Source organism: Polyangium fumosum (assembly GCF_005144585.1).
Classification (GTDB): Bacteria; Myxococcota_A; Polyangia; order Polyangiales; family Polyangiaceae; genus Polyangium; species Polyangium fumosum.
The window spans coordinates 1-57,671 of the sequence record NZ_SSMQ01000002.1 but is presented as its reverse complement, the minus strand read 5'-3'; the positions used below and the strand labels follow the sequence as shown (position 1 = coordinate 57,671).

The 57,671-nt window shown below is 69.6% G+C and carries 45 protein-coding genes (1 of these 45 running past the window's edge); 26 read left to right on the top strand and 19 right to left on the bottom strand.

Annotation, left to right across the window (positions count from 1 at the left end):
* The 11 genes from E8A74_RS02275 to E8A74_RS02225 all read left to right on the top strand — a co-directional run.
* On the top strand, positions 1 to 161 hold the end of the coding sequence (locus E8A74_RS02275; RefSeq protein ID WP_136927237.1) for a protein kinase domain-containing protein. The gene continues 2,779 nt to the left of window position 1, outside the view; only the last 161 of its 2,940 coding nucleotides appear in the window; the start codon falls outside the window, past its left edge; it ends in the stop codon at positions 159 to 161.
* Positions 162 to 201: 40 nt separating this feature from the next.
* Positions 202 to 999: an SAM-dependent methyltransferase gene (locus E8A74_RS02270; protein ID WP_170228790.1), complete on the top strand. Its 798-nt coding sequence runs from the start codon at positions 202 to 204 to the stop codon at positions 997 to 999.
* Positions 1,000 to 1,050: 51 nt separating this feature from the next.
* The gene (locus E8A74_RS02265; RefSeq protein ID WP_136927235.1) at positions 1,051 to 3,783 is read left to right on the top strand and encodes a serine/threonine-protein kinase; all 2,733 of its coding nucleotides are present in this window, start codon (positions 1,051 to 1,053) and stop codon (positions 3,781 to 3,783) included.
* A 3-nt stretch (positions 3,784 to 3,786) separates the two neighbouring features.
* On the top strand, positions 3,787 to 6,384 hold the full coding sequence (locus tag E8A74_RS02260; RefSeq protein ID WP_136927234.1) for a serine/threonine-protein kinase: 2,598 nt from the start codon (positions 3,787 to 3,789) through the stop codon (positions 6,382 to 6,384).
* 56 nt (positions 6,385 to 6,440) lie between these two features.
* Positions 6,441 to 9,167 carry a protein kinase domain-containing protein gene (locus E8A74_RS02255; RefSeq protein ID WP_136927233.1) on the top strand — a complete coding sequence of 909 codons (2,727 nt, stop codon included), beginning with the start codon at positions 6,441 to 6,443 and terminating at the stop codon, positions 9,165 to 9,167.
* Positions 9,168 to 9,255: 88 nt separating this feature from the next.
* A complete protein-coding gene (locus E8A74_RS02250; RefSeq protein ID WP_136927232.1) occupies positions 9,256 to 10,890 on the top strand; it encodes a PP2C family protein-serine/threonine phosphatase in 1,635 nt (544 codons plus the stop codon).
* Between the two features lie 43 nt (positions 10,891 to 10,933).
* Positions 10,934 to 11,836, top strand: a complete 903-nt coding sequence (locus E8A74_RS02245) for a hypothetical protein (protein ID WP_136927231.1) — start codon at positions 10,934 to 10,936, stop codon at positions 11,834 to 11,836.
* 84 nt (positions 11,837 to 11,920) lie between these two features.
* Entirely contained in the window at positions 11,921 to 13,393 is a 1,473-nt protein-coding gene (locus E8A74_RS02240) for an SMP-30/gluconolactonase/LRE family protein (protein ID WP_136927230.1), read from the top strand.
* Between the two features lie 66 nt (positions 13,394 to 13,459).
* A complete protein-coding gene (locus E8A74_RS02235; protein ID WP_136927229.1) occupies positions 13,460 to 14,479 on the top strand; it encodes a formylglycine-generating enzyme family protein in 1,020 nt (339 codons plus the stop codon).
* Positions 14,480 to 14,532: 53 nt separating this feature from the next.
* A complete protein-coding gene (locus tag E8A74_RS02230; protein WP_170228789.1) occupies positions 14,533 to 15,216 on the top strand; it encodes an RNA polymerase sigma factor in 684 nt (227 codons plus the stop codon).
* A gap of 5 nt (positions 15,217 to 15,221) precedes the next feature.
* Positions 15,222 to 18,011, top strand: coding sequence for a serine/threonine-protein kinase (locus E8A74_RS02225; protein ID WP_232379360.1), 2,790 nt, complete (start codon positions 15,222 to 15,224; stop codon positions 18,009 to 18,011).
* Positions 18,012 to 18,016: 5 nt separating this feature from the next.
* Here the strand turns inward: E8A74_RS02225 and E8A74_RS02220 are convergent, their stop codons facing one another.
* The 7 genes from E8A74_RS02220 to E8A74_RS02190 form a co-directional block, all read right to left on the bottom strand.
* Entirely contained in the window at positions 18,017 to 18,682 is a 666-nt protein-coding gene (locus E8A74_RS02220; RefSeq protein ID WP_136927226.1) for a hypothetical protein, read from the bottom strand.
* A 250-nt stretch (positions 18,683 to 18,932) separates the two neighbouring features.
* The gene (locus E8A74_RS02215) at positions 18,933 to 20,096 is read right to left on the bottom strand and encodes a MopE-related protein (protein WP_136927225.1); all 1,164 of its coding nucleotides are present in this window, start codon (positions 20,094 to 20,096) and stop codon (positions 18,933 to 18,935) included.
* Between the two features lie 129 nt (positions 20,097 to 20,225).
* A complete protein-coding gene (locus E8A74_RS51770; RefSeq protein WP_170228788.1) occupies positions 20,226 to 21,047 on the bottom strand; it encodes a hypothetical protein in 822 nt (273 codons plus the stop codon).
* Complete coding sequence (locus tag E8A74_RS51765; protein WP_170228787.1) at positions 21,044 to 21,580, bottom strand: RNA polymerase sigma factor; 537 nt, start codon at positions 21,578 to 21,580, stop codon at positions 21,044 to 21,046. Before E8A74_RS51765 ends, E8A74_RS51770 begins: the two co-directional genes overlap by 4 nt.
* Positions 21,581 to 21,725: 145 nt before the next feature.
* Entirely contained in the window at positions 21,726 to 22,901 is a 1,176-nt protein-coding gene (locus E8A74_RS51760; protein ID WP_170228786.1) for a hypothetical protein, read from the bottom strand.
* 13 nt (positions 22,902 to 22,914) lie between these two features.
* Entirely contained in the window at positions 22,915 to 23,454 is a 540-nt protein-coding gene (locus tag E8A74_RS02195) for a hypothetical protein (RefSeq protein ID WP_136927222.1), read from the bottom strand.
* Positions 23,451 to 24,500, bottom strand: a complete 1,050-nt coding sequence (locus E8A74_RS02190; RefSeq protein ID WP_136927221.1) for an AAA family ATPase — start codon at positions 24,498 to 24,500, stop codon at positions 23,451 to 23,453. Before E8A74_RS02190 ends, E8A74_RS02195 begins: the two co-directional genes overlap by 4 nt.
* 63 nt (positions 24,501 to 24,563) lie before the next feature.
* Between E8A74_RS02190 and E8A74_RS02185 the strand changes: the two genes are divergently transcribed.
* From E8A74_RS02185 to E8A74_RS02160, 6 genes are all read left to right on the top strand, one after another.
* On the top strand, positions 24,564 to 25,433 hold the full coding sequence (locus tag E8A74_RS02185) for a hypothetical protein (protein ID WP_136927220.1): 870 nt from the start codon (positions 24,564 to 24,566) through the stop codon (positions 25,431 to 25,433).
* A 72-nt stretch (positions 25,434 to 25,505) separates the two neighbouring features.
* Positions 25,506 to 27,206, top strand: coding sequence for an alpha/beta fold hydrolase (locus tag E8A74_RS02180; protein ID WP_136927219.1), 1,701 nt, complete (start codon positions 25,506 to 25,508; stop codon positions 27,204 to 27,206).
* A gap of 2 nt (positions 27,207 to 27,208) precedes the next feature.
* Complete coding sequence (locus E8A74_RS02175; protein WP_136927218.1) at positions 27,209 to 28,447, top strand: efflux RND transporter periplasmic adaptor subunit; 1,239 nt, start codon at positions 27,209 to 27,211, stop codon at positions 28,445 to 28,447.
* Positions 28,444 to 31,545, top strand: coding sequence for an efflux RND transporter permease subunit (locus E8A74_RS02170; protein WP_136927217.1), 3,102 nt, complete (start codon positions 28,444 to 28,446; stop codon positions 31,543 to 31,545). The genes E8A74_RS02175 and E8A74_RS02170 overlap by 4 nt, the downstream gene beginning before the upstream one ends.
* A gap of 424 nt (positions 31,546 to 31,969) precedes the next feature.
* Positions 31,970 to 32,209 (top strand): hypothetical protein, encoded by a 240-nt coding sequence (locus E8A74_RS02165; protein ID WP_136927216.1) that lies wholly within the window; start codon positions 31,970 to 31,972, stop codon positions 32,207 to 32,209.
* Positions 32,210 to 32,252: 43 nt separating this feature from the next.
* Positions 32,253 to 34,679 carry a metallophosphoesterase family protein gene (locus E8A74_RS02160; RefSeq protein ID WP_136927215.1) on the top strand — a complete coding sequence of 809 codons (2,427 nt, stop codon included), beginning with the start codon at positions 32,253 to 32,255 and terminating at the stop codon, positions 34,677 to 34,679.
* On the opposite strand, the gene E8A74_RS02155 is transcribed toward E8A74_RS02160, so the two are convergent.
* Positions 34,676 to 35,929 (bottom strand): ArsB/NhaD family transporter, encoded by a 1,254-nt coding sequence (locus tag E8A74_RS02155; RefSeq protein WP_136927214.1) that lies wholly within the window; start codon positions 35,927 to 35,929, stop codon positions 34,676 to 34,678. The two genes, E8A74_RS02160 and E8A74_RS02155, sit on opposite strands and share 4 nt — an antisense overlap.
* 244 nt (positions 35,930 to 36,173) lie before the next feature.
* On the opposite strand from E8A74_RS02155, the gene ribA reads away from it, so the two are divergent.
* Positions 36,174 to 36,854, top strand: coding sequence for a GTP cyclohydrolase II (gene ribA, locus E8A74_RS02150; protein ID WP_136927213.1), 681 nt, complete (start codon positions 36,174 to 36,176; stop codon positions 36,852 to 36,854).
* Between the two features lie 3 nt (positions 36,855 to 36,857).
* On the opposite strand, the gene glmU is transcribed toward ribA, so the two are convergent.
* Positions 36,858 to 38,282 carry a bifunctional UDP-N-acetylglucosamine diphosphorylase/glucosamine-1-phosphate N-acetyltransferase GlmU gene (glmU, locus tag E8A74_RS02145; protein ID WP_136927212.1) on the bottom strand — a complete coding sequence of 475 codons (1,425 nt, stop codon included), beginning with the start codon at positions 38,280 to 38,282 and terminating at the stop codon, positions 36,858 to 36,860.
* Between the two features lie 322 nt (positions 38,283 to 38,604).
* Between glmU and E8A74_RS02140 the strand changes: the two genes are divergently transcribed.
* Entirely contained in the window at positions 38,605 to 39,885 is a 1,281-nt protein-coding gene (locus E8A74_RS02140) for a hypothetical protein (RefSeq protein WP_136927211.1), read from the top strand.
* 168 nt (positions 39,886 to 40,053) lie between these two features.
* Complete coding sequence (locus tag E8A74_RS02135) at positions 40,054 to 40,878, top strand: lysophospholipid acyltransferase family protein (protein ID WP_136927210.1); 825 nt, start codon at positions 40,054 to 40,056, stop codon at positions 40,876 to 40,878.
* 3 nt (positions 40,879 to 40,881) lie between these two features.
* Here E8A74_RS02135 and holA read toward each other — a convergent pair whose 3' ends face one another.
* Positions 40,882 to 41,943: a DNA polymerase III subunit delta gene (holA, locus tag E8A74_RS02130; RefSeq protein WP_136927209.1), complete on the bottom strand. Its 1,062-nt coding sequence runs from the start codon at positions 41,941 to 41,943 to the stop codon at positions 40,882 to 40,884.
* Between the two features lie 66 nt (positions 41,944 to 42,009).
* On the opposite strand from holA, the gene E8A74_RS02125 reads away from it, so the two are divergent.
* On the top strand, positions 42,010 to 42,741 hold the full coding sequence (locus E8A74_RS02125) for a YqjF family protein (protein WP_232379332.1): 732 nt from the start codon (positions 42,010 to 42,012) through the stop codon (positions 42,739 to 42,741).
* A gap of 4 nt (positions 42,742 to 42,745) precedes the next feature.
* On the opposite strand, the gene E8A74_RS02120 is transcribed toward E8A74_RS02125, so the two are convergent.
* From E8A74_RS02120 to E8A74_RS02100, 5 genes are all read right to left on the bottom strand, one after another.
* The gene (locus E8A74_RS02120; protein ID WP_136927207.1) at positions 42,746 to 44,476 is read right to left on the bottom strand and encodes a hybrid sensor histidine kinase/response regulator; all 1,731 of its coding nucleotides are present in this window, start codon (positions 44,474 to 44,476) and stop codon (positions 42,746 to 42,748) included.
* Positions 44,473 to 44,817 carry a circadian clock KaiB family protein gene (locus E8A74_RS02115; protein ID WP_211365270.1) on the bottom strand — a complete coding sequence of 115 codons (345 nt, stop codon included), beginning with the start codon at positions 44,815 to 44,817 and terminating at the stop codon, positions 44,473 to 44,475. Before E8A74_RS02115 ends, E8A74_RS02120 begins: the two co-directional genes overlap by 4 nt.
* 58 nt (positions 44,818 to 44,875) lie before the next feature.
* Entirely contained in the window at positions 44,876 to 45,190 is a 315-nt protein-coding gene (locus tag E8A74_RS02110) for a circadian clock KaiB family protein (protein WP_136927205.1), read from the bottom strand.
* Complete coding sequence (gene kaiC, locus E8A74_RS02105; protein ID WP_136927204.1) at positions 45,187 to 46,938, bottom strand: circadian clock protein KaiC; 1,752 nt, start codon at positions 46,936 to 46,938, stop codon at positions 45,187 to 45,189. Before kaiC ends, E8A74_RS02110 begins: the two co-directional genes overlap by 4 nt.
* Before the next feature lie 256 nt (positions 46,939 to 47,194).
* Positions 47,195 to 48,352 (bottom strand): acyl-CoA dehydrogenase family protein, encoded by a 1,158-nt coding sequence (locus E8A74_RS02100; protein ID WP_136927203.1) that lies wholly within the window; start codon positions 48,350 to 48,352, stop codon positions 47,195 to 47,197.
* Between the two features lie 95 nt (positions 48,353 to 48,447).
* Between E8A74_RS02100 and E8A74_RS02095 the strand changes: the two genes are divergently transcribed.
* Positions 48,448 to 48,606, top strand: a complete 159-nt coding sequence (locus E8A74_RS02095; RefSeq protein WP_136927202.1) for a DUF4175 domain-containing protein — start codon at positions 48,448 to 48,450, stop codon at positions 48,604 to 48,606.
* Positions 48,607 to 48,658: 52 nt separating this feature from the next.
* Positions 48,659 to 49,540 (top strand): MBL fold metallo-hydrolase, encoded by an 882-nt coding sequence (locus E8A74_RS02090; protein ID WP_232379331.1) that lies wholly within the window; start codon positions 48,659 to 48,661, stop codon positions 49,538 to 49,540.
* An 11-nt stretch (positions 49,541 to 49,551) separates the two neighbouring features.
* Here E8A74_RS02090 and E8A74_RS02085 read toward each other — a convergent pair whose 3' ends face one another.
* Complete coding sequence (locus tag E8A74_RS02085) at positions 49,552 to 50,514, bottom strand: NYN domain-containing protein (protein ID WP_136927201.1); 963 nt, start codon at positions 50,512 to 50,514, stop codon at positions 49,552 to 49,554.
* Between the two features lie 341 nt (positions 50,515 to 50,855).
* On the opposite strand from E8A74_RS02085, the gene E8A74_RS02080 reads away from it, so the two are divergent.
* A complete protein-coding gene (locus E8A74_RS02080; protein ID WP_136927200.1) occupies positions 50,856 to 52,478 on the top strand; it encodes an FHA domain-containing protein in 1,623 nt (540 codons plus the stop codon).
* A gap of 45 nt (positions 52,479 to 52,523) precedes the next feature.
* Positions 52,524 to 53,579, top strand: coding sequence for a formylglycine-generating enzyme family protein (locus E8A74_RS02075; protein ID WP_136927199.1), 1,056 nt, complete (start codon positions 52,524 to 52,526; stop codon positions 53,577 to 53,579).
* Here the strand turns inward: E8A74_RS02075 and E8A74_RS02070 are convergent.
* Both E8A74_RS02070 and E8A74_RS02065 read right to left on the bottom strand, forming a co-directional pair.
* Positions 53,576 to 53,761, bottom strand: a complete 186-nt coding sequence (locus E8A74_RS02070) for a hypothetical protein (protein WP_136927198.1) — start codon at positions 53,759 to 53,761, stop codon at positions 53,576 to 53,578. The two genes, E8A74_RS02075 and E8A74_RS02070, sit on opposite strands and share 4 nt — an antisense overlap.
* Positions 53,762 to 53,814: 53 nt before the next feature.
* On the bottom strand, positions 53,815 to 54,621 hold the full coding sequence (locus E8A74_RS02065; RefSeq protein ID WP_136927197.1) for a hypothetical protein: 807 nt from the start codon (positions 54,619 to 54,621) through the stop codon (positions 53,815 to 53,817).
* Between the two features lie 122 nt (positions 54,622 to 54,743).
* On the opposite strand from E8A74_RS02065, the gene E8A74_RS02060 reads away from it, so the two are divergent.
* Positions 54,744 to 55,187 (top strand): hypothetical protein, encoded by a 444-nt coding sequence (locus E8A74_RS02060; protein WP_136927196.1) that lies wholly within the window; start codon positions 54,744 to 54,746, stop codon positions 55,185 to 55,187.
* Between the two features lie 9 nt (positions 55,188 to 55,196).
* Here the strand turns inward: E8A74_RS02060 and E8A74_RS51755 are convergent.
* Positions 55,197 to 57,671, bottom strand: a 2,475-nt coding sequence (locus E8A74_RS51755) for a hypothetical protein (RefSeq protein ID WP_170228785.1), incomplete at its 5' end; no start/stop codon positions are given.

Genomic DNA, 57,671 nt, shown 5'->3' with positions numbered 1-57,671 from the left:
TCGCGACGTATCGCCTCGGCGTCGCGCGCGAGCAGCGCAACGACAAACAAGGCGCGTGCTCCGCGTATCGAGCCGTGCTCGATCGCTGGGGGCGCGCGAAGGGCTCGGTCACGGCCCAGGGCGCCGCGGCCCGGGCAAAAGCGTTGAAATGCGTCGAATGAGGCGCGAGCCCGGCGCATGCCACGGGAGGCATCAGGCCGCATGATCAAAGAAAAAGGTTCGCTCGTCGTCGTGGGCACCGGGATCCGGACGGTCGGTCAGCTCACCGGCGATACCATTGCAAGGCTGAAGACCTCCACGAAAGTCTTTTACATCATCGCCGATCTCGTCGGCGAGCAGGTCATCAAGCAAATTCAGCCCGCGGCGGAGTCGCTCGGTCGGTTTTACCGGCTCGGTCGCAATCGCCGGGAGGCGTACGACGCCATGGTCGAGCGGATCATGAGCGCCGTCCGCGACGGCCATCGCACCTGCTGCGCCGCGTACGGCCACCCCGGCGTTTTCGCTTTTCCCACGCACGAGGCCATTCGCCGGGCGCGCGCCGAGGGCTTCGAGGCCACGATGTACCCGGCCGTCTCCGCCGAGGATTGCCTCTTCGCCGATCTCGGCGTCGACCCCGCGAACCCTGGCTGCAACAGCCACGAGGCCACGCGGTTCGTCCTGTACAAGAAGGCCGTCGACCCCTCGTCGGGGTTGATCCTCTGGCAGGTCGGCATGTTCGGCGACGCGACGTACCGGCCCGAGGGCAACCGCGGCCAATGGATTCACGTGCTCGTCGATCGCCTGCTCCAGCATTACCCCGAGGACCACCAGGTCACCCTTTACGAGGCCGCGGTCTTCATCAATTGCCCCCCGCGCATCGAGCGAATCGCGCTCGGCAAACTCGCCGATGCCGAGCTCACGCCCGCGACCACGCTTTACGTGCCCCCGGCCCGTGGCGACGTGCTCGACGAAGAGACGTGCGCCGCGCTCGGCATCGAACGCGCGGCCCTCGCGCGCTGAATTTGCCCGGCCTCCTTCCTGCGAAGGCACCTTCGCGCTACCCTCTGCCGCATGCCCCTTTCCCCGGGAGAAAGGTTCGATCGGTACGTCGTCGAAGCGCTCCTCGGCGAAGGCGGCATGGGCGAGGTGTACCGCGCGCAAGATACGCGTCTCGGCCGCAGCGTCGCGCTCAAGGTGCTTCGGCGCGACATCCAGGGCGGGAGCGAGAGCTGGGCACGGCAGGTGCGCCGCATGCTCCGCGAGGCGCGGATCGCCGCGGCGTTGAATGATCCCGGCATCGTCGCGGTCTACGACGTCGGCGAGCACGAGGGCGCGCCTTTCATCGCGATGGAGCTCGTGCAAGGCAAGCTTTTGCGCGACCTCGTCCACGCGGATGCGCCGCTCGGCGAAAAGATCACCCTGCTCTCCGCGATCGCGAAGGTCCTCTCCGTCGCGCACCACGCCGGGCTCGTGCACCGCGACGTCAAGCCCGAGAACGTGATGCTGCGCGAGGACGGCGTCATCAAGATCCTCGATTTCGGCATCGCGCGGCGTACCGACGCGGAGATTGCGCTCTCCGAGGGGCACGACGATCTCGCCACGCGCACCGGGGATGGCTCGTTCGTCGGCACCCCCGCGTACATGGCGCCCGAGCAAGTGAAGGGGGATCCCATCGACGCACGGGTCGATCAATTCGCCTGGGGCGTCACCGCGTACGAGCTGCTCGTGGGCAAACTCCCGTTCCGTTTGGATCGCGGGCCCGTGAGCCTCATCGCCTCGATCCTGAGCGACGACCCGCCGCCGATGAACGACGTGCCTGCCGAGATCGAGGCCGTCGTCGCTCGCGCGCTCGCCAAGGAGCCCGCCGATCGCCACGCCTCGATGGACGACATCGTCGCGGCGCTCGCGCCCTTCGCCACGCCGATCACCACGCTCCTGCGGAGAAGGGACGGGCCCGCGAACGCCGCGCGTCCCTCCGTGCGAGAGCCGCCGCCACCGAAGGCGAGCACCCCCTCCCGCAGCATGACGACGCGCTCGTCCGCGCGCCGCGCCACCACGAATCGCACCCCGGTGACGACCACGCGCGCCCCCGCACGCGCGCGCCGCTTTCTCGGCCTCGCCGCCATCGTCACGGTGGGCGTCGCGGCCGCGGGGTTCGTCTTCGCCCGCAAGGCCAGGACCGCGCCGCCGCCCGTGCTCGCGCGGACCTCCCTCACGCCCGTGCCGACGGCCGTCACGGCCCTGCCTTTGCCGAAGTTCGCGAATGAAGAGGCGCGCGCGGCGTATCGCGAGGGGCTCCAGGGGCTGCGCGACGGGGCCTGGAGGACGGCGTATGCCGCCTTCGCGCGCGCCACAGGGGCCGATCCGGGGCTCGCCGCGGCCTGGCTGCGGATGGCCATCCTCATTTGGGACGCGGACTTCACGGCGGGGCGCGAGCATTTTCGCCGCGCGGTCCTGGGGCGCGCGACGCTCGACCCCCACGACCAGGCCCTCCTCGACGCGCACGAACCCCTCATTCAGCGCCAGCCGAGTGATGTCCCCGAGACCGCCCGGCGCCTCGCGCTCGCCTCCGCTCGATTCCCTGGCAACGCCGAGCTCGCGAACCTCGCTTCGATGTACGCGCTCGCTTACCTGCCGCCTTCCGACGTCCTGCCGCGCATCGATCGTTGCCTGGAGCTCGATCCCCTGTATGGCGATTGCTTGCAGGGGCGTGCGCGCCTGCTCATCCGTCGCACCGGGCACATCGAGGAGGGCCTCGCGGCGCTCGAGCGCTGTATCGAGGCAACACCAGCCGCCTCCGATTGCCTCATGGATCGAGGCGATACGAATCTCGCGCTCGGCCGGTGTTCGGTCGTCGAGGCCGGCGCGCGTGAATGGATCGCCAAGGTCGGCATTGCCCCAGCCGCGCACATGCAGCTCGCGGGCGCGCTCTACGCGCGCGGCGCGCCCGAGGCCGCCGTGAAGACCGCCGTCGAGACCGCGGCGGCGCAATTCCGAACGCAGGGGCTCGAGGCCGAGGCCTCCAAGCAGCTCATCCTGCACGAGATCGCCACGGGCAGGTTCGAGCGAGCCGAGCGCATGCTCCGCGACCACCAGCGCCTCGTCGCCGACGATCCGGCCGCGGGCGCGCATGGCTGGACGGCCAGCATGCTCGTCCAGGTGCTCGAAGAAATGGGCCGCGACGCCGACGCGGGCCGCGAGGCGCAGAGCTTCCTCGCGCGCCGCGGCGCGCTGATCACCGATCCCATCAGCGCCGATTCTTTCGTGCATCTTTTGCGTGCCTCGCGCGCCGCGGGGCTCATCACGCGGGACGTGTACGAGGCCGAGCGCGCGGCCTGGGTGAAGAGCCATTCGGAGCACGCGTATCGGATGGGCGTATGGGTCTCCGGGTATGCGCTCGTCGCCCGCGACGCCGCGGAAGCGAAGGCCGCGCTCGCGGTGATGCCGTCCGAGGCTTTCGCCAAGCCGCGGAGCTTCTCCCTTCACTTCGGCCTCATCCTCGACAGCGCGCTCGGCCAAACGTATTGGCTCGCGGGCGACCCCGCCGCCGCGCTTCCGCACCTCACGGCGGCGACCGTCTCGTGCAGCGGCCTCGTCGAGCCGATGATGCCCACGCACCCCATGCGCCACACGAAGAGCCTCCACCTGCTCGGCCTCGTCCGTGAGGCCCTCGGCGACCGCTCGGGCGCGTGTGACGCGTTTGGCCGTGTCCTCGCGCGCTGGGGCGGGGCGCGCGCCTCGCGCACGGCGGCCGAGGTCCGCGCGCACGCAAAAGCGCTCGGTTGCGAGGCAAAGGCCGGCTGACGTATGGCGGAGTCCACGCGATTCGCCAGCGGCGAGGTCTTTGGCCGGTACGTCGTCGAATCCCTCCTCGGCGAGGGGGGCATGGGCGAAGTGTATCGCGCCCTCGACACGCGCCTCGGCCGCAGGGTCGCGCTGAAGTTCCTGCGCAAGGACGGCGAGCTCTCCGAAGACGCGTGGGCCCACGAGGCGTCGCGCATGCTCCGCGAGGCGCGCGCGGCCGCGGCGCTCTCGCACGCCTGCATCGTGGCGATCTACGACGTCGGCGAGCTCGACGGCACGGCATTTATCGCCATGGAGATCGCCGAGGGCGAACCCTTGCGCGCGCTCGTCGGAAAGGACGTACCCGACGCCCGCAAGATCCAGATCCTCCACGACGTCGCGCGCGCGCTCGCCGCGGCCCACCAGACCGGCCTCGTGCACCGCGACGTCAAGCCCGAGAACATCGTCGTGAGCCAGGCGGGCGCCGTGAAGGTGCTCGATTTCGGCATCGCGCGCGGGCTCGATCGCGAGACCGATCCCGGCGCGCGGACGCTCGAGGCCGAGCCGCCCGAGTCCATGTTCCAGGGCACGCCCGCGTACACGGCGCCCGAGCAGCTCACGGGCGAGGCCCTCGACGCGCGCTCCGATCAGTTCGGCTTTGGCGTCGTCGCCCACGAGCTCTTCGAGGGCGAGCTGCCGTTCCGCGCGGACAAGGGCCCCGCGGCCCTCATCAGCGCGATCCTCGCCGACGAGCCCAAGCCCATGACCCGCGCGCCCGAGGGCGTCCGTGACCTCGTCCGCCGCGCGCTCGCCAAAGACCCCGCCGATCGATTCCCCTCGATGGCCGCGCTCGCCGATGAGCTCGCGCTCCTCTCGATCGAGCCCGCGCCCGCGCCGCTCCCCGCGCCGCCCCCGCCCGCCACGGCCCGTTTTCCTGCGGCGCGCGGGCTCGCGCTCGCCGCCGTCCTCGCCGCGCTCGCCGCCGTCGCGTGGTTCGTGTTTCGCCAGGAAAAACGTGCCGACATCGGGCCGGCCTTGCCGTTTGCGTCGGCCGTGCTGCCGGTCAAGGTCGCGATCACCGATCTTCCGCTCCCGACCACGGACAAACCCGAGGCGCTCGTCGCGTATCGCGAGGGGGTCCAGGCCATCCGTGACGCCTCCTGGTCGACGGCGCGCCTCGCCTTCGATCGCGCCCGCAAGGCCGATCCCTCGCTCGCGCTCGCGCATCTCCGTTATGCGATGACCGCGATCGACTCCGACGACCTCGACCCCGCGCGCGAGGCCTACCGGGTCGCCTTCCTTTTGCGGTCCTCGCTCGGCGCTCGTGATCATGCGCTGCTCGACGCGATCGAACCCTTCTTGCAGCGCGACCCGCCCGACCTCACCGAGATGCGCCGCCGCGTCACGGCGCTCTCGGCCCGGTATCCGGGCGACGCCGAGCTCGTGTACTGGCAGTTTTTCCCGTTCGTCCAACACACCCCGGCCGAGGTCCTCGCGCTCACCGAGCGTTGCCTCAGGCTCGACGATCGATACGCCGATTGCTGGCAAACCCAGGCCCGCGCGCTCCTCGCCCTCCGTCGGGGCGAGGACGCGCGGCGCGCGCTCGATCGATGCGTCGAGATCGCTCCCACCGCGGGTGACTGCATGTTCGACCGGGCCACCGTGGAGGTCCTGTCGGGCCGCTGCGTGGGCCTCGAAGAGGTCGCGCGGAACTGGATCGCGCGCGAGCCCGATCTCGGCCGGGCGCATGGGTATCTCGCGTCCGCGCTTTATGGGCAGGGCCGCGAGAACGCCGCCGTCCGCGCCGTCGTCGATGTGGCGACGCAAAAGCTCCGCCTCTCGGGCCTCCAGGTCGATGCCCTCACGCTCGATTTCGGGCTCGCCGCGGGCACGGGTGATTTCGAGGCCGCGCTGAAGGCCCTCCAGCAGACGGGCAACGTCGGCGACACGGATCACGGGGCCGGCCCCACGGCCAAGCATACCCTTCTTTTGCTCGAGCTCGGGCGCACCGCGGATGCCGGCCGCGTCGCCTCGGACTTCCTCGCGCGGCAGACGGCCTCGCTCCGCTCCACCGTCGAGGGATGCATCGTCGACCCGGACCCGTTGTTTTACGCCGTCGCCCATCGCGCGGGCCTGCTCTCGGCGGACGACCGCGCTGCGCATCGCGACGCCTGGTTGCAACGCTGCACCGAGCAGGGTGACGCCGCCTCCGCCTGGTACGCCGGGTATGCCCTGCCTGCGCTCACGCCCGAGGACGCGCGCGAGGCGCTCGCCGCGATGTCGCGTTTCGCCGTGCGCCCCGAGGACGTCCCTTTCTATCGTGGTCATTATGCCGCCGCGCTTCGTGGAAAAATCCGGTTCCTCGCGGGCGAGATGGACGCGGCCTTGCCGGACCTCGTCCAGGCTTCGAGCCATTGCGCCATGTTGATGGATCCGGTCAGCTATCTGCAGAACCAGCATCGCATCGGCGTCGCGCGTGAAACGCGGGGTGAAAAGGACCTCGCGTGCGCGGCGTATCAGAGCGTCCTCTCGCGGTGGGGCGCGGCGAAGGACTCGATCACGGCGCGCGACGCGGCTCGTCGGCAGAAGGCGCTCGGCTGCGCGCCCCGGCGCAAACCCTGACGAACGCGCCATCGTACCTGGGCGGGAGCCCGCGGACGGGCTACGATGTTCCCGTCATGCGTTTCTCGCCGGGGGAGTCGTTCGACCGCTACGTCATCGAGTCGCTCTTGGGCGAGGGTGGCATGGGCGAGGTGTATCGCGCCGAGGACACCCGCCTCCGCCGCAGAATCGCGCTCAAGGTGCTGCGCAAGGGCGACGAGGCCGACAGCGAGACCTGGGGCCGCGCGGTCGCGCGTATGCTCCGCGAGGCGCGCGCGGTCGCGGCGCTCTCGCATCCGGGCATCGTCGCCATCTACGATGTCGGCGAGCACGAGGGCGCGCCGTTCATCGCGATGGAGCTCGTCGAAGGTCGCCCTTTGCGGGCCCTCGTGGGCGGGGACGAACCCCTCGGCACGCGCCTGCGCCTCCTCCTGGAGATCGCGCGGGCCCTCTCGGCGGCGCATCAGGCGGGCCTCGTGCACCGCGACGTCAAACCCGAGAACGTCGTCGTTCGCGCCGACGGCGCCGTGAAGGTCCTCGATTTCGGGATCGCCCGCAAGCTCGCGCGGACGAGCGCCGATCCCCTCGGGCCCACGGCCGACGGCGGGCTCGCCACGATGACGGCCGAGGGCGCGCTCGTCGGCACCCCGGCGTACATGGCGCCCGAGCAGCTCCGCGGCGAGGACATCGACGCGCGGGCCGACCAGTTCGCGTGGGGCGTCCTCGCCTACGAATTGCTTGCCGGCAAGATCCCGTTTCGCTCCGACAAAGGCGCGGTCAGCCTCATGGCCTCGATCCTGAGCGACGAACCGCCCCCGATCCCGACCGTGCCCGACGGCGTCTGGCAGATCCTCGCGCGCGCCCTCGCCAAGGAGCCCGAGGCGCGGTTCGCCTCGATGGACGAGGTCGCGCAGAACCTCCACGTGTTCGTGACCGCGGAGGATACACGGACCATCACGAGCCGCCGCAACGTCGTCCTCGTCTCCTCCACCGGCGACACCCGCGCGCCGGTCGCCGCGTCGCTCCCGCCCCCTTCGGCCTCGCGCAGGCCTTGGATGCTCGTCGCGTCCCTCGTCGCCCTCGTCGTCGCGGGCGGCGCCGCGTTTGTCCTGCGCAAACCTCCGGCCGAGGGGAATGCGTCGGCGCCGTCCTCGGCGGCCGTGCCGGCCGGCCCCGCGCCCACGGCCGTCACTGATTTGCCCCTTCCGCCCACGGAAAACGCGGAAGCGCGGCTCGCGTTTCGCGAGGGGCTCCAGGCGATCCGGGACGCCACCTGGGACACGGCGATTGCCGCGTTCGATCGGGCGCGCAAAGCCGACCCGGGCATGGCCACGGCGCACCTCCGGTTTGCGGCGCTCGAGGCCTCGTTCGACATCAACGCGGCCCGCGAGGCGTTTCGCAAGGCGATCGGCCTCCGCGCCTCGCTCACCGAGCGCGACCAGGCGTTCCTCGACGCGCTCGAGCCGATGCTCCAGAACGACCCGGGCGATTGCGCGACGTCGGCCCGCAGGTTCGAGGCGATGGTCGAGAAATGGCCCGGCGACGCGGAACTCGTCTTCTGGTATGCGCGCCAGCTCCTCGATGCCACGAAGAGCTCCCAATCGGAGAAGGCCCTCGCGCTCGCGCGGCGCTGCGTCGAGCTCGACCCGCAATATGCCGATTGCTGGCAGACACAGCAATACGCGCTCTTGCCCCTCCGTCGGAACGCGGAGGCGCTCGTCGCGCTCGAAAAATGCGTGGAGGTCTCGGCCGGCGCGGTCGATTGCCTCAACGACAAGATCAAGATCGTCTCGTCGCTCGGCCAATGTGACGTCGCGGCCGAGACGGCGCGGCGGTGGATGGCGAAGGAGCCTTCTTCGCCGAAGCCCCACTTGATGCTCGGCAACGCTCTTTATGGCGCCGGCGAGCCCGAGGCGGCCGTCCGCGCGGCGTTCGACCAGGCGGAGCGGCGCTTCCGGGCGACGGGTCATCTCTGGCAAGCCGAGGACCTCGTGGCCCGCCGCGCGATGGCGTTTGGCGAGTTCACGACGGGGGCGCGCGTCGCGGATTCGCTGATGGCCATGACCGCGCCGATGCCGCAGGACGAGGTCGCCGTGTATCACTTGCGGACGTTCGCGCGCGTGGAGCTCGGGGACATCGAGGGCGCGGCAAAGGTCGCGGACGAGTTCCTCGCGAAGAGCGCGCTCCGGACGGGGTATTTCGTCGGCCATCACGTCCTCGACCCCACCGTGTACATGCATTCGCTCCGGCTCCGCGCCGGCAAGGAGTCGCGCGCCGAATACGAGGCGGCGCGGTCCGCGTGGCTCGCGAAGCAGAACCTCTCCACGCCCGGGGCACGGCGCGTGGCCTGGGACGGGGCGTATGCCTGGCCGGCGTATTCGGCCGAGCTCGCGCAGGAGGCCCTCGCGAAGGAGGAGGAGTACATGCGGCTCCCGTCCGGCGAGCTCGACACGAGCGAGCCGGTATGGGCGGGCGCGCTCGGTCATGTGCGCCTCCTCGTCGGCAAGGAGATCGAAGCGCTGCCTTACCTGGAGAAGGCCGCGCAGATCTGCCCCAACCCTTGGCAGGCGAGGTGGTACGTCCACCAGCAGGCGCGCCTCGGCGTCGCGCGGGAGGCGAAGGGCGACAAACCCGGCGCTTGCAGCGCGTATCGCGCCGTTCTTTCCCGGTGGAGCAATCCGAAAGAGTCGGTCACGGCGCGGGACGTCGAGAAGCGGGCGAAAGGACTCGGCTGCGGGTTTCTCACGGACGGGGGGCTCGCAGGGCCCCGTTCGCCGCGGGGGTCGAATCCGAACGCTGGCTGACGTTCCCGCGGCGCCGCGCGGGAGGGTAGGCGCGCGCCGGCTTGCCACGTAAGATACGCTGTCCCCTTCGAATTGCCCCCGAGAGGTCATGACCGCCACCCGAAGAGCCCCCGACGAGCCGAACGCCTCGGACCTCGAGCGTATCCTCCGCGACGCCACGCGGCTTCAGCTCGACCTTGCCCGGGCCGCGAGCCTCCTGCGCGAGCGCGGCGGTGATCTCGCGCGGGATTTGCCAGGCGAGATCGACGCCCTGATCACGCAGCTCTCCACGTTTCGCACGAGCCTCGACGTGGAGCGGCGCGAGCAGGAGGGCGCCATGTCGCGCGAGGCGCAGGCCGCGCTCTTCGAGGTCGGCAAGGCGATCACCTCCTCGCTCGATCTCAAGACCGTGCTGAACCAGTGCATGGACTCCGTGATCGAGTTGACGAAGGCCGAGCGCGGCTACCTCGTCCTCGTCGACCAATACGGCAAGCTCGACGTCCAGGTCGCGCGGAACCTCGATCAGGACACCATTCGGAGCATGGAGTTTGCGTATTCGAGCTCCGTGGTCGAGGAGGTTTTGAAGAGCGAGCGCAGCGTGCTCACGAGCAATGCGCAGACGGACGAGCGATTCGCGCTCCAGCGCAGCGTGGCGATGTTCCGGCTCACGAGCATCATGGCCGCGCCCTTGCGCATCCGGGGCAAGGTGATCGGTGTCCTGTACGTGGACAACCGCGCCTTCACCGGGCAGTTCTCGCAAGCGAAGCTCGATTTGCTGGAGGCGTTCGCGGGGCAGGCCGCGATCGCGATCCACAATGCCAAGCTCTTCGGGCAGACCGACGAGGCGCTCAAGCAACGCCTCCTCGAGCTCGAAGGCCTTTACAAGGAGCTCGCCGTGGCCCGCGAGCGCGCCGAGAATGGCCTCGCGGCCGTCGAGCGCGAGATGCAGATCGGCCGCGTCCTCCAATCCGAGTTCCTCCCGCGTGATCTGCCCTCCTTGCCCGGCTGGCAGATCGCCGCCCGGTTCTTGCCGGCGCGCCAGCTCTCGGGCGATTTCTACGACGTCTTTCAGCTCGCCTCCGGCGAGGTCGCCGTCGCGATCGCCGACGTCTGCGACAAGGGCGTCGGCGCCGCGCTCTTCATGTCCCTCGTCCGCGGCCTGCTCCGCGCGTTCGCGCTCCGGGCGCCCCATCGGACCGCGGTCCTCGAGGCGATCACCCAGACGAACGATTACCTCGCCGAGAACCACGGCCGCACGGCCATGTTCACGACGCTCTTTTTCGGCGTCCTCGACCCGGAGAGCGGCGATCTCTCCTACGTCAATTGCGGGCACGACGCGCCGATCGTCCTCAGCGCGACCGGCGAGGAGAGCCGCCTCGAATCGACGGGCCCCGCGCTCGGCGCCATCCGGGACGTCGAATTCGAGATGGGACAGGTGACGTTGCTGCCCGGCGATTCTCTCGTGGCCTTCACGGACGGCGTGAGCGACGCGCTCGACCCCTCCGAGGCCCCGTTCAGCGAGGAAAAACTCCTCTCGATGCTGCGGGGCGGCGCGCCTTCCGTCACGACCATGCTCGGCGACGTCGTGGCCGCGCTCCGCCATCACATCGGGAGCGCCGCGCAGTTCGACGACATCACGCTGCTCGCGCTCCGCCGCAATCCGACCCGCCGCGACTTCCCCACGGGCCAGTACCGCGTGATCGAGCCGATTGCGCAGACCCTGGGAAAGCGCAACCGGCGCTGATCGAAGCGTTGAAAAACGGGGAAAGCGCGGGTAGCCTTCGAGCGTGCTCTGGGTTGGTGGGAAACGCCTCTACGGCAAGGTCGAGCAGGTCGGCAGCACCTACGTCGCGACGACGTTTGCCTTCCTCCAGTTCTTGCCGCTCTTCCCCGTGCGGTCGCACATCGTCGTCGCCGAGGGCGCGGCCGACACGCACACGGTCGTGCCCATCAAGATGCACTGGAAGAGCGTCGCGACGGGGTATCTCCGCGCGTACGGCATCGCGGCCACGCTCTTCACGTTCATCCCGGGCCTCGTCATGGCGGGCACCTCGAAGGTGCCGACGGCCTATGTCGGCGCGGGCCTCGTGCTCGCCTGCGCGGGGTTGACCACGGCGGCGTTCTCCAGGATCGGCCGCCTGAGCCGCGAGGAGAAAGCGCAACGCCTCCTTTACGCGCGTTTCCTCGGGCACCCGGTGCACCCGTCGATCCTCGACGAGGACATGCGCGGCGCCGTCGCGCAGAAGCTGCGTGATTTCCTGGAGGAGCGCGCGGCGGCGGTGATGACGGGCTCGAACTACCGCAAGGGCGGGCCCGTGAAGGCGGGGTATCGGGTGCTCGCGCTCGAGCCGTCGATGCGGGATCGGGAGTATCTCGAAGCGGCGTTCACGCTCGCCTGCATCGACGCGTCGCTCTCCGTGGGCCCGATGCGGGCCGACGCGGAGCGCGTGCACGGGGCGCTCTGGAACAAGCTGCTCGCGGAGCACCCGGACGTCATCGACGTCGTGCGGGACGCCGAGGCCGTGCAGCGCTCGTGGGTGAGCAACGTGCTCGGGTTCGTCCCGCTCGTGGCGGCCTTGGGCGTCTGCTGCGTGATGCTCCTGCGCAACGACGCCGTCTTCAAGTGGAGGCCGAGCGGGGCCGAGAAGAAGGCCGAATACGGGTTCGTGCCGGAAGAGCTTTTGCGCTGAGAAGGCGCGCCGCGCATGCGCCTTGTGGCGCCGCGGCTCCGCGCGGTACGATCGTGGGCGTTTTCCCAGGGAGCACCCACGCCCATGCGCCTTCTCCATTTCGCTGCGCCGTTCCTCCTCGTCGTTTCCCTCGCCGCGTCCGGTTGTAGCAGTGACGTCGCCTCGTCCTCGGGGGACGGCGCCGCCTCGGCGTCGTCGTCCTCGTCGGCCGGCGGCGCGGGCGGCATGGGCGGCATGGGCGGCATGGGCAGCGTGGGGGGTGGTTCGTCGTCCTCCTCGGGCACGGGCGCCGGCGGCGTTGCGTGCACGGACGAGGTCTGCAACGGCCTCGACGACGATTGCGACGGCGCCGTCGACGAGGACGCCTCTTTATGCCCTGGGCCCGGCGAGGTCTGCGCCGCGGGCGCTTGCAAGGCCGATTGTGTCCCTCCTGAGGCAAACCCTTGCGCGCCGGACACCGTCTGCAACGTCAGCGACAAAGACCCCGGCGCTTGCGTCGCGCCCGACGCCGGCTGCGTCGTCACCGGCCCGCTCGTCGCTTGTGGCGCCTCGACCTGCGGCCCCGGCACCACCTGCGACGCCGCCACGAACACCTGCGTCGCGTCTCTTCCTTGCGCGGGCATCGAGTGCCTCGGCGCGGTTTGTCGCGGCGTCGCTTGCCCCTGCGAGCGCCCCGCGCCGACCTGCACCGGCGCCACGCTCGAACAGCTCAACGCGGCGGCGTTCGTGAATGGCCTCGTCGACATCGACTTCGACCTCGCGTGCAATGCCTGGGGCGTCACCGTCATCAGCGGACCCGATTACCTGCGCAAGGTCAGCACCACCGGCCAGGTCTCCACGGTCCAGGGCGTCACGAACCTGAACATGGGCGAGGTCGCGGCGATCCAGGGCCAGAACGGCACGTTCGGCGGCAGCGTCACCGAGGTCGGGCTCACGTACAACTGCTGCGCGAACTGTGGTTGTCAGGGCACACCGCAGGGCGTCGCGTTCTTCGACCAGATGACGAATGCTCTGCCGCTCGTCATCCCGAGCGCGAAGATCACGACCGGCGCGGGCCCCTTCAAGAGCGGCTACCTCGACACCGGCCCGCAGGGCCTCACCTGGGGCCTCACGAAGAAGCTGTACGTGGGCAATGTCGATGCAGACGGCGATTTCCACACGGTCGACCTCGCCGATGGCACGAAGGGCCTCGTCGCCACGCTCCCGGCCCGCGTCTACGCCGCCTCGCCCTACGATGGGAGCCGCTTGCTCGTCGCGCTCGCGACGAAGGAGGTCGTGCTGCTCGACGTGAACACCGGCGCGACGACGCCCTTCGCGGCCCTGCCGGCGGACATCACGAGCCTCGCGCGGGATCCGTTCACCGGGCACGTCTATGTCTCGCTTTTCGGCGGCGAGATCCACGACCTCGATGGATCCGGCAACGATCTCGGGATGTTCGCGAAGGGCGCGAAGAGCGGCCGGATCGCCCTCGCGCGCGACAACCACCTTTACCACGTGAACGCCGCGCCCGTGGGCGGCGCCTCGATCGAGCGATTCCCGCTCCCGCAGACGTATTGAAGTTGACTCCTCGCGGGCCTTGCCTTCCAATCCTCATGTCAAAGTCGTGATCCGCCGCTGCCCGTGATGCTTCGATCCCTCCGCAGGCCCCTTCTCCTCGGGGCCCTTCTCCTCACGATGGCTTGCTCGAGCCGCGGGCCCACGCCCGAGGTCGGGCCCTCCGCGCCACCGCCCGAGCCGCTGCCGGTCGTCCCGAATCCGCCGTCGATCGCCGCGCCGCCGCCGCTCGAACCCAAAAAACCCGCGCCGCCCGCGCCGGTGGAGCCTTCCCCGCCGCCCGCCCCCCCGGAGACGAGCGCGCTCCCGGCCCGCGTGGACGGCATGATCCTCGTGCCCGCGGGGCCTTTCACGATGGGCGCCGACACGGGCGGCGAGGCCGACGAATGGCCGGCGCACACCGTGACGCTGCCGGCCTATTACCTCGACGAGTTCGAAGTGACGAACGGCGCCTACGCCCGCTGCATCGAGGCGAAGCTCTGCCCGCCGCCCGAGCCGAGCAACGCGGATCGCAATGGTGTGGGCCCGGACAAACGGTTCCGGGGCCCGAAGCAACCCGTGAGCAGCGTCTCGTGGGACAGCGCGCGTGCCTATTGCGCATTCGTGGACAAGCGCCTCCCGCGCGAGGCGGAGCTCGAAAAGGCGGCGCGCGGCGAGAGCGGTCGGCTCTACCCGTGGGGACACTCGCCGCCCGGGCCCGAGCGCGCGGTCTTCGCGGTCAGCGTCACGGCGGATGTCGGGACACACCCCGCGGGGCGTGGTCCTTATGGGCACCACGACCTCGCCGGCAACGTGTGGGAGTGGGCCGAGGACATCTACGATCCGTTCGCCTACAAGCGCGCCGGCGCCTCCGAGGGGCGCGGCGGGTCGTGCGAGGAGACCCTCGAAGCCTACGCGGAGCTCCGGCGAAAGCGCCAGCAGGGTTTTACCGGGTCGAACAAGATCCCGACCGAATGCGAGCGCGTCTTGCGTGGCGGCGGCTTCAACTATCACGCGACGGGGCTCCGCTCGACGAACCGCGTCCACCACCCGGCGCGCTACCGGATGGTGATGAGCGGGTTCCGATGCGCGAGGGACGCGAAGGGCTAGGGCGCAGGGCCGGCGGGGACATGGGCGATCGGAGAACCGCCCCATGGTGTAGGATGGACCGAGGGCACGACGTCGGCTCGGCGTTCGGGCTCCGGGACCACGTCACCATGACCGCGGAGGATCGGGGCGATCTCGAGCGTGAACTCGGGACCCGCCTTGCCAGAGGAGACCTGAGAGGCGTCGCGACGGCCCTGCTCGCGACGTACGGGCCCGAGATCTACGCGTTCCTCGCGGCCCTGCACCGCGACGAGAGCGACGCCGAGGAGGTCTTCTCCCGCTTCGGGGAGGCGCTCTGGCAGGGGCTCCAGCGCTTCGAGGGCCACGCCTCCTTCCGCACCTTCGCCTACGCCGTCGCGCGGAAGACCTCGGTTCACGTTCGCAGGGACGCGGCGCGTAGGCGCAAGCGCGAGGGCGAGCTCGACAGCGCCGAGCTCTCGGGCGTCATGGCCGAGGTTCGCGAGCGCACGGCCGCGTATCTGCGGACGACGACACGCAGCCGCCTCGCCGCGCTGCGCGCCTCGCTCCCCGAGGAGGACCAGGAGCTGCTGATGCTCCGCGTGGACCGCAAGCTGCCCTGGGACGAGCTTGCCGTGGTGCTGCGCGGCGAGGACGAGCCGCCCCTCTCGGCCGAGGACAAACGCCGCGAGGCGATGAGGCTACGCAAGAAGTTCCAGCTCCTGAAGGACCGGCTGCGCGAGATGGCCCGCCGCGAGGGCCTGCTCGACGAGGACGGGTGAGCACGATGTCGTCGCAGAGCTTCGCCTGGCTCATGTCCACGCTCGCGGGGAGCTCCTCGTCGGACGACGCGTCGGACGACTCGTTCCTGCGCGAGGTCGCGCGCATCGACGACGTGCCCGTGCCCCCCAAGCGTGAGGAGAGAGCGGGCAACCGGGTCGCGGAGCGGTACGTGCTCGTCTCGCTCCTCGGCCGCGGCGGGCAAGGCGCGGTGTGGGAGGCGGAGGACACGCTCACGGGCGAGCGGGTCGCGCTGAAGGTGCTGCGCTCGGTGTCGGCGACCTGCGCGGCGCGCGCGCAACGAGAGATCGCGGTGCTGCGGCTCCTGCGCCTGCCCGGCGTGGTGCGCCTCGTCGACGAGGGCCTCCAAGGCGACAGCCCCTTCCTCGTGACCGAGCGCATCATGGGCCGGCCTTTCCCCGGCGTGAGCGTCCCTTGCTCCTGGGAGGAGCTCGAGCCCGTCCTCGTCGGCCTGCTGGAGACGCTCGCGCGGATCCACGCCGTGGGCATCGTTCATCGCGATCTCAAGCCCGACAACGTGCTCGTGGGGCCGGACAAGCGCCCCGTGGTCCTCGATTTTGGCCTCTCGTCGCCCTCCGCCGCGTCGCCGGATCCGATCACGGACGCGGGGCAGATCGTCGGCACGCTCTCGTACCTCGCGCCCGAGCAGTTCCGCGAGCAACGCGCCACGGCGCGCACCGATCTCTACGCCGTCGGCGTCATGGCGTACCTCGCGCTCACGGGGCGCGTCCCCCATGAGAAGCGTGACATGTGCGCGTTCATTCTTTCGCGCCTGAACGAACCTGCGCCGAACCTGCGCACGCTCGTCCCGAGCCTGCCCTTCGAGGTGGCGCTCGTGCTCGATCAGCTCGTCGCCACGAACCCCGCGGATCGACCCCGCTCGGCCGCGGAGGTCGTGGTGCGGCTGCGGGATCGCGTCATCCCCTCGACACGTTCGAGCCGCGTCCCGCCGCCGCTCCGTCCGGTCCTGATGCCGCGGGATCGGCAGCCGCCGCGCACGGTGGCGGCGCTCCAGGCCTTGTTCTCCGGTCCGAACCGCCTGCTGTATCTGCAAGAGGACGCCGCCCGGGTGCTCTTCGCGCGGACCGCGGGCGAGCCTGCGCTCGTCGCGCGGGAGCTCGAAGCGTGGGTGCGCGCGGGCCTTGCGCGCTGGGACGGCGAACGCGTGGCCATGGATCGCGAGGCGATCGAGGTGCTCGAAGCGGGGCTCGTGGTCGCGCCGCACGACGACACGGGCGCGATGCGGCGCCATCTGACGCTGCGGCAGTGGGACCTCGTCGCATGGGTGGCGCTCGCGTTCCCGCACGCGGACGTGGGCGTGCTGGCCGAGGCGCGCGGCGACGATCCGGAGGACGTCGAGGTCGAGCTCGACGAGCTCGTGCGCGCGGAGGTCTTGCGCCCGCTGCCCGAGGGGAAATTCCTCCCGGTGCTCTGGCCGAATGTGGAGGAGTTCTGGACGGTCGAGGCGCAGCAGCGCGCGCACCGGGCGCTCGCCGCGGCCTTGCCGCTCGGCGCGCCGGGCCGGCTGATGCACCTGCTCAAGGGCGCCGCCGACGATCGGGAGAGCGCGGCCGACGTGACGCGGGAGGTCGTGCGGGCCTCGCAACGGCTCGCGGCCGAGGGGCGCACCACGCGGGCGACGCTCCTGCTCACGGAGGGCCTGCGGATGCTCCGGCAGAATCCGCAGGCGTCGCGCGAGGATCGGGCGCGGCTCTTCGCGTCGTGGGTGGAGATCGCGCTCGCGGAGAACACGTCGACGGCGCTCGATCGGGTGCTCTACGAGCTTTGCCGGCCCGGCGCGGCCGACGATCCGACGCTCGCGCACCTCGCGGCGCTCGTGCGCGCGGCGCTCGCGGCCGGGCCCTGGACGTCCCGCGTGCTCGTGGCAGCGGCCGAGGTGCCGCCGTTCACGGATCCGGCGCTCGAATTGCGGCGGCAGGGCGTGCGGGTGCTCGCGGCGCGGCGCGGGGCGCTCGCGGCCGAGGAGGCGACGATCGCCGAGGTCGCGGCGTGGGCCGAGGCCGGAGGGGATCGGGTCGCGCAGGCGCGCGCGGCGAGCTGGCTCGGACGGCTGCGGTATCGGCAGGGTCGCTTCGACGAGGCGGCGGCGTGCCATCTGACGGCGGCGGCGGGCGAGGGTTGGCCCGTGGCGCGGCTGTGGGCGCTGCTCTTCGGGGCCTCGGCGCTGCTCGAAGCGTTTCGTTTCGAGGAGGCGAAGGCCACAGCCGAGGAGGCGCTCGCCCTCGCGCGGCACTGCCGCCATGCCGTTTGCGCGGGCCGAGCCGAGTGGATCCTCCGATCGGTCGCGTACCGGATGGGCGTGATCGACGGCGGTCCCGTGGACCACGAGCTCGTCGAGGCGACGCCGCTCGTGGGCGGCTCGGACCTCGAAGCGCTCGTATGCCTGACCGAGGCCGCGGTCGCCCACCGCGCGGGGGATCGCGCCCTCGCGCGGGACCTCGCCGGCCGGGCCTACCGTGTGTGGCGGCCTTTGCAGGAGCGTGTCGGCGCGCTGCTCTGCGCGGGGCTTTTCCTCGCGCACGGCGGCGATTTGCCGGAGGCCGAGGTGCAGGCCTTCGTCGAGGCGGCGCGGACATGCCCGATCCCCGGCGTGGGCGTGCAGGCGCTCGCGCTCTTCGTGGTGGCCGGGGTGCCGGTCACGTGGGGGAGGGACGACGTCGACAGGCTCGTCGCGCTCGTCCCTGTGGATCGGCGACGGGATCGGATGGATGTGCTCTCGGTGGAGGAGGCGCTCGAAGGAATGCCACGCGCCTAGTCGTTTCACGCGGCCACGGCGCAGAGCGCGTTCACCGTCACGACGGCGCGGCCCGTGAGATCCGGCGTGTTCACGGCGCCGAGGTAGGTCAGCGCGTACGTCCCGCCGAGGCTCGCGTCAGGGGCGCTGTACGGCGCCTCGTTGAGGTTGTTCAGCGTGCTCGTCGTGACGCGGTCGAAGAGGTGCCACGTCTCCAGGGTGCCGCTGGCGATGGGCGTCACGACGAGCACGCCGACGCGCCGGTTGCCCTGGGTGATGTCGTAGATGCCGAGGTCGACCTGCTGCGGCAGGCTCGGCATCGCGGCGGAGATGCTCCCGGCGTTGTTCGAGGCGAGCCGGTCGCAACGCGCCTCGATGTACTCGATGCCACAACCCGTCGAGATCGTCAGCCGCGCGAGGTAGTCGTTCACGTTGAAGCTGGCCGGCGGCGCGCCGGTGCCCCGGAACGACAGACCCACCGGCGTGCCCAGGAACGAGCTGCTCGGGCGGACGTACTCCGCGTAACCGGAACCGACGGGCGCGCTCGTGTACAGGAACCAGTGCTCGACGCGGGTATCCCCGTCGAGCTCCGTCACCACGAGGCGCCCGACCTCGAGCAGCGGCGCGCTCGGAACGCGCGGATCGCGCTGAAAAAGAATGTACTGACCTGCGCCGATATGCCCACTGATCATGGCGTACTCTCCTCGGAAGAACGAACAAGAGGCCCCGGGCGGGACGAACGGCCCCCCAGCCTTCATCGAGAGAGTTCCCGCTGCGAACCGATGTGACGAAAAAAATCGCGTTGGCCGGAAGGTTTCTCCGACCCCCTCCGAGGGACCGAGGACGAGCCGTGGGGAAGCCGACCTTTGGCGCGCGGAGGCTGCTACGGAACCTCCGCGTCGCCCGCCGGGCCCTCCGGCGCCGGCGGGCGCGGCGGGGGGGTTACTTGCAGAGGCCGTTCACGCAGGTCGTGGCCGCCGGGCAGTCGGCGTTGCTCGCGCATTGCAGGATCGTGCAGTTGCCGTTCAGGCAGAGCTGCGGCGCGGGGCAGTTCAAGGCGCCCGGGTTGCCCTCGTCGACCATGCCGTCGCAGTCGTTGTCGATCCCGTCGCAGGTCTCGTTCGTGGGGACGCAGCCGTTCGGGTTGACGCACGTCCCGTTCGCCGGGTCACAGAGATGGCCGGCGGGGCAATCGGCGTCGGTCATGCAGCCCTGGAACGTGCACATGCCATTGACGCACGCGCCGCCCATCGGGCAGAGGAGCGCGCCGGGCGTGGACTCGTCGACCACGCCGTCGCAATCGTTGTCGTAGCCGTCGCAGAGCTCGGGCGTGGGCGAGCACATGCCGCCGCACTGGCCATTGACGCAAGGGGTGCCGTCGGCGCAGAACGCGTTGTCGTCGGGGATGCCGTTGCAATCGTCGTCGAGGCCGTTGCAAGCCTCGGGCGCCGGGACGCAGCCGCCTGGCACGCAGACGGCGACCATCGGGTTGCAGAGCTGGCCGGGCGGGCACTCGGCGTCGGTCATGCAATGCACGACCACGCAGGCGCCGGCCATGCAGGCGCCGCCGTTCGGGCAGAGGACCGTGCCGGGGTTCTGCTCGTCGACCTGGCCGTCGCAGTCGTTGTCGATCCCGTCGCATTGCTCGGGGAGGGCGCTGCACACCGGGTCCGGGACACACATCCCGGACATGTCGCAGAAATGGTCGGGGGGACAGTCGCACACGAGCTGGCACATGCCGTTCGCGTCGCAATACGCGTTCGGCGGGCACGGCATGTCCGCGCTACATTGCACCTGACCGCCGCACATGCCATTCACGCAGACGCTCCCGTTGGCGCAGACGACGGGGCCGTTCGGGGTCGCGTCGATCTGGCCGTCGAGATCGTCGTCGACGCCATTGCAGACCTCGGGCTGGGGGCCGTCGTTCTGCACGACACAAGCGCCGTTCACGCAGAACTGGCCGGGCGCGCAATCGGAGTCGGCAATACACGGGCCGTCGTTGCCGCCGATGATGACGTGATCGATACACCCGCCGAAGGGCGCGATCGCGAGGAGGGCGCCGAAGGGGAGGAGGGCCTTGAGGAAGGAAGCACGAAGGTTTTTCATGGGAGGACCGTCTTTCTCGTGGAGGAATGGGCGTGCGCGTCCGTTCGCCCGCGCGAGGGACGCACGGCGCGGTTGTCCGGGTCTTCGTCTGTCTTCGTGGCCGGACGTCCGCCGATCCGTGTCGAAATGTTAAGGGCTCGCGGGGCAGGCCTTCCGCACGCGATCGGCGAGCGGCGAACCGGGGCTCTCCGAGAGGAACCTGGCTGCCTCGGCGCGGGCCTCGGCGACGCGGCCGAGCTTGCAGAGCGCGAGCACGCGCGCCGCGGTCCGCTCCGCGCGGAGCGATTGCCCTTCCGCGCCCGCCGAGGTCTCGTCGAGCAAACGCAAGGCCTGCTCGGGATCCCCTTCCTTCATGGCGCCGTGCACGGCGCGAAGGCGCTTCGTTTCGGCGAGCAGCGGGTCCACGGGCGCCGGGGGAGGCTCGTTCGTCGCGAGGGGCGCCGCCGGCCGCTTGGGAAGCGCATTCACCACCGGTGTATTCGGGAGCGCGGGCGCAGGCGGCGGCGGTTCGTCCGTGGGGAGAGCCTCCAAAGGCCGCACCTCGACCTCCGCCGGCTTTTGCGCGGGCGGGGTTTGTCCGAAGGGTGCGGGCGCTTCGAGGTGTGTCGCCGCGGGGGGCGTCTCCACGTGCGTCGCCGTGGGCCCGAGGATCGCCACGGCAGAGGCGGCGCCGCCCACGATCAAGGCAAGCATTCCTTTCCACGCGAGACCACCGAGGGAAACCACGGCGCTGGTCTTGGCAGCGGAGGCGATCTTCGTGGCGGCGGCGACCTCGCCGAGCTTCGTCGTCGCGGCGTCGGCGACGCCCTCGCCCCCGACCGAAGCTGCTCCACCTGCGGCAATCGCGGCCGCGATCGATCGGCGCAGGCGGGCGCGATCGGCGGGCGAGGGCTCGTCCCCGTCGCGCCCTGCAAGAAGGATGGCCCGGGCTTCGGGGCCGAGCTCGCTCATCGGAGCCTCCACGTGTCGCGCGCCCGCTCCCGGGCGACCACTTGCTCGAAATCGCGCCGCGCCGCCCGCAGCCGCGCGTAAATGGTGTTCACGTTTTCCCCGAGCGCGTCCGCGATCTCGGGCGCCGTCATCTGCTCCAGCTCGGCGAGCACGAGCACGGTGCGTTTGTCGAATTCGAGCTCGTCGAGCAGCTTGTGCAAGAGGCGCGCGCCTTCGAGCCGAACGGTAAACTCGTGCGGGCCCTCCGTGCGCTCGTCGGGCACCGAATCGACGTCGACGGCCTCGGCCTTGCCGCAGGCGTGCGGGCTCTTTCGCCGCAGGGCGCGCCGGTGGTCGCTCGCGACGCGCGTGACGATGGAGCAGATCCACGTCTTCAGCGAGGAGCGGCCCTCGAACTGGCCGAGGCGGCGATACACGACGAGGAAGACCTCCTGCACGGCGTCGTCGACGAGCGCGTCGGGGACGCCGAGGCGGCGCACGTTGCGGAAGACGAGATCGAAATGCTCCTCGTAGACGGTTTCGAAGGGGGGCACGGCGACCACCTCGCCCCCACCCCCCGGGCGCGCCGCGGCCGTGGACTCGGGGGCGAGCGGCGAGGGGAGGGCAGCGTGGCAGGAGGCGGAAGGGGGCAAGCGTGTCCTTGGTGGCCGGCGCCTTCTCGTTCCGTGATCAAAAATCTCAGAACCGCACCTCGAAGCCGAGCTCGGCCCGCCCGACGACGGGCGAGGCGCGGTGAACGGTGCCGAGGCCCGAGATGACGAGGTCCGGGTGGACGATGGGCACGCCGGCGCCGAGGCCGACGACGAGGGCGACGGGCCGCGCGAACATCCAGCCGAACCGTCCGCCGGCGGAGAGGGCGAGCCAGGGGGCGGCGCCCTGGCCCGGGGAGGAGACGCCGGCGCTGGAGCTCTGGATCCGGCCGGCCTCGAAGGCGACGCAGGGGCCGAGCTCGATGCGGGGGCGCCGGAAGAAGGCCGCGCAGGCGCCGACGTGGGCGAGGGTGAGGTCGATGTCGCCGGTGGCGGTGCCGAGGGTGGGGAAGGGAAAGGTGCGCGTCGGGAGGTAGGTGAGGCCCGCTTCGAGGCGGTAGTTGCCGACGAAGAGGGAGATCGCGGCGCCGAGGCCGAGGGTGGGGGTGGGGAAGGTGCCGGCGTCGGCGAGGGCACGCACGGAGAGGGCCATCGGCGGCGGTGGCGGTTGTGGGGATACCGACAGAGGGACCTTCGAAACCGATACGCGCTTCGGTTCGGGTCGTGGGGGGGAGGGCTGGAACCGATGCGCGCTTCGGTTTGGGTCGTGGGGGGGAGGGCTCGGACCGATACGCGCTTCGGTTTGGGTCGTGGGGGGGAGGGCCGGAACCGATACGCGCTTCGGTTCGGGTCGTGGGGGGGAGGGCTCGGACCGATGCGCGCTTCGGTTCGGGTCGTGGGGGGGAGGGCTCGTGGTGATGTGCGCTTCCGTTCGGGTCGTGGGGGGGACCTCCGGCGGCGGTTCGGCGATCACGTCCGGATCGATCATCATGGCGATGATCAAGGCTGCGGCCTCGCCGAGGGCTGCGCAGGAGGTGGCCTCGACCTCACGCGTCCGGGGTCCCTCCTCGCTCCGTGTCTCCAGCCGAACCCGATACCGCCCCGCCTCGTCGCGCTTCACCTCGGCCGTGACGTCGAGCGGCGCGGCCTGCGCGCCTCGGCCGCCGAGCAATCGATCCACCTCGGCCGAGACCACCTCGGCCGTGGGACACCCTTCCGGCGCGGACCATCGCAAGCGCACCGCGCTCTCGGCGTGCGCATCGGCGGCGAGGCCGAGCGACGCGAGGGAGGCGAGGATCAAGGAAGGGGCGCGGGCCCGAAGCATGGGGTCACCCAGGTCATCGAGGCGCGGGCTGGCTCGTGACGACGAGACCAGGGATCGCGTGCTGTTCGGCGAGATCGCGGCACATGACGAGCACCTTGGGATTCAGCCATGTGAGCTCGCGCTTGATCGCCTCGGCGAGCGCGGAAGCCGCGGCGGGCGTCGGCGGGCGATCCTCTTCGAGCCAGAGCACGACGGGGACCTTGTGCTTGCACCCCAGGAGGGAGCGCAAGAACGGGCCGAGATCGTTCCGGTCGAGGGGGGTTCGCTGACATGCCCACGCCATCGAGGCGATCGAATCACGCACTTTCCACGCGATCTCTTTCGCGAGCTCACCGCTCGTGAGCCGCTGCTTGTTCTCGATTCGATAGTCCCGGAAGTCCTTGACCTCGATGAACCAGGGCGCGCCGAAGAGCAGGCCTACGAAATCGACGGCCCGGGTCCCTTCGAATCGCTTCAATCCATCCTGAAACGCGGTGTGGTCGTCCCACTTGAGGATCTGCCAGTCGTCCCCGAAGGAGAAGGAGAGCCGCCCCTCGACGTGAAGCGCGCTCACGCGGTGCTCCGCGCGTCTTCGTCGAAGAGCTTCCGCTCGAAATCGTAATGCTTCGTGAACTCGTCGAGGATCGGATTGTCCGGCAGCTCGGCGAGCGTGCTGCCCGGCGCGATTTGCACCGGGTCGTGCTCTTCCTTCCGGTGAAATGCGAAGAAGCGAATGGGAACATCTGGACACCGGCCATACTCCGAGAGGAGGGAGAGCTTGTGGGCGAGCAGATAATCGTGCGTCGTGACGAAGATCTGCACGCCGCGCTTTCCGAGCTCGAGCAGGATGTCCACCACGAGGGAGACGAGCCGGGGATTGAGGTTTGCCTCCGGTTCGTCCCAGAACAGAATGCCGTTCTTCGTGAGGGAACCATTGAGGACGAGGTGCGCGAGGCCAGCGATCTTGCGCAAGCCTTCCGCGACGAGATGGGCTTCCATAGCGCCGTCCTTGCGCACGAGGTAGAATCGCCCGCCCTGGAGGGCGACGTTTCCCCCGAGCGCGGCCTCGATGGGCTCGATCAGCGCCTTGGCCTGCGCGGAGCGGGGGCCGCGCAGCACGGCCCGGCTGAGGGCAAGACACGCGTCGTAGTAGGTCTCGTCGAAGGAGAGCTCCCGATCCTGGTACGCGGCGATGAACCCCTCGTACATGGCGAGGATTTCGCGCGTCGGGAGGAAGATGGTCGGCTCTTCGCTCTTCCAGGTCGCCGCGCGCACGTCGAGCTTCTTTTTGCCGCGGGTATACAGCGTCAGCCGCAAATCCCCGGAGCTGCCCTCGATGTCGATGTCGCCGTGTCCTTGCCCTTTGCGTCGCCGCACGAGGCGTCCGAGGAATCCGTCGTCGGGACGGAACACCTTGGCGAGCTTTTCATGCATACGGGCGTCGAGGGGGATCGTGCTCTCGGCGTGCTCCATGACCTTGATGGGCGCGTAAAGCGCCTTCATGGCGTGCGACTTCCCCGTGGCGTTCGTTCCCAGGAATACGTTGATGCCGGCGCAGGGCTGGAACGCGACGTCCTTGAACGCGCCGAACTCCGTCAACCGGACCGCCTGGATTTTCATGGGAGCGCCCCGAGCCTACTCGTGATGGAACCCGCGCGCATCCGGGTTCATCATGCCCCGCGGATGAGCCGGCCGAAAACGAGCAGCGCCGCGCGCCCTTCCCCGACGGGCCTGCCCTCCCGTGAAGGCCTGCTCCGGGACCTCGGCCGCTCGCCCGACGAGCGCCCCGTCTTCTCCTTGCCCTCGCCGCTCCTTCCCTGGCTCGGCATCCTCCTCGGCATCGCCGTCGCGATCCTCGCGCGCGGGCTCGTGCGGGTGGGGCCTTGGGGCGCCACGCTCTGGGTCGCGCTCGTCCTCGCGGTCGTCGTTGTCCTGCTTTATCCGCGCAAGCTCGTCGTCGGCGAGGATGGGCTCTTGCTCGTCTGGATCCGCGCCCGCTTCATCCCTTATCGCGACATCGCCTACGTCGAGACCTCCGACGGGTTTTACCTTCGCCACCCCGGCATCAACATCGCCCTCCGCTCGGGCCGCGCCGTCGATTTCGCCACCAGCGTCTTCAAGGATCGCTGGGCCGAGCGCGACGCCCTCCTCAGCTTGATTCGCGCCACCACGGAGGCCGCGAGCGCGCGCCGCCCCGCCAGCGCGCCCGACGCCCTCGGCCGCGGCGGCAGGCCCTACGACGCCTGGGCGCGCGCGCTCCGGGCGATCGGATCGGGCGCCCACGAGGGCATCCGCACCTCGCCCGTCCCCGCCGACGAGCTGCTCCGCGTCGCCGAGAACCCGGGCGCGCCGGTCGTCGATCGCGCCGCCGCGTTCGTCGCCCTCGCCGCCTCGCGGGACGACGAGCACTTGCGCCGCTTGCGTATCGCCGTCGACCTCACGGCCGCGCCCGAGACCAAGGCCGCGCTGCAAGCGGCGCTCGCGGCGGACGGCGACGAGGCTTCGATCGCCGAGGTCCTCGCGTTTGCCGAGACAAGGACGCCGCGGCGCTGAGCCCGCGATCCATCGGCGTCGGAAACCGGGCGAAACCCTCGCCACGACGCCCTCCTTCCTTAATGATGGCGCATGCCCTTGCGCCGCACGTGTCCCTCGGCGCTCGTCCTCGCGAGCGCCGCCCTCCTCGTCGCCTGCTCCGATCCTGTCGAGCTCCCCATCCCGCCCGCGCCGTATACGCCGCCGCCGAGCTCCACCGTCGTCGAGGACGGACCCGTGCGGATTCGCCGCGACGTCTTCCTCGTCCCCGGCGTCACGCCCCCGCCGAACCCCCTGACGGGCAGCGCGACGCCCGCCGAGCTCAACGCCGTCCGCGTCGTTCGGTACCGCGTCGACGCCGATCCGCCGGCGCCTGCCCGCGCGGTCGCCGTCCTCATGCCCGGCTTCCTCGGCGGCGCCAGCAGCTACGATTCCATGGCGCGCGCGGTCGTGCGCAGGTCCAAGCAGGGCGAGGCCTTCGAGGCCTGGGCCATCGATCGACGCTCGAACTTGCTCGAGGATCACCACGGCCTCGACGTCGCCGAGTTCCGCAAGGATCCCGAGATCGCGAAGCGCTACTACTTCGAGGAGGAGCCCGCCGAGGACAAGACGTTCCCGGGCTTCGTTGATCAAACCGCGGTCGATTACGCCTCCGAGTGGGGGCTCGACACCACGATCGGCGACCTCCGCCGCGTCATCGAGATCGTCGCGCCCGAGGAGCGCAAGGCGCGCGTCTTCCTCGTCGGCCACTCGCTCGGCGCCACGATCGTCGAGGAGTACGCGGCCTGGGATTTCGACGGAAAGCCTGGTTACGGCGAGCTCGCGGGCCTCGTCCTCGTCGACGGCGTCGCGCGGCAGGAGGGTGCCGCTGCCCCGACGATCACCGAGGAGGACTACCTGAAAGGCTCGTCCCAGGAGCCCAACGCCTACCTCACCCCGGGCCTCGAGACGATCCGCAAGACCACGCGTTACATCGCGCTCCCCTTGCTCGGCCTCAAGATCTACCCCGTCGCCGCGGTCGCCGGCATGCGCGCGATGTGGTCGCCCACCGCGATCACCGAGGATCCCTACCGCGACAACGCCTTCCTCACGCTCCTCTCGCTCACCCAGGTCCCGCGCATGACGAACCGCGCGGCCATGGGGTTCGCCATGGACGAAGCGTCGAACGGCGTCTCCTTCGCGGCCGTCTCGTGTGGCGAGAGCAAGGGCGGCGCGCTCGCCGCGTACGACAGCCTCTTCGGCACCAAGCTCATCCAGCCCTCCGATCCTACGGCCACGTACGATTGGGTGGAGTACGACGCCAAGAGCCCGCGCGAGCACACCTCCCTGGACGACATTTCGCGCTCCTGGTTCGAGGGCCCCTCGCTCGATTTCGCCGAGTGGTACTTCCCGGCGCGCCTCTCGCTCGACGCCCAGGCCGCGGCCACGCTCGTCTTGAAAGATGGCGACTGGCCCCTCGCAACGCACGGAATGCGCGCGATTCACGGCGCTTCCATGGACCTCCCGATCTTCGCCGCCGTCGCGGGCCTCGTCGGGGACACGGCCGCCCTCGACCCGCTGCGCGCGCTCGTTCAGAACGTACCCATCGGACCGGACCGGCCCCTCGCGGGCAAACCTCGCACGGATCCCGATGCGTTCGTCGTGCTCGACATCGTCAAGCTCACGCACATCGATCCCCTGTCCGGCACCGATGACGGTCAGGGCGATGTGACGAAATGGTACGACTCGCTCACCACGTGGATGACCACGAACAGCCCCGCAGGGGGGGTGGTCCTCGCTCCATCGGACCCGTGATCATGCCTGTTTTCGCAACACCCCGAAGGCTCTCGGTCTGGCTCACCCTCGGCATCACGCTCCTCGTGATCGCGCTCTTCGGCTGCTCGAAAAAGGACGAGGGCGCAGGCCCTCCCGGGGGCGGCAAGGGGAAGATGGCGTTCCCCGTCGAGCTCGCGCCCGTCCCGGGCGAGCGCGTCGAGTACTCCGTCACCGCCGTCGGCAGCGTCGACGCGTACGAGCGTGTGCAGGTCACGGCGCGTGTCTCCGGCGTGATCGAGCACGTGCGCTTCGCCGAAGGTGACGTCGTCAAGAAAGGCCAGGTCCTCGTCGAGATCGATCCGGCCCGCTTCAACCTCGCCGTCCGCAGCGCCAAGGCCACGCTCGAGCGCGCGCAAGCCTCGGCGGCCGAGGCGCAGCAGAACCTCGATCGGCGGGAAAAAGCGGGCGAAGACGGCGCGGGCGTCTTCTCGAAGGAGGACGTCGACGGCTGGAGGACACGCGCGCGCACCGGGGCGGCGCAGGTCGCCGAGGCGCGCGCGGCGCTCGACGAGGCGAACCTGAACCTGCGCGACGCGTACGTGCGCGCGCCCATCGAGGGCAAGATGCAGACGCGCACGGTGCAGACCGGCCAGTTCGTCCAGCCCGGCGCGGTGCTCGGCACGGTCCTGCGTCGCGACCCGCTCCTGCTTCGTTTCCCGGTCCCCGAGGCCGACGCGCCGCGCCTCTCGGCCGGCATGAACGTCTCGTTCAAGGTCACGGGCATCGAGCACGACTTCACCGCGAAGATCACGCTCGTCGCGGACGCCGCGGATCCCGCGACGCGGATGGTTCCGATCGTCGCCGAGGTCGCGGACGAGAAAAAAGATTCGCTCCGGCCCGGCGCGTTCGCCGACGTCACGGTGCGCGTCGGCGCGACCGAGAACGCGCCCGTCATCCCGCAGACCGCGATTCGCCCGAGCGAAAAGGGCTTCCTCGCGTTCGTCGTGGAGAACAACGTCGCGCACGAGCGCGTGCTCGCGCTCGGCATGCGCACGGCCGACGGGCGTGTCGAGGTGCGCAAGGGCCTTTCGCCCGGCGAGATGCTCGTCGTGCGTGGGGCCGAGCCGCTGCGTGATGGCACCACGGTGCGCGTCGTGCCGCCGGGACAAGGGCCGGGCAAAGGACCGCCCGGGGCCTCCAGCGCGGCCGCGCCGCCGGGGACCTCGAGCGCGCCGAGCGAAGGCGTCGGCGCGCCTGCGAAGGGAGGGAGCGCGCCATGAGCCTGACCGAAGCGTGCCTGCGCAAGCCCGTCCTCGCGTGGATGATGATGCTCGCGACGATCGTCTTCGGCATCGTCGCGGCGACCCGCATCGGCATCAGCCAGTTCCCCGACGTCGACTTCCCGACCATCAACGTCAACGTCACCTGGGAAGGCGCCGCGCCCGAGGCCGTCGAGCACGACATCGTCGAGCAGATCGAGGAGTCGGTCGTCCAGGTCGAAGGCGTCAAATCGCTCACCTCCTCCTCACGCCAGGGCGGCGCCTCGATCACGGTCGAGCTCGACCTCTCGCGCAACGTCGACTCCGCGCTCCAGGACGTGCAGGCCAAGGTCTCGCAGGCCCAGTCGCGCCTGCCGCGCGACATCGACCCGCCCGTCATCTCCAAGTCGAACCCCGAGGACCAGCCGATCATGTGGATCGGGTTGTCCGGGCCGTTCTCGCCGCAGACCCTCTCCGACTACGCGCGTTACCGCGTCAAGGAGAAGCTCCAGACCGTGCCGGGGATCGGCGAGGTCATGCTGGGCGGCTACCTCGAGCGCAACGTCCGCGTCTGGTTCGACGCTGACAAACTCGCGGCCAAGTCGCTGACCGTGACGGACGTGATCGCGGCCCTGCGCCGGGAGCACGTGGAGCTTCCTGCGGGGCGCCTGGAGACCACGGGCCGCGAGATCAGCGTGCGTGTCCTCGGCGAGGCGCTCGACCTCGAGACGCTCCGCCGCATCGTCGTGCGGGAGCAGGAGGGCGTCCCGACGTACATCGAGGACGTCGCGATCATCGAGGACGGCTTCGAGGACGTGCGGCGCATGTCGCGCGTGAATGGCCAGCCCGCGCAGGGCATGGGCATCAAAAAGCAGCGCGGCTCGAACGCGGTCGCGGTCGCGGGCGGCGTGAAGGCGCAGCTCGACGAGATCCGGAAGACCTTGCCCGAGGGCATGGAGCTCCAGATCAACTTCGACTCGACGCGCTTCATCGAGCAGTCGGTCCACGAGATCGAGCTCGAGCTGATCCTCGCGGTCGCGCTCACGGCCCTCGTCTGCTGGCTCTTCCTCGGATCGCTCTCCAGCACGCTGAACGTGATCCTGGCGATCCCGATGAGCCTGCTCGGGACGATCGCGGCGATCTACTTCCTCGGCTTCACGCTGAACACCTTCACGCTCCTCGGCCTCTCGCTCGCGGTCGGCATCGTCGTCGACGACGCGATCATGGTGCTCGAGAACATCTTCCGGCACGCCGAGCAGGGCAAGGATCGCGTGCGGGCCGCGCGCGAGGGCACGGCCGAGATCACCTTCGCCGCGCTCGCCGCCACGGTCGCCGTCATCGCCATCTTCATCCCCGTCATCTTCATGGAAGGCGTGATGGGGCGCTTCTTCCTCCAGTTCGGCGTGACGCTCTGCATCGCCGTGGCCCTCTCGTACGTCGAGGCCATCACGCTCGCGCCCGCGCGCTGCGCGCAGCTCCTCACGACCTCGCGCGAGGGCCGCAGCAAGATCGGCATCTTCGTCGATCACGCCTTCGACAAGCTCTCCGCCGGTTACGGCTGGCTGCTCGCGCGGGGCCTCAAGTTCCCCTCGCTCGTGCTCGTCGCGTCCGTGGGCCTCTTCGTGGGCGCGGTCTTCGCGTTTCAGGCGCTCCCCGGCGAGTTCGTCCCTTCGCAGGATCAAAGCCGCCTCATGGTCCGGCTCACGACCGCCGTCGGCTCCGACATCCGCGAGACGGATAAGATCGTCACGAAGGCCGAGACGATCGTGAACAACGCGCCCGAGGTGGCGCGCACGCTGGTGGTCGTCGGCGGCTTCGGCACGGGCGCCGTGAACAGCGGCATGATCTTCGTGACGCTCAAGCCCCGGGGCGAGCGCAAGGCGACGCAGAACGAGTTCGCCGCCGTCCTGCGCAAGGAGCTCAACGCGATCCCGGGTCTACGCGCCGTCGTGCAAGACCTCTCGCAGTCGGGCTTCACCGCGTCGCGCGGCTTCCCCGTGGAGTTCTCGATCCGCGGGCCCGAGTGGGGCGAGCTCGTCTCGCACAGCGAACGCATGAAGGCCGAGCTTCAGGCGGCGGGCCTCGTCGTCGACCTCGACTCCGACTACCAGCTCGGCATGCCCGAGCTACGGATCGTGCCGGATCGCGCGCGCGCCGCGGATCTCGGCATCTCCGTCGAGGAGATCGCGACGACCCTGAACGCGCTCGTCGGCGGCACGCGCGTGGGCAAGTACAGCGCGGGCGGGCGACGTGTCGACGTGCGCATGCGCCTGCTGGCCGATCAACGCTCGCGGCCTGAGGATCTCTCGCGCCTCAAGATCCGCGCGCGATCGGGCGAGCTCGTTCCGCTCTCGACGCTCGTGAAGTACGAGGAGCAGCCGGCGCTCCAGGCGATCACGCGCCGGGATCGCGAGCGCGCGATCACCCTCTTCGGCAACGTCGCGCCGGGCAAGTCGCAGAGCGACGCCCTCGCGCTCGTGGAGAAGCTCGGCAAGGACGTACCGACTGGCTACCACGTGGTCCTCGGCGGGGCGTCGGTCGCCTTCCGCGAGTCCATGGGGGGCCTCATCTTCGCGCTGATCCTCGGGATCATCGTCGCGTACATGGTGCTCGCGTCGCAGTTCAACTCGTTCCTGCACCCGGTCACCGTCTTGACGATCCTCCCGCTCTCCGTCGCGGGCGCTGCGTTCGCGCTGCTCCTCATGAAGCAGACGCTCAACATCTTCAGCATGATCGGGATCGTCCTCTTGATGGGGATCGTGAAGAAGAACTCGATCATCCTGGTCGACTACGCGACGGAGCTACGCAACCACGGCAAGAACGCGCTCGACGCGATGCTCGAAGCGGGGCCCGTGCGTCTCCGGCCCATCCTGATGACATCCATCGCGACCCTGATGGCGGCGATCCCCTCGGCGCTCGCGCTCGGCGAAGGCAGCGAGGTGCGCGCGCCCATGGCGATCGCGGTCATCGGCGGCCTCGTGATCTCCACGGGCCTGAGCCTCCTCGTGGTGCCTGCGTTTTACGTCGTCGCCGACCGCATCGCGGCCCGCCTCGCGCGCGCTCGCCCCGCGTCCACCCCGCCCCTCGCCGAGCCGGTCCCGCCTCCCCCGCACGTTTGACGCGCTGGGCCGACCAACTCGTGCTCCCCCCTCCCGTCCCGGCAGAAAAATCGATCACAACTGTTGCCGTTCGAGAGGCTCGGCTTTAGGTGCGCCGAGGTGGCTTGATGCTGCAAAGAACATTCCGCAGCCTGGACGGTCGGGGGTTCGCCTCGGTCGACACGAACGTGCACAAACCGCTACGCGTCAGGCTTGCTTCTTCTGCACATCGTGTAGGATTGGCGCATGCCGACCGCTGGGGGCCGAGGGAGTCACGCTGCCGCGATCCGAGGGACGATCGCGCTGCGCACACTCGGTGCCGGGGCAAACGCGGCGCTCCCTTCGCGCTGCACCCTTCCCCATGTTCCCCGAGCGGCAATCTTCTCTTGCACCCCGGCCAGGGTTTCCTGGAAACTCTGAAAAATCGGCTTTTGGGAGATGAACGATGAGCGCCAAGAACCGACCTCACACCCCGGCCGTCGCTGTTGCCCCTCGCGAAGCGGCGTTTCAGGATGCAGTGGTCCTCGTTCGTGAACCCTTCGTCATCGACCGGGCGGTGGCCATGCAGGCCATCCGCTACACGAAGGAGCTTCTGTCCGGCTCCTTTGCGCCGAACACACAACGCGAGTCCATGCCATCCTCCAACCCGTCGACCTCGAGGCGACGCGCTGCGAGCGGCCGCTAGAACTTCCGAAGCGGTCCGCGCGTCGATGTAGCGCTGGGACCGAATGTACATCCTCCACCTGTCGGATCTTCACGTCACGGAGCCCGGGCAATCGCTCGACGACGTGTGGATGCACCCGGCGCAAGCGCTGGGGACGCTGCACCCGGCCCCCTTTGACTTCGTCGTCGTGAGCGGGGATCTCACGCAGCGCGGGAGCGCCGCGGAGTACGACGAGCTGCTCGAATTCGCGGAGCACCGTGTCCTGCCGCTCGTCATGAACCGCGAGCGCGCGCGCGTCGTGTTCGTTCCGGGCAACCACGACGTCGACTGGGGCGCTGACATCGGCGAGCCGGTGCGCGTCACGTCGCTGCGCACCGCACACGACTTCGACCTCCTCGAACAGGAGATGCAGCGGCTCAAGCGCTCGCCGGATCTCTCGGATCTGCGCATCGACGTGGGCCGCTACGGTCACCTCGACCTCGTCAAGCTGCGGGCGGGCGCGGAGTACAACAAGCGCTTCGCGAACGTCCAGCGCTTCTTCGACCGTTTCTATGGCGAGTCCTTGGATGGCCGCGGCCGCGCCTTTGATCTTCTCGACCCGAACGAACGCGAGCATTGGTCGGCGCATGTCTTCCCCACGGAGAAAGTCGCGTTCTTCGGTTTCAATTCCTGCCATCGGAACGACAAGTACTGGACCGGCGCCTGCATCTCCACGCGCGCCGTCTCCGCCGCGCGCGACTTCGCCAACGGCCTCGATCGCGACACGCTGCGCGTCGCCGTCTGGCACCACGGCTTCACGAGCGAGCGCGGGCGCCCCGACTACCTGACGCTCCAGGACGTCGGCACCCTCTACGCCGCGGGTTTCCGCATCGGCTTCCACGGCCACACGCACCAGGAGAGCTCGAAGCTCGTCGAGCTCTTCAAGAGCCGCTTCGTCATCATCTCCACGGGATCGCTCGGCTCGGCCGCGCACGAGCGCCCCGGCGCCGTGGGCAACCAGTTCTCGGTGGTGCGGCTCAGCCCGAGCACGGTCAGCGTCGAGGTGTACGAGCGCGACGGCGAGGCCGGCGAGTACGCGCTCGAGCCGAAGCGCAAATACTTCGAGGTAAACTGGGAGCCCGTCGCGCAGGCCGAGCGCTTCGTGAAGGCCCGCGAGCACACCCGGATCTGGAGCGTCGGCGACGACGGCATCGCGCTCGTCGAGGTGGAGCTGCGTGACTTCGTGGCCCCCGTCGAGACGCCGATCGCCGTGCTCGAACCGCCCTACAACAACGTCCAGGCCGAGCCGCGCGCGACCACGTGGCGCGGCCGTCGCGAGGTGAAGGAGGAGCCCCTCGGCGGCGGGCGCGTGCGCTTCATGCTCCAGGGCGCCGACAAGACCGAGCGTTATCTCACGTGGAGCTACCACCTTTCGAACGCCGTCGCGCTCACGCAGGCCGAGCTGAACTTGCTGGAGAAGCGCGATCGTTGGTACCCCAACTTGATCGACGGCTACGACGTCCGCTCGCACGTCGTCCGGTTCGAGTCCGACCACCTCACGCTGGCGCTCGTGTTCGCCGAGAGCTCGGGCGCGACGATCGAGGACGCGTATCCCATGGTCGAGCGCTGCTACGAGCAGTTCGGCGAGGATCGCTGGGAGCCCGTGGAGTTCGAGCAGGAGCGGTGCCGCTCGCACTTCATCGTGGGCAAGTCGCACGTGGAGCTCAAGATCCCGGGGCCGATCGTGGGCTACCGGTACTCGCTCGCGTATCGCCCCGGAGGCCCCGGCAAGGAGTATCCCGAGGCCGCGAAGTGGACCGCGCGCGCCTTGCTGGAGCGTTGCTGCGGCAAGCCCATGTCGAACCACTCGCTCTCGGCGAAGCTCACGGAGGCGGTCGGCAACTCGATCTACAAGATCGCCACGGCCTCGCCGTGGGGCGTGCAGACCGCGCCGATCGTGCGGAACGGCCTGCTCTCGGAGCGCGGGTCGTGGATGGGCATGATCTGGGACGCGAACCTGCGCGTGCTCTGCCCGGCGTTCGGCCAGTTCTGGCCGCAGTCCTGGGCCGCGCGCTTCACCTGCGGCAGCGGCGTCGCGGGCCACGCCTTCCGCTTCAACATCGCGGCCGCGTGGCATCGCGACGCGCACGCGACGACGAGCATCATCTACCAGCCGAGCCCGGATCATCACCGCCTCTTCGCGCGGCACTACCGCTGGATCTTGTGCTTCCCGCTGCGCCTCGCGCCGGAGGAGGAGTCCTCGCTCGGCGTCGTTTGTCTCGCGAGCGAGGAGGAGAACACCCAGGTCGAGCGCGCGCTCGGCCACCTTGCCCGCGCGATCTGCACCGAGACGATGGATCCCGAGGCCACGAAGCTCCGCCTCATGCTCCAGACCGTCATCAACGCCGTGTTCTGGACGTGCGTCACCGATCCGAACCACGGGCTCAGCGAGAGCGAGGGGCGGTACGCGCGCCACGTGCTCAACGCATTGCTCTCGTCGGCGACGGATTAACCGGCGAGCAGCAGGTAGCCGATCGCCACGACCATCGAGGCGACCGTCACGGGCAAGCCCGCGCGGAGGTACGTGACGAACCCGATCTCGTCTTCCGCGTGCGCCGCCTCGACGACGATGATGTTCGCGACGGAGCCGAGGAGCGTGAGGTTGCCGGCGAGCGTCGTGGCCATCGCCGTGACGGTCCAGGCGAGCGTGGGATCGGGCAAGGTCCGGATCATCGGCTCGGCGAGCAGGATGAAGGGCACGTTGCTCACGACCTGACAGCCGAGCGTGAACATCGCGGAGAGCGCGGCCATCGCGGCGCCGCGATCGGCCGGGATGAACGGCCGTGCCGCGGCGAGCGCCTCGTCGACGAGGCCCGTGCGCTGGAACGCGGCCGCCACGATGAAGAGCGCGCCGAAGAAGACGAGCACGGTCCACGTCACGCCCGAGAAGAGCGACGAGGGATCACGCCTGCGGAGGACGAGGAGCGCGGCCGCGCCCGTGAGCGCGGCGAACGCGAGGTTCGCGCCGGCGAGGAAGGCGATCGAGACACCCAGGAGCACGACGAGCGCGAGCGTCAGCTCCCCGCGTGATCGGGCCGTGACGGGGGCGTCCGCCTCGATCGCCGCGGAGCTCGTCGGCCGCAGTTGCTTCCGGAAGAGCAAGTGCAGCGTCGCCGCCGTCACCAGCAGCGCGAGGAAGCCGGCCGGCCCCGCGCGCAGGAGGTAACTCCGGTACGACAACCCCGAGAGGTGCGCGACGAGCATGTTTTGCGGGTTTCCCGCGAGCGTCATCGCGCTGCCGGCGTTCGCCCCCATCGCCAGCGCGAGCAGGTAGGGCACGCGGGGCAGGCCCGCCCGCCGCGCCGTCGCGTCCACCACGGGCGCGAAGAGCACGCACACCGGATCGTTCACCAGCACGGCCGAGAGCACCCCCGAAGCGATCGTCGTGCCGTAGAGCAGGCCCACCGGCGAGGGCTCCCGCTTCAGCAAATACGACGCGGCCATCTCGAAGAACCCGGCCTCCGCGAGCGCGGCGGCGAGCAGCATCATCCCGAGCAGGAGCCCGATCGTGTTCGGCTCGACGGCGGCGAACGCGGCGTTCGCGTCGATGCCCCAGCGCGGCTCGATCGACGCGAGCACGACCATCGCGCACGCCCCGGCGAGCGCGCCTGCGGGCCGGCCGATCGGCAGGAGCGACAGGCGCCGAAAGGCGATCAGCGCGTAGGTCGCGACGAACACGGCGAGCGTGGGCAGGTGGCTCATGGCGGGGTCACGGGTTCGTGTCGGCGTCGGGAGCTTGCTCCGAATGGACGCCGGAGGGCTTGAAAGAGCCGCAAGCAACCGAGCGGCGGGTTTGTCCTTCTGGACCCTTTGCGGGGGCGTACGGGCGCCCCCGACCTTGTCACACGCGGGGCCTTACGCTACGTACGTTGCCCCCGCAGATCCCGAGGTCCTCGGAGGCCCTGGGGATGCTATATACGTCCACGCAAGCGCACAGGAGAGCGAGATGTACGTCCCCGACGTGGTGATCCGGCCTCGGCTCGAGATACTCGCGAAGGCCCCCGTGCCGACGCAGACCGGTTTGTTCGAGATGATCGTATTCCGGTATGGTGAGCAATCCGCCGAAAGCGGGCTCTCCCCGGATCATGTGGCGCTGGTGATGGGCGATGTGCGTGGACGGTCGTCCGTCCTCGTCCGGGTGCACTCGGAGTGCCTGACGAGCGAGGTCTTTGGCTCCCTGAAATGCGATTGCCGTGGGCAACTCGAAGCGGCGCAGGCCGAGATCGCGCGGCGGGGGCAGGGCGTCGTCGTGTACCTGCGCCAGGAGGGCCGGGGCATCGGCCTCTCGAACAAGATTCGCGCGTACGACCTGCAGGCGCGGGGGCACGACACCGTGGACGCGAACCGGATGCTCGGGCTCCCGGACGACGCGCGGGATTACGCGCCGGCCGCGGCGATGCTGGAGCACCTCGGCGTCGCCTCGATCCAGCTCATGACGAACAACCCGCTCAAGGTACAGGCGCTCCGGCAGCTCGGCACGCGGGTCGAGGCGCGCGAGCCGTCGATTGTCGGGACGAACCCGTTCAGCCAGGGGTATCTGGAGGCGAAGCGGGTGCGGATGGGGCATTCGCTGCCGCCCGTGGACGCGGCCTTGATCACCTCTGCCGAGAACATCGACGCCGAGTGACGTTCAGCCGTCCGACGGCTTCTTCGCAGCGCCCGCCTTGAGCCGCGCCTTGAGCCGCGAGGCGTAGCCCTCCTTGTTCTCCTGCTTCACCCGCGAGATGGCGAGCGCGTCATCCGGCACGTCGCGCGTGACCGTCGTGCCCGTCCCCACGTACGCGCCCACCCCGATCCGCACCGGCGCGATGATCTGCGAATCGCTGCCGACGAACGCGCCCGCGCCGATCTCGGTGCGGTGCTTCTTGAACCCGTCGTAATTGCAGAAAATGGTCCCCGCGCCGATATTCGCGCCCTCGCCGATGTCGCCGTCGCCGAGATACGCGAGGTGATTCGCCTTCGCCCCGCGGCGGACCACGGTCTTTTTCGTCTCCACGAAATTGCCGATGTGCGCCTCGGCCTCGACGCGGCTCTCCGGGCGCAGGTGCGAGAACGGCCCGATCTGCGCATTCTCGCCGATCGTCGAATCACTCGCGATCGAATAGGGTTTGACCAGGGCCGAGGGCGCGACCTCCACGTCCGTCAGCACCGAGCCCACGTCGATCCGCGCATTCGCCCCGATGCGGGTCTTTCCGCGGAGCACCACGTAATGCTCGATCACCGCGTCCGCCTCGACGACCACGGTCGCGTCGATCCGCGCCGTCGCCCGCACCGTCGCGCCCGCGCGCCGGATCCGGTCCGCGATGCGCCCGTACAGGATGTCCTCGGCCGCGGCGAGCTGCGCCCGGTCGTTCACCCCCACGAGCGCCGCCGCGCTCTCGGCCCGCACGGAGGCGACCCCGCCCGCCTTCGACGCGACGGCCACGATATCGGTCAGATACAGCTCGCCCTGCGCATTGTTCGGCAAGAGCCCCGCCACCGATTCTCGCAAAAACCCTGACCGCGCCACATAAACGCCCGTGTTCACCTCGCGTACGCGCCGCTCTTCCTCCGTCGCGTCGCGCTGCTCCCGCACGGCGAAGATGTTTCCATCGGCGTCACGCAGCACGCGCCCATAGCCCGTCGGATCTTCGGTCATCGCCGTCAGCATCGCGACCGACGCGCCGCCCTCGATCGAGCCCGCGAGCCGCACGAGCTCGGCCGGGTCGAGCAGCGGCGTATCCCCGCAGAGCACGAGCACGCGCTCGGCCGCGGGATCGAGCGCCGGCAGGGCCGAGCGCACCGCGTCCCCCGTCCCGCGCTGGGCCTCCTGCACCGCCGTCCGCACGCGATCGCCGAACGCCTTGGTGAGGTGCGCGGCGAGTTCGTCCCGGCCATACCCCACGACGACCACGACGTCCCCGCACCCTGCGGCGAGCGCCGCTTCGATGGCGTAGTCGACCATCGGCCGGCCGCAGAGCGTGTGAAGCACCTTGGGCTTCGTGCTCTTCATGCGGGTGCCTTGCCCGGCGGCGAGGACGATGGCGGTGAGGGAAGGGGAGGCTTGGGTCGTCATCGGCGCCGAAACTAGCACGGCCGCCCGAGACCCCCCAGCGATTGGCGAAACGGCCCGTGGGGCCCCCGCGGGACGGACGGGCCGGCGCCGCGGACGTATCGAGCGCCATCCCATTGTCGCCATTGAATGGCTGTTGAAATGGGAAAAGGCCGCTCTGTCTGCAACCACGAATACGAGGTTGGTCTCACCGGGTGGTACGTGGAGTGACCGCATTGCGTCGAAACCGTGCCGACGCGCTGTATTTTCTCGGTGAATTGGACCTTTTTGATGATCTCCTCGTCAGGCGCAGTGTATGCACGGAGAGAAGGACGGAGGGAACCTCATGACTCGCTTCGCTCACGGATCGCTCGTGTCTCTCGTTCTCGTGTTCGCGTCGGCTTGCAGCAGCACCGAGGCCGCGGCGCCCGCGGCGGTCAACGTCGAGGCCGAGGCGGTCGTCAACGCGGATCTCGGGGCGGAGGCGCTGATCGAGGAGCACGACGAGGGGACGGTCGCCTGGCGCATCGACAACGACGGCCAGGTGAAGGCCGCGGTCACCGCCTCGGCGACGGGGCGCGTCAAGGAGGACGTCAGCGGCTCGCTCATCTACAAAGTCGAGGGCAGCGAGCCGAAGACGGTGCCGCTCGTGCTCGACGCGAAGACGGGCTTGCTCGTCGCGGCCGGGCCGAAGCTCGAAGCGGATTTGACCGAGGTCGACTACACGCTGACGGTCGCGGGCAAACCCTGGACCGGCGTCATGCACGTGCCCGTGGGCGGCACGGCGGAGCTCGTGGCCGGCGCCAAGGTGACGGCCGAGGCGAAGCTGCCCGACGAGACCGTGGGCCCGCACGGCGGAACGATCCAGATCGTCGGCGAGGATCGGCTGGAGATGGTCGCGGACGCGGACACGGGCGAGACACGCGTGTACGTGCTCGACGTCGATCTCAAGCCCGTGCGAATCGAGTCACGCAAGCTCCGGATGGGCTTCGTCGCCGAGAAGACCACGTTCGTGAACTTCGATCCCGAGCCCTCCGGCTTTTATTTCTCGGCGCGGCTCGGGGCTTCGGCGGCGGTGCTCAATCCGCTGCGCGTCACGGCGTCGCTCAGCGTCGGCACGATCACGCACGCGGCGATCTGGGGATATCGGCCGGGCATTCGTGTCTACGCCCCGAGCGCCACGGTCAAAATCGCGGCCGCGCCGCGCGTCCGCTTCAGCCTCCGGGGCGGCTTCGACAGCGGCGTCGACTGCTACGGCCGCGCCCACGTGAAGGTGCACCACAGGGACGACCACGACCACCACGACCACCACGACCACCACGACCACGACAGAAAGGGCAACAACGGCCGGCATTTCGGCCAGGACGGCACCTTCGCCCGCGATAGCGGCGGCTTCAAGTCGGACAACGCCGTGCACCCTGGCAGCAGCAAGGCGAAGGGCGGCGGCGACGACGGTCGCGGCCACGATCACGTCAGCAGCGCGAGGAGCAGCGGCAGCCCGAAGCGCAGCAGCCATGACGATCGCGGCGGCGGGGACCGAAAGGGCGGCGGTGGGGACAGAAAGAGCGGCGGCGGCAAGGGCGGCGGCGACGCCAAGGGCGGCGGTGGCAAGGGCGGCAAAAAATAACCGCGTCGCGAGACGAATGTAGGGTTTTCACCCTCCCTCTGTCAGGTTCTCGTCACGATTGCATGAAATCCAACGACGCAGCGCAAGACGCGCATTGCGTCATGCTGGAAACGGCCTTTCCTCCTCTTGCCGGCTTTTCTGCAGTCGGGTAAAGATGGGCCTTCCTCCATGAAGGCCAAGCTCGTTTCGCTCTGGAACTGGTTCGAGATTCTCGCCGTCGTGACGGTGTCGACCGGCGCCGTCGCGTTGGTGTTTGTCACGACCGCACCATTCGACCGCGTCCGCAAAATCACGGGCAGGTTCTTTCGCGTTTGCGGCACGATGCTCGTCCGCTTGAACCCGCTCTGGAGCGTGAAGGTCTCCGGCTGGCAGAGGCCCAAGGACAGCGGGCCTTTCATCGTAGTCGCCAATCATCAGTCGATCGCCGACATCCCCGCGATCAGCTATTTGCCCTGGGAAATGAAATGGCTCTCGAAGGAGAGCAATTTCAAGGTCCCGGGCCTCGGCTGGATGATGAGCATGGCCGGCGACATCCCGCTCCGCCGCGGCGAGCGCGAGAGCGCAAAATCGGCGATGGAGCGCTGCAAATGGTACCTCGACCGCGGCATGAGCGTGATGATCTTCCCCGAAGGCACGCGCTCCTCCGACGGTGAGCTCAAGCCCTTCAAGGACGGCGCGTTCCGCCTCGCCCTGGAGACGGGTATCCCCATCCTGCCCATCGCCGTCGCCGGCACGCGCCACGCGATCCCCAAGAACTCGTGGGTCTTCGGCGTGAAATGCCAGGCCCGCATCGAAGTCCTGCCGCCCGTCGACGTGAAAGGCATGACGATGGCCGACCTCGACACCCTGCGTGATCGCGTGCGGGGTGATATCTCGTCGGCCTTCGAACGGCTCGGCAAGTGGATGCCGACGCTGCCCTCCGAGGAGGACGACGAGAGCGAGGCACCAAAAGCCACGGTCCCGGCCGCGATCGAAGCCTCGCCCCCCGCCTGAGCCTCACCGGCACATCGAAATCACCATCGTCTCGAGCACCGCCTGCGGCGTGCGTTTCGAGCCCTTGAGCGCTCGATCCGCCTCCGCGAGCAGGCGCACCCACGTGGGCAAGGTCCCGCGCGGCAGCGATTTCAACGTCTGCGCCGTCTCCTGCGCCTTGAACGGCGGAATGCCCGCGCGCGCAGCCGCCTCGTTCACGTTCGCCCCCGCGCGCAGCGCCGAATCCATCTTCACCATTTTCCGCACGTTCGAGGCCACGAGCCCGAGCAGCGGCAGCCCGCCGTCCTTCGAATCCACGACCTCCGCGAGCACCGCGAGCGCCTTGTCGAGCCGCCGCCGCGTGAGCGCGTCGACGAGGTCCCACACCGAGCCCGGCCGGACCTTCATCACCATCGTCACGACCGCGTCCTCCGTGATCGGCTTGCCCTCCCCGACGAACAAGCTCAGCCGCTCGATCGCGTCCGCCACGTAGCCGAGCTCCGGCCCGGCGATCTCCGCCAGGTGATCGGCCACGTCCGGCGCGATGTCGTGCCCTCGTTCCTTGGACATCTGCCGCACCACGGTCGGCAGCGCCTTGCGGCTCACGGGCTCGCAGTTGACGAGGAAGTCCTCCTTCTTCGCCGCCGTCACGATCTTGCGTTGCGCGTGGAGCTTCGTCGCCGACAGCACGAGCACCGTCGACGAGGCCGGCGCCTTCGCGTACTCGGCGAGCGCGTCGAGGGGGCTCGCGTCTTTCGCCCCGCGCTTGCCCTCCGAGGCGCTCTTGCCGCCGCCCTCGTCGTCCTCGCTGTCGCCCTTCTTCTCCCAGCGCTCGAGGCCCCGCGCCAGGACGAACCTGCGCTTGGCCATCATCGGCACCATCTTCGAGGCCGAGAGGACCGCGTCCACGCTCGCCTCGCCGGCGGTGAACTTGTCCTCGTTGAAGCCCGCGATGCCGCCGAGCATCGTCGCCTCGCGGAGGGCGTGCACCACCTTGTCGGCGAGGTACCGCTCCTCGCCGAGCACGAGGTAGACGGGCCGCAGGGTCCCTTTTGTGGCTTCCTGGATGGCTTGCTCGGGCGTCACGGGTGTCCTCGTTCGTCCCTTCGGAGGGGCGCGTCAAGCGCGGGAAGAGGTACCATGTCCCCCACCATGATCGACCGCCTCTCTCCGGCCGAACGTCCGCCGGGCCGGCCCGCCGGCTTCCAGCGGTGGCGAACCCTGCTTTTCCTGCACTGGGAGGTGCCGGCCGAGGCGATCACGAGGCTCCTGCCCCCCGAGCTCTCGGTCGACACGTTCGAGGGAAAAGCGTGGGTCGGGGTCGTGCCCTTCACGATGCGGGACGTCGCGCCCCGCTGGTCTCCTTCGGTCCCGGGGGTCTCCCATTTCCACGAGCTCAACGTCCGCACGTACGTGCACCTCCGTGGCAAGGATCCGGGCGTCTGGTTCTTCAGCCTCGACGCGGCCGCGTCGATTGCGGTGGCCGTCGCGCGCGCCGGCTGGCACCTGCCGTACCACCGCGCCTCGATGACGCTCGACATCGCGGGGAACACCGTCGATTACCGGAGCAAGCGCATCTTCCCCGGCCCCACGCCGGCTGAATTCGAGGCGCGGTACCATATCGGAGACTCGATCGGCTCCGCCAAACCCGGCACGCTCACGCATTTCTTCGCCGAGCGGTACATCCTTTACGCTCGCACCCGCTCGGGTTTGTCGCTCGGGCGCGTCCACCACGTGCCGTATCCGCTCCACGAGGTGAAGGTCGAATCGTGGCGCGACGGAATGGTCGCGGCCGCGGGCTTGCCAGCGCCCGCAGGCGAGCCGCTCGCGCTCTACAGCCCCGGCGTCGACGTCGACGTCTACAAGCTCGTGCCCGTCGTTTGAATCTCTACGGGCTCCGGGCGCCGTTTTTTTTCGCGCGCGTGAGCAGCCCCGCCAGCACCTGCGGATCGAGCGGCTTCATGAGCTGATGATCGATGCCCGCCTCCTCGGCCTTGCGTCGATCCGCCTCCTGCCCGTAGCCACTCACGCCGATCACCAGCGCCTTCGACGTTGGCCTCGTCGCGCGCAGCCGCCGCGCGACCTCGAACCCGTCCATGCCCGGCAGGCCGATGTCGACCAGCACCACATGCGGGCGGAACGTCGCCGCCAGCGTCACGCCCTCCTCGCCGCTCTGCGCCGCCCGCACGTCGTAGCCCCAGAGCCCGAGCAGCTCGGAGAGCATGTCCGCCGCGTCCGCGTTGTCCTCCACGACGAGCGCTCGTTGCGTGCTCGCCGGAGCCTCCTCGGTCGGGGGCGCCTTCGCGCTCGGGCCGTCGCGCCGCACGTGCGGCAGGCGCACCACGATCTCCGAGCCCTTGCCCACGCCCTCGCTCCGCGCCTCGACCGAGCCGCCGTGCATCGTGATCAGGCTCTTCACGAGCGTGAGGCCGATGCCGAGCCCACCCTGCGATCGATCGAGCGTGCGTTCGCCCTGTACGAACAGATCAAAGACACGCGGCAGGAGATCCGCGGGCATCCCGATCCCGTTGTCCTTCACGGTCGTGGTCACGCCCGCCTTGTCCTGCTCGACCGAGAGCGCGATCTGCCCGCCGCGCTCGGTGTACTTCGCCGCGTTGTTCAGCAGGTTCACGATCACCTGCTCGAGCCGCGTCGGATCGCCCTGCACGAGCACCGGCGCCGCCGGCAACGACACCACGAGCGTGTGGCCCGAGGCGTCGATGAGCGGCCGCGCCGCGTCCATCGCGCTCCGCACGATCGTCCCGAGATCCACGAGCATCGTCTGCAGCGTGATCGTCCCGCGCGTGATGCGCGAGACGTCGAGCAGGTCGTCGACGAGCCGTGACAGGTTGCGCGCCTGCCGCTCGATCACGCTCCGGAACCGCTCGACCCGCGTGTCGCCTTGCGTCGACATGCGGATCATCTCCGCCGCCGTCAGGATCGGCGCGAGCGGGTTGCGCAGCTCGTGCCCCAGCATCGAGAGGAACTCGTCCTTGCGCCGATCGGCCTCGCGCAGCGCCTCGTTCGCCTTCACGAGCTCGGCCGTCCTCGCCGCGACGCGCGCTTCGAGCTCGTCGTTCACCTGCCGCAGCGCCGCCTCCGCTGCCTTGAGCGGCGTCAGATCCGTCGCGACCCCGGTGAACGTCGGGTCTTCCTCGCCCGCGTCCCGGATCGACAACATCACCGGCAACTGCGCGCCGCTTGCTTGCATGAACGACACCTCCCCTTTGGCGCTCCCGCCCTTGGCCAGGGCGAGCAGCGCGGAGAGCGCCGCTGCCTGTTCGGGCACGACGAACCCCGACAGCGACGCGCCGAGCACCTTGCCGAGCGGGCGCTCGAGCATCTCGGCGAGCTTGCGGTTGGCGAAGAGGATCGTCCCGTCCCCGGTGATCGTCATCGCGCCCTCGTTCAGGCTCTCCAGCAGCGTCCGGTGCGCGTGGTCGGCGCCTTTCAGCACGAAGACCTGCGGCGTGCCGTCGGCGGCGACCACGAGCGCGTCCACCTCGCCGGCGCGGATCGCCGCGAGCGTCGCTTCGGCTTCTTCGACCCGCAGGATGAGGTCGTGCGCGACGATCGGGGCCGGAGGTTGGGTGCTCGCGTCGACGTCCTTCTTCGTCATGGATCCCCCGGTTCGTGGGAAGGAAGCCCGAGACCCACGAGGACACGCTGGACACCGGAGAGCGAGCCGATGATGCGCTGCACGGGCAGCGGCCGCTCTCGCACCAGCGTCGGCGCGGCGATGATTTGCGCGTCGCGCGCGAGCCACGGTTCCTGGTTCAGATCGTGCACCTCGAGATCGTAGCGACCCGCGAGGTGCTCATCGCAGAGCCTACGCACGTTGCGGATCGCCCGCCGCGAACGGGGGGAGTTGCCGACGACGTAGAGCCGGAGGACGTACGTCTCCGGGGGATCGTCGGCGAGCGCCTTCTCCCAGAAGTCCGCCGTGTCTCCCGAGGCCACTCGGGTGGTTTCTTCGCGGCGCCCGTCGTTTTGATCGCTCCCCCCCATGGTCCTTCTTTCAACGAGGCCGGATGTCGAGACCCACGAGCACACGCTCTGTGTTCGACAGGTCCCCGATGATCTTCCGGATCGGCTCGGGCAGCCGCCGCACGAGCGTGGGGATCGCCAGGATTTGATCCCCCTCCGCGAGCTGCGGGTGCTGGAGCAGATCGACGATCTCGATGCGGTAGTTCCCTGCGAGGTGCTCCTCGCAGAGCCGCTTCAGGTTGGAGAGCGCGAGGAGCGACTTCCGCGTCTGGCCCGCGACGTAAAGCCGTAACTCCCAGATGTCGGCGCTCCCTTCGGGTTGGATTCCGTTTCCGGGGCTCGTCATCCGGCACCTCCCGTCTGCTGCTTGCTCGTGTCCGCGTTCCGGAGACGGGCCATCTGTTCACGGTCGTGACGGAGGGTCGTCTCGCGGTGTTTGTCCTGCTCCACGATGGCCAGGACCTCCTGCTCCTCCGCCTCGAACTCTGCCCGCAGCGAGAGGATCTGTGCCTCGACCTGAGCACGCTTCCGCGCGAGCTCACGCTGCTTGCGCTCGGTCGCTTGCTGCCGCGTGATCGCGTCCGCGCGCTCCTGCGCCTCCTGCACCTGTCGCGCCGACCCCGTGAGCACCCCCGCGGGCCCCACGTAGACGTCGAGCAGATCGATCCCGTGGTCGCTGAGGTGGAACTCGCGCACCTGGTTCGAGTGCGCCATGCCCCTCGACTTGAGCACGTAGAGCCCCCGGTTCCGCTCTCCGCTTCCTTCGAGGAATTGCACGAGCAGCCACGTATCCATGAGCGACGAGATCCCGACGTCCGTCTCCTCCAGCGCGCCGCTGCCCGCCGTCAGGCTCGTGAAGATCGCAGTGATCCCGCGGCTCTTCAGGAAGTCGACGAGCCGCATGAGCATCGCGCGCACCTCGAAGGTCGTCGCCACCATGGAGAAGTTCGTCACGTGATCGATCACGACGACGCTCGGCTCGAAGGACTCGACGAGCCGGTGCATGTTCGCGAGGTGCATCTCCAGTCCGAAGAGCGTCGGGCGGGAGGCCTTGAAGAGGAGCCGGCCCTGGTCGAGCCACGGCTGGAGGTCGACGCCGATCGAGCGCATGTTGCGCACGAACTGTCCCTGCGACTCCTCGAACGCGAAGTAGAGGCACCGCTCGCCGCGACGGCAGGCGTTGTGGACCACGTGCGCCGCCAGGCTCGATTTGCCCGTGCCCGCGGTCCCCGAGATGAGCACGCTCGACCCGCGGTAGATGCCTTTGCCGCCGAGCATGGCGTCGAGGCGCGGCACGCCGGTCGACATGCGCTCTTCGGAGGCGTTGTGCTCGAGCCCGAGCGAGGTCACGGGCACGACCGAGATGCCGCCGGCGTCGATGAGGAACGGATATTCGTTCGTCCCGTGCATCGTCCCGCGGTATTTGACGACGCGCAGGTAACGCGTGGCGACCCGCTCGTGCACGCGTTGTTCGAGCAGGATCACGCAATCGGAGACGTACTCCTCGATTCCGTGCCGCGTCAGGGTGCCGTCGCCGCGTTCGGCCGTGATGACCGCGGTCACGCCGCGATCTTTCAGCCAGCGGAAGAGCCTTCGGAGCTCGGAGCGCAGGATGGCCTCGTCGCCGAGCGCCGAGAACAGGGTCTCCAGCGAGTCGATGACCACGCGCTTCGCCCCGACCGAGTCGATCGCATAGGCGAGCCGCACGAAGAGGCCATTGAGATCGTAGTCCCCGGTCTCGAGGATCTCGCTCCGCTCCACGTGCACGTAGTCGATCGCCAAAAGCTTGCGGGCGATGAGCGTGTCGAGGTCGAAGCCGAGCGAGGCGACGCTCTGCGTGAGCTCCACGGCCGTCTCCTCGAATGCGAGAAAGACCCCGGGCTCGACGTGCTCGGTCGCGCCGCGGACCAGGAACTCCATTGCGAAGAGCGTCTTGCCCGAGCCCGCGCTCCCGCATACCAGCGTGGTGCGTCCTCTCGGGAGTCCCCCGACCGAGATTTCATCGAATCCCTTGATACCGGTCGGAGTTTTTTTCAGAACATTGGATGATTCTATCGAAGTACCAACAACCCTCGCAGATTCGTATGTGTCCATACGAGCCCAACTCCCAATCGATAGGTCAATCGGTCACGCATCGGCCCAAGCCGATACGCTCGTGCCCCTACGGAGCCCGCGGGCTTCGTAGGCGGCATATCCTTTCTTTGATTTCCCCTATCGTACAGGTGCAATCCGCTGTGCAAGACAGGATACGGATTGTCACGGCCCCTCAACATCCCGTCCGTTTAACGATGACAATATCGTAGGAGGAGGAGGGTATGTTGTCGAAAGAAAATCGCTCGCCGTGTAGGCCTTAATCCTGCTTGACCTTCCGCAGGAGTTCCTTCGTCAAATTCTTCTGGTGCGACTCCAGCGTGCCTCCGCCGATTTCGAGCAGCTTCGCGTCGCGCAGGAACCGCTCGACCTTGTACTCGTTGCAGTACCCCCAGCCGCCGAGGACCTGCATCGCGTTGTCGGCGACCTCCTTGCCCACCGGCGCCGCGAAGAGCTTCGCCGCGTCCGTGCCGATGCGGTTGCGTTTGGCCGGGCCGACGTCCCGCGCCACGCAGTAGACGAGCGCCCGCGCGGCCTCCGTCTTCGCGAAGCTCTCGCCGATGTATCGCTGGATCTGCCCGTGCTCCGCGATCGACTTGCCGAAGCTCGTCCGCTCCGCCGCGTACCGCACCATGATGTCGAGGCAACGATCCGCGATGCCGAGGCTCATCGCCGCCAGCGTGAGCCGCTCGAGCTCCAGGTTGCGCATCATGTTGCGCACGCCCCCGCCCACCGTGCCGAGCACGTTCTCCGCCGGCACGAAGACGTCCTCGAGCATGAACTCGCTCAACGTGCTCGCGCGCATTCCCATCTTCTCCGTCTTCTTTCCGACGGAGAACCCCGGCGTGTTTCGCTCGACGACGAACGTCGTCACCGCGTCCTCGACCTTCGCGTAGACGATGAACACGTCCGCATCGACCGCGTTCGTGATGAGCGCCTTGTGGCCCTTGATCACGAACCCGTCGCCCTCGCGCCGCGCCGTGGTGCGCATGCCGAGCACGTCGGTGCCGCTCGACGGCTCCGTCATGCCCATCGCGCCGATCCACTCGCCCGAGATCACCTTGGACAACCAGCGCTCGCGCTGCGCTTCGTTCGAGGCGTAGTAGAAGTTGTTCACGAAGAGCACCGCGTGCGCGAGGTACGCGAGGCAGAAGCCCGGATCGCTCTTCGACAGCTCGTGGTGCACGACGACCGAGCCCACGGCGTCCATGCCCGCGCCCCCGTCCTTCTCCGGGATCGTGAGGCCGAGCAAGCCGAGCTCGCCCGCCTGCCGGAGCAAGGGGACGTTCAGCGTGCCCTTGCGATCATGCTCTTCCGCCTGCGGCTCCACCACGTCGCGGACGAAGTTCCGCACCATCTGGCGCAGCATCCGGTGCTCTTCGGTCGGGTTCTCGAGGTCGAAGACGACGTCGCTCATGCGCGCGACACTAGCACGAGAGCCACCGCCACCCGTCCTCATGCGAAGCACCTTCCCACGCAGGTCGGGCACGCCCTTCGCAACGGCGCCGGACGATGCTGGTCTTCTGGGGACTCACCATCGGCGCCTTCCTCGCCTGGCTGCTCGCTGTGACGGGCGTCTACCAGGCAGGCCCGTGGATCCACGTCCTGCTCGTCATCTCCATCGCCTTCGCCGTGACGGGCCTCCTGTTTCGCCCGATCGGCCGGCGCTGAGGAAACGAGGAAAACCTTTCCCGCGCCGCGCCGTGGGCCTATACCCGCGCCCGTGCGCCCCGAGAGCTTGTTTTTCCGGCCGGATGACCTCGTCCTCAGGGGCGCGGCCGGCCGCCCCCCTGTCACGGTCCGCTGGCTCGGCACGGCGGGCTTCGAGATCACCTGCGAGGACCACGTCGTCCTGCTCGACCCCTACGTCACGCGCGCCTCGCTCACCCGGTGCATCACCTCCCCGCTCGCCCCGGATCTCGGCGCGATCGGTCGCTACATCAGCCGCGCGGACGCGGTGATCGTCGGCCACACGCACTTCGATCACGCCCTCGACGTGCCCGCCATCGCCAAGCGCACCGGCGCCCGTGTCTTCGGCTCCCGCTCTGCCGCCGCGCTTTGCCACGCCGCAGGCGTGCCGGAGGCCCGCGTCGACATGGTCGAGCGCGCGCCCGGACAAACGCCGATCGTCCGCGAGCTCGGCCCCTTCCGCCTGCGCTTCGTGCCGAGCGCGCACTCGCGCTTCGCCCTCGGCCGCGTGCCGTTCCCCGGCGACATCGACGACTGCGACGCCGTCCCCGTCCGCGCCGAGGGCTACCGCTGCGGGGCCGTCTTCCGCGTCGAGATCGAGGTCGCCGGCCGCACGATCGTCCACCTCGGCAGCGCCGAGCTCTTGCCCGACGAGCCCGCGCCGCGGCACGTCGACCTGCTCCTGCTCTGCGTGGCGGGCTGGCGCAGCGGGGTCGATCTGCCCGAGCGGGTGATGCGCGCCGTCTCGCCCGCGGCCGTGCTCCTCTCGCACTGGGACGATTTCTTTCGGCCGCTGCACGCGCCCGTGCGCGCCTTGCCGGCCGTGGGCCTCGGCCCGCTCGCCGAGCGCCTCACGCGCGCGTCGCGGGACGTGCGCGTCGGCGCGCTCCCGCTGCTCGGCGACCTTTTCCTTTGACCTGAAAGGGCCTACTCGTCGCGCGCCCGGATCGCCGCGTTTCCGTCGGGCGCGTGGTAGACCTCGATGACCCGCGAGGTCACGAGGTGCTCGAGCATGCGGCGACGCGCGTCGGGCGAAGGATCGAGCCGGTTCGATTGCCAGCGCGTCACGAAGTAGTTCGCCCCGACGTACCCGTTGCGCAGCCTGCGCTCGGCCGCGCGCAACTCCTCGATGAACACCGACTCGTCCTCCGACGGCTGGTACGAGGGCGGCGCGGATTCGCCCGCGTCCGGGTCTCCGTTTTGCGGGTCCTCGCACTCCTCGTGGATCGCCTCGCGGGGCACCGACCCTGCGGGTGGCGTCGGCACGGCGGGGGGAATGTCCTCGCTCGCCCAGCGCGGCTCGGGCCCGGGCGGCGCGGGCGGCCCAGAGCCCTCGGTATCCTCGAAAAACGAGATCCCTTCGAGCAGATCGATGTGATCGAACGCCGCCTTGCGCAGCCGAATCGACAGCCCTGCGCGCCCCCAGGTCGATACGTAGGCCTGGCGGCCGAGCTGCCGCACGCCCTCGACCGCCGGCGCGTGATCGGAGTCGCCCGAGACGAGGACGAGCACGTCGAACGCGTTGACGGCCGCGAGACGGAGCATGTCCGCGACCATCGAGGTGTCGACCTCTTTTTCCTGCGTATACCGGTTCTCGGCGCCGCACGCGGCACACTGGAACATCGTCGTTTTGCGTGGGAAACGCTTCACGAAAAAGCCGGGCTGCACTTCGAGCATGTCGAGGAAGCCCGCGAGCTTCTTCTGCCCTTCGGTGACCGCGGCCGAGCCGATCTCGATGCCGGTATAGTAATAGGCGCCCCAAAGCAACGAGCCGCCCACGCGATCGACCAGCCAGCGCGAGAGCTTTGGAAACGCGAGCCTCCGACCTCCGGCCTCGTCACGCCATCCGGAGTGGAAATTCTTGCCGTCGAAGAAAATACAGACGCGCATCTCACCGCCGCTTGAACCAAAGAAAACCGGTGCCCCCCGGGGAAACCGGTCACGGTCATTCGAGCGATCCCTTCACGCGATCGCGGGGCGGGTGTCTTAGTCCGAGGCTCCTCATCCGGTCAACCCGCTCTACGGCCGAAATAAACGGCTTCTGCGATGCAGGACGCCCGCCCACCGGGCCCGCTCACGCTTTCGCCGTCATCGCAGTGTTATGGTCGGCCGTACCCTCGTTCCGGTGACGCGTTGACGGTGCGGCGCTCCGTCCCGCTTGTGCCTCATTTGGCAGCACCCAAACGATCTCGACTCGCGCCTGGGCCTCTGCCGGGTATTCTTGGGGGCGCATGCCCGGTCCTGCCCTCGATCTTTCGCTCGCGCTCGACGTCCGGAGTGTCGCTCCGGCCGCCCCGCAGCGCGCGCACCTCGTCGTCGAGGTCTCGGCCGCGCTCCCCGAGGACGAACGGCACGAGCGACCGCCGCTCGCGCTCGTGTTCGCGATCGACGTCTCCGCGTCGATGTGGGGCCAGCCGATGGAGCAGGTCGTCCGTTCCATCGAGCGGATGGTGGAGCTGCTCGATCCCACCGATCGCGTGGGGATCGTCTCGTTCTCCGAAGGCGCGGAGGTCGTCGCGGAGCTCGAACAGCTCGACGCGGCCGCGCGCCGCAGGCTCGCGGGTAGCTTGCGTCGCATCGATCCCGAGGGCGGCACCGACATGGAGAGTGGTCTGCGCGTGAGCCGCAGCGCGCTCGGACCCCGCGTGCCCGCGGAGCGACGGGGCATCCTCCTGCTCAGCGACGGCGATCCGACGCTCGGGGATCGGCGCCCCGAGGCGCTCGCCGAGATCGCGGCCTCGTTTCGCGCGGACGCGGCGGTCTCCACGCTCGGCTACGGCGAGGAGCACAACGAGGACATCCTGCGGCGCATCGCGGTCGCGGGCGGCGGCCAGTATTATTACGTGCGGGATCCAGCGCTCTGCGCGACCGAGCTCGCGCTGGCCGTGGGCGCGACGGGCGACGCGGTCGCGGAGGGCGTGTCGGTCGATGTTTCGCCCGCGCGCGGCGTCGACATCATCCGCATCGCGGGCGACGTACGCGTGCGCAAGACCATGGGCGCGGCGCGCGTGGAGATGCCGGACCTCCAGCCGGGCGAACGCGCGTCGCTGGTCATCGAGCTCGTGATCGAGCCCGGCGCCTCGGTGCACGGGGCCTTCGAGGTCGTGAAGACGCGCCTCGCGCATCGCCGCCCCGGCGCGACGGACGTCCACGTCCTCGAGCGCGTGATCGGGGTCGACGTGCAGCCCGGCCCTCCCGAGCGCGACCCTGCGGCGCGCGCGCGTGTGCTCGTCGCGCTCGCGGAGGAGGCGCGCACCGCGGCGCGTGTGCTCGCCGATCAGAGCTCGTTCGAGCCGGCGGCGGCGCTGCTCCGGCGCGCGGTGGAGGGCATGCGCGCGGAGGCCGATCTCCAAGCGGAGGACGGCACGCCGCTCGGCGAGACGATCGCGCAGCTCGCGGAGGAGGCGGAGGTGCTCGCGAAGAAGCCGAACCCTGCGGCGTATCGCCTCTTCCGCAAGGCCCAGGCGGGCCGCGCCGCTGCGGCCTCGCGCCGCGCGGGGGCGAGCCAGGCGGGCCCCCTCAGCCGCCGCGCCATGGCCACGGTCGCCGGGAACCTCCCCCGCGCTCGCCTGCTCGTCGTGAAGGGCCAGGGCCCGAAGGACGGGTATCGCCTCGAAGGTACGACGATCACGATGGGCCAGACGAACCAGGCGCAGATCCGCCTCGAAGGCAACGACGTGTCGCGGGAGCATTGCTCGATCGTGGGCCAGGACGGCAAGTTTTACCTGACCGACCTCGGGGGCGGCAGCGGCACGTTCGTCAATGGCAAGAAGCTCACGGCGCCGGCGGCGCTCAAGCCTGGGGACGTGATCGGGGTCGGGGACTACGAGCTCAAATACGAAGAAGAACGGTAGTGGAAAGGCCCGCCCGGGCCTCGTGCGTTCCGGCTTTTGCTTTCCATGCGCCTCGATCCTCGCCCTGCCTTGCTCGTCGCCGCCCTCACCTCGACCGCTGCGGGCTACCTCGCCGCATGCAGCTCCTTCGAGGCCCAACCGACCGGCGTGGACGCCGTGCCGAGCACCACGGAGGCCGCTCCGGCGAGGTCCACGTTGCCCGTGGTCGCGGAGGCCGTCGTGGAGGCGGTCGCGGAAGCAGGAGCGGGAGCGGACGCGGAGGCGGAAGGGGGAGCGGATGCCGAGGCGGACGCGGACCCGGCAGCGATTGCGGACGCGGGAGCGGATGCGGAGGTGGATGCGGGACCGCCGCCGGTTTGTCCTCCCGAGATGATCAAGTCCGGCCGCGCTTGCGTCGATCGCTGGGAGGCGCACCTTGCCACGAAGACCGTGGACGGCGTGGTGACGCCGTGGCCCCATTATGATCGCCCTGAAAAGGGTACGTTTTACCTCGCCATGAGCGGAGCGGGCTTCTACCCGCAGGCGTACATCAGCCGCGTCGAGGCGGCCGAGGCTTGCGCGCACGCGGGCAAGCGCCTCTGCAGCCGCGCCGAATGGACGCGGGCCTGCAAGGGCGGCAAGGGCTACCGGTATCCGTACGGCAACAAGGGCCAGCGCGGCGCCTGCAATACCGGCAAGCTCCACCTCCTCGAAAAATTTTACGGCCGGAGCCGCGGCGCCTGGACGTACGAGGTCTTCAACGACCCGAAGCTCGACCGCGAGCCGGGGTTCCTCGCCAAGTCGGGCGAATACGAGACCTGCGGCAGCGACGAGGGCGCCTTCGACATGGTCGGCAACCTCCACGAATGGGTGAGCGACGCCGTCGGCTCCGATATCGAAGACGTCCTTTTGCGGGACGAGGTCGAGCGAAAGAAGCAGCCCTGGAGAGTGGGAAACGGCATCTTCATGGGCGGGTTTTTCAGCACCACCCTGGAGCACGGCCCGGGCTGCGCGTTCACCACGATCGCCCACGAGCCGACCTACCACGACTATTCGACGGGATTCCGCTGCTGCATGGACGCGCTCGGGGTGGAGAAGAAGCCCCGCAAGAAGAAGCGTTAATCCGACTTGGGCGCGGGCGCGGGCGTCCCGTCCGGCGCGGGCGTCCCGGGCGCTCCGTTCGTGGCGGTGGCGATCGGACCCGTGGGCGTGCTGGGCGGTTTGTCCTTGGGCAATGGCTCGCGGCAGGCGGCGGCGAGCGTCAGGGCGGCGAGGAGGAGGCCATTGCAGATGACGGATCGCATCCCTCGGGTGTGACCCGACCGGCCAGCCTCGTCAATCGGGCAAGACCGACATATTAAGGCTCGGAGGCCGTCCCGGGCGGCGCGGCCGGGGGTGCGGTGAGCGGGCCTGCGGGGTCGGGCGGGGGCGGGGGAGGGGGCGCGCTCGGCGTGGGTTTGCGGGCCCGCTCGTCCTCGACGAGCTTCGCGAGCTGCTTTTGCAGCGATTGCTGCAGATCGATCCATTGCTCGTCGGCGTAGTCCTTGGCGCTCTTCGCGTAGATCGTCGCGTACGGCTCTCCGCGTGTATCCTCCTCGGAGACGTGGCCGTAGAGGTATCCATTCCGCACGTCCACGACGAACGCCTCGACGTACCCTTTCACCTCGGTATCGATGAACGGCACGAAGAGTACGGGCAAAAGCAGCGCGGTCGTGGCCACGAGGGGATTGGCGCCCAGGTTGCGGTAGCCGTGGTCAACGATGACGAGAACGTCGGTGTTCGCGCGGGCGGCCAGCAAGCGGAGCTTTTTCAACGAGATCTCGGCCGGCGGTCCGTAGGGATACCCATTCCCATTCCCTTCGGAGACCCGCCGCTGGCCGGTGACGAGCAAGGACGGGATACGATAGATGCTGGTGACGCCGGGCAGCCTGCCGAACGCTCTTTCCAGGTCTCCGGCGACCTCCGGATCGAGCGTGTAATAGGCGAGCCGGATCGCGCCGGCGGGCATCTGGGGCCGGGCTTCGAACGCCTTGCGGATGTCCTCGTCGTCGATATCTGCCTCGCGATCCATCTCGAAATTCGTATTTCGCGCGGGCGTGTAGCTGACCCCGCAGCCCGTGAGGGCGGCGAGGGCGCAGAGGGCGAGAGGGGCGAGGCGGGGCATGGCGGTCCTTTCGGTGCGGGAGAACGGCGCCCGCGGCGTGAGCTTACACGCGTATCCGCGCGGCGTACCACGTCTCGATCCCCCTTCCGTCCTTTCGAGTTCCATGCTCACCATGAGGAAGCATGGCCGACGTCCTGTCCGATCGTGGGCAATGGAAAGAGTCCTGGAAGACGGACGCTTGGGATCTCCTCATGACGAGCCCTGCGTTCGGCGTGTTTTTCACCCGCGTCTCGGGGCACGCGGACCTCGACTGCGCGCTGCATGTGATGCGCGCGTTCGACCGCCTCGCGTCGCACACGCTGGGCGACATCGAGGTCTTCCACGATTGGGAGCTCGTGACGGGCTACGACAGCATCGTGCGGCAGGAGTTCGTGCGCTGGGCGCAGGAGCACCCGAAGCAGGGAGACGCGCACGTCCTGGTGAAGTCGCGTATCGTGGCGATGGGCGTCTCGGTCGCGAACGTCGCGCTCGGCGGCCGGATCAAGGTCTATGCCGACCGCCCCAAGTTCGAGCGGACCCGGACCGAGACGATCGCCGGCAAACGCAGGGCTTCCATTCCGGGCTAGCCGCCCGCCTCAGGGCGCCGCGTCCTTGCAGCACCGCGCCCCGGTCGAATAATCGAGGTAGCTCCGCGGATGGGCCGTCACCACCGCGTCGCAGCCCGACCGCGTGGACCGCGCGTAAAACCCGCCCGCGAACGCCCCGCTTCCTTCGTCGACCCACTCGTCGAGGTTCCCGACCATATCGTAAATCGCATCGTTCCCCCATCGGCTCCGGCATGCAGGCGTCGCGCCCGTCCTCCGGAACAGCGGCGCCTCCCCGGCGCGCACGTGGTTCAATCGTGGATCGAGATGCCCGATCGACGCATTGTCATGCAGAATCGCCGCCGGGTGCGCCTCCCGGAACACGTTGCACACCCCCTCCACGTACGTATCCCCGTACGGAAATGGCGTATCGTCCTGCCCCCGGCAAGCCATCACGAACTCCGGCAGCGTACACAGCCGCTTGCCCGCCGCCGCGCAGGCGCTCTCCGCCACGAGCCCCGTCAAATACCCGTTTGGCCGGGCCAATCGCCGCGGCACCGCCACCACGTTGAGCTTTTGCCCCCGCTGCCACCCTGGCAAAAACGGCAGCGGCATGGCCCGCGCGTGCACCCCGCCCACGCGGCTCCGCCCCGTCGACCAATCCCCCAGCGTGATCTCCATCAAATTCGGCGTCACCGGGAAATCCGGCGAAAGCTCCTCCCCGCTCGCCGTGTCCACCAGCGTCGCCTCGAACCGATCCACGCAGAGCTTTCCCTGCACGAGCACCATCTCTGGCGGACACGGCCGCGGCGCCGTCGCCTTGACCTCCTCGACCTCCTCCGCGTCCTCCCCGCCGGCCCGCTCCACAGCCGCCCCGAGCCCCCGCACCACGCCGGCTTCCGGCACCACGTCCCGCCCCTCCGCGCGCGTCCCGAACCACCGCAACGACCCGTCCGTCGTCCACCCGGGCTCCCCCACCACGCACGTCCCCGGCGCTGCCAGCGCCTCCACCTCGACGAACGCGCCCGGCTTCCCCGACGGATAAAACCGCGGCCCCGCCGACCCGTCCTGACAAACCGCTGCCGCCACCCCTTCCGGCCAAGCCGCCGCCCCGACCTCACGCCCCTCCTCGTCCAGCCAAACCACAAACCGCCGCCCCTCGTCCGACAAAAGCGCCCCGCCTCCGGGCAGCCCTGACAAACGCACCCCCAGCTCCCCGGCCCGCACCTTCAGGGACGTCTTCGCCACCGGACCGAGCCGCCCGGCCCCGTCCACCACGAACGCCACCACCTCCTCGTCCGAGCCCACCCCCACGCCCGCCACGATCGCCCCACCCGCGCCCCGCTCCACCGCGGCAAACCCTGGCCGAACCGGCGAGGCCGCGCTCCGGGCCCGCCCATCCGACAGCGCCGGCGCCCCCACCTTCCCCTCCTCCAAAAGCCCCGCCACATGCAGCCGCCCCCCGGACAGCTCCATCAACATCCCCCTCCCTTTCCCCCCGACCAGCGCCGCCCCCTCCGGCCAAACCCGTCCCCGCCAAACCTCTGCCGTCCCACCCGCCGGCGCCACCCGCCCCACATCCCCCCGCGCCACCCACACCGCGCCCCCGACCTTCCCGATCCCCGCCACGGCCCCCGCGCCCCGCCCGCCCGCAAAAATCTCCTCCTTCGACAAACCCTCCCGCACCTGATCCCCTTCCAGCACCCGCACCCGCCCCCCGGCCAGCGCCACCCCCGTTCCATCCGGCCAAACCCGCGCCCAATGCACCCGCCCCCGCCGCGCCGGAAACGCCGCCCCCTCCTCCCGCCAAACCCCATCCCGCCCGGCCGACCGGAGCCCGCGCCCATCACGCGTCGTAAAAAACGCCCGCTCCCCGGCCCACACCACGAGCCCCACATCATTGCGCCCCTGCCCCTCCATCCGCCGGGGCTCCGCCTCCAGAATCTTCTCCAAACCCGCGCCCGCCCCCGGATCCACCGCACACGCCCCCCGCCCGAGCTTCGCCCCCGTCCCCCCGAACCAGCTCACCTCACAGCTCCCGCCCCTCGCCACTGGCTGCGTCAACAGCCCCACCTGCGCCCCGCCCACCAACCGAGGCGCATAAAACCCCTTCAACGCCCCCCATTCCAGCTCCCCCTCCACCACCTTCGACCGACTCTTCGCCTCGAACCTCCCATCCGCGCCAATCACCCCCCCACCCACGGCGGCCCACCCCATCCCCGCCACCTTCCTCGCCCCCACCGGTTTGGCACTCTCATACCAAACAATCTCCACCCCCCGCGCCGACCCCCGCGCGTCCACCACCCCCATCCCCTCCAGCGGCGGGACAAACCGCAACCCTGTCGCCGTCGCCTCCCCCTCGAACACCCCCTCCCGCGACAACCACCGCACCGTCACCTCCACCGTCGGCCGCGGCGCCGCCTTCTTCACCACCTCCCTCTTCTTCCCCCCATTCCCCTTCTTCCCCCCATTCCCCTTCTTCCCTGCCGCGGCCGCCTTGCGATTCTGCACGAGGCGCGGGGTCGC

What these genes read in the sequence shown, in the direction of transcription:
- E8A74_RS02270 (WP_170228790.1), top strand. Translation starts at nt 202, where the DNA reads ATGATCAAAGAAAAAGGTTCGCTCGTCGTCGTGGGCACCGGGATCCGG.
- E8A74_RS02265 (WP_136927235.1), top strand. Translation starts at nt 1,051, where the DNA reads ATGCCCCTTTCCCCGGGAGAAAGGTTCGATCGGTACGTCGTCGAAGCG.
- E8A74_RS02260 (WP_136927234.1), top strand. Translation starts at nt 3,787, where the DNA reads ATGGCGGAGTCCACGCGATTCGCCAGCGGCGAGGTCTTTGGCCGGTAC.
- E8A74_RS02255 (WP_136927233.1), top strand. Translation starts at nt 6,441, where the DNA reads ATGCGTTTCTCGCCGGGGGAGTCGTTCGACCGCTACGTCATCGAGTCG.
- E8A74_RS02250 (WP_136927232.1), top strand. Translation starts at nt 9,256, where the DNA reads ATGACCGCCACCCGAAGAGCCCCCGACGAGCCGAACGCCTCGGACCTC.
- E8A74_RS02240 (WP_136927230.1), top strand. Translation starts at nt 11,921, where the DNA reads ATGCGCCTTCTCCATTTCGCTGCGCCGTTCCTCCTCGTCGTTTCCCTC.
- E8A74_RS02235 (WP_136927229.1), top strand. Translation starts at nt 13,460, where the DNA reads ATGCTTCGATCCCTCCGCAGGCCCCTTCTCCTCGGGGCCCTTCTCCTC.
- E8A74_RS02230 (WP_170228789.1), top strand. Translation starts at nt 14,533, where the DNA reads ATGGACCGAGGGCACGACGTCGGCTCGGCGTTCGGGCTCCGGGACCAC.
- E8A74_RS02225 (WP_232379360.1), top strand. Translation starts at nt 15,222, where the DNA reads ATGTCGTCGCAGAGCTTCGCCTGGCTCATGTCCACGCTCGCGGGGAGC.
- E8A74_RS02220 (WP_136927226.1), bottom strand. Translation starts at nt 18,682, where the DNA reads ATGATCAGTGGGCATATCGGCGCAGGTCAGTACATTCTTTTTCAGCGC.
- E8A74_RS02215 (WP_136927225.1), bottom strand. Translation starts at nt 20,096, where the DNA reads ATGAAAAACCTTCGTGCTTCCTTCCTCAAGGCCCTCCTCCCCTTCGGC.
- E8A74_RS51770 (WP_170228788.1), bottom strand. Translation starts at nt 21,047, where the DNA reads ATGAGCGAGCTCGGCCCCGAAGCCCGGGCCATCCTTCTTGCAGGGCGC.
- E8A74_RS51760 (WP_170228786.1), bottom strand. Translation starts at nt 22,901, where the DNA reads ATGCTTCGGGCCCGCGCCCCTTCCTTGATCCTCGCCTCCCTCGCGTCG.
- E8A74_RS02190 (WP_136927221.1), bottom strand. Translation starts at nt 24,500, where the DNA reads ATGAAAATCCAGGCGGTCCGGTTGACGGAGTTCGGCGCGTTCAAGGAC.
- E8A74_RS02185 (WP_136927220.1), top strand. Translation starts at nt 24,564, where the DNA reads ATGAGCCGGCCGAAAACGAGCAGCGCCGCGCGCCCTTCCCCGACGGGC.
- E8A74_RS02180 (WP_136927219.1), top strand. Translation starts at nt 25,506, where the DNA reads ATGCCCTTGCGCCGCACGTGTCCCTCGGCGCTCGTCCTCGCGAGCGCC.
- E8A74_RS02175 (WP_136927218.1), top strand. Translation starts at nt 27,209, where the DNA reads ATGCCTGTTTTCGCAACACCCCGAAGGCTCTCGGTCTGGCTCACCCTC.
- E8A74_RS02170 (WP_136927217.1), top strand. Translation starts at nt 28,444, where the DNA reads ATGAGCCTGACCGAAGCGTGCCTGCGCAAGCCCGTCCTCGCGTGGATG.
- E8A74_RS02165 (WP_136927216.1), top strand. Translation starts at nt 31,970, where the DNA reads ATGAGCGCCAAGAACCGACCTCACACCCCGGCCGTCGCTGTTGCCCCT.
- E8A74_RS02160 (WP_136927215.1), top strand. Translation starts at nt 32,253, where the DNA reads ATGTACATCCTCCACCTGTCGGATCTTCACGTCACGGAGCCCGGGCAA.
- E8A74_RS02155 (WP_136927214.1), bottom strand. Translation starts at nt 35,929, where the DNA reads ATGAGCCACCTGCCCACGCTCGCCGTGTTCGTCGCGACCTACGCGCTG.
- ribA (WP_136927213.1), top strand. Translation starts at nt 36,174, where the DNA reads ATGTACGTCCCCGACGTGGTGATCCGGCCTCGGCTCGAGATACTCGCG.
- glmU (WP_136927212.1), bottom strand. Translation starts at nt 38,282, where the DNA reads ATGACGACCCAAGCCTCCCCTTCCCTCACCGCCATCGTCCTCGCCGCC.
- E8A74_RS02140 (WP_136927211.1), top strand. Translation starts at nt 38,605, where the DNA reads ATGACTCGCTTCGCTCACGGATCGCTCGTGTCTCTCGTTCTCGTGTTC.
- E8A74_RS02135 (WP_136927210.1), top strand. Translation starts at nt 40,054, where the DNA reads ATGAAGGCCAAGCTCGTTTCGCTCTGGAACTGGTTCGAGATTCTCGCC.
- E8A74_RS02125 (WP_232379332.1), top strand. Translation starts at nt 42,010, where the DNA reads ATGATCGACCGCCTCTCTCCGGCCGAACGTCCGCCGGGCCGGCCCGCC.
- E8A74_RS02120 (WP_136927207.1), bottom strand. Translation starts at nt 44,476, where the DNA reads ATGACGAAGAAGGACGTCGACGCGAGCACCCAACCTCCGGCCCCGATC.
- E8A74_RS02110 (WP_136927205.1), bottom strand. Translation starts at nt 45,190, where the DNA reads ATGACGAGCCCCGGAAACGGAATCCAACCCGAAGGGAGCGCCGACATC.
- kaiC (WP_136927204.1), bottom strand. Translation starts at nt 46,938, where the DNA reads ATGGACACATACGAATCTGCGAGGGTTGTTGGTACTTCGATAGAATCA.
- E8A74_RS02100 (WP_136927203.1), bottom strand. Translation starts at nt 48,352, where the DNA reads ATGAGCGACGTCGTCTTCGACCTCGAGAACCCGACCGAAGAGCACCGG.
- E8A74_RS02095 (WP_136927202.1), top strand. Translation starts at nt 48,448, where the DNA reads ATGCTGGTCTTCTGGGGACTCACCATCGGCGCCTTCCTCGCCTGGCTG.
- E8A74_RS02085 (WP_136927201.1), bottom strand. Translation starts at nt 50,514, where the DNA reads ATGCGCGTCTGTATTTTCTTCGACGGCAAGAATTTCCACTCCGGATGG.
- E8A74_RS02080 (WP_136927200.1), top strand. Translation starts at nt 50,856, where the DNA reads ATGCCCGGTCCTGCCCTCGATCTTTCGCTCGCGCTCGACGTCCGGAGT.
- E8A74_RS02075 (WP_136927199.1), top strand. Translation starts at nt 52,524, where the DNA reads ATGCGCCTCGATCCTCGCCCTGCCTTGCTCGTCGCCGCCCTCACCTCG.
- E8A74_RS02070 (WP_136927198.1), bottom strand. Translation starts at nt 53,761, where the DNA reads ATGCGATCCGTCATCTGCAATGGCCTCCTCCTCGCCGCCCTGACGCTC.
- E8A74_RS02065 (WP_136927197.1), bottom strand. Translation starts at nt 54,621, where the DNA reads ATGCCCCGCCTCGCCCCTCTCGCCCTCTGCGCCCTCGCCGCCCTCACG.
- E8A74_RS02060 (WP_136927196.1), top strand. Translation starts at nt 54,744, where the DNA reads ATGGCCGACGTCCTGTCCGATCGTGGGCAATGGAAAGAGTCCTGGAAG.